Genomic DNA, 54,249 nt, shown 5'->3' on the forward strand with positions numbered 1-54,249 from the left:
CCCCGAACAGCGGGTCGGTGAACATCCCCGGCTTCTGGTCGCCGATGCCGACGGTCAGGCTCGGGCGCAGGGCGTGCGCGGGCGTCGCCGCGGCGGCGGCGAGGGCGAGGCCGAGCGCGCAGAGCGCGACGACGGAGCGGAGTGCACGGGGGAACGTGGGCATGCGGCTGCGGGCCCCGGCGGTCCTGCCCGGGGTCCTGCAGCTTCTAACGCGCGGCGGACGGAGGGGTTGCGCCGGTGAGGACCGTGTCCTCGTGCGAGTAGGCGGGAGCGCAGCAGCACAGCAGCACGAGCGGCTCCTCGCCGTCGCACCAGAGCTGGTGCTCGATCCCGGGCGGGATCACCGCGCAGTCCCCGGGCCGACCTCGCGCGTCTCCTCCCCCACCCGCAGCCGGCCACGGCCGGCCGTGAAGTAGTAGAGCTCCTCGGAGGTGCGGTGGTAGTGCGCGATCGTCTCGCCGCCGACCGGCACGGTGGCCTCGGCGAGGCTCTGGTTGCGCGCGGGCGTCCACGACGGCCCGCACAGCTCGCGGATCGTGGACCCGTCGAGGGTCGTGAAGGTCTCGCGGTCCGCGAGGTTCGCGACGTGCACGGTCAGCGCCCGAGCTGCTTGCGCAGCAGGGCCAGCGCCGGGCGCTCGCGGCCGTCCGGGCCGATGAACGCGGAGTCCCACGAGTCGTTCGGGGAGGCCGAGTTCCAGTGGTAGAGGTACATCCGCTCGATCCGCGGGCTGAGCTTCGCGATCGTCTTGAACAGGTAGGACGTCGCCTTCGCGGCGTGCGCCTCGCCCTGGCCCTTGAACGTCGCCTTCGAGAACGCGGAGCGCCGCGCGACGACGCCGCCGACCTCGGTCAGCCAGACCTTGCCCTTGACGCCCTTCAGCAGCTTCTTCGTCGAGGTCGTGCGGAAGTTGTTCGCGTCGGAGTAGCTGTGCAGCCCCCAGATCTTCGCGGGCTTCTTCAGCGCCTTCTCGACCTGCCGCGCGTAGCTGACCATGTTCGGGTTGTCGAGCAGGTCGCCCGCGAGGATCTTGCAGCCCTTGCACTCCTGCTGCAGCACCTTCGTGTAGGAGGCCAGCAGCTGCGGCTTGCGGAACGTCGGCTGGCCGCCGTCGTTGGGCTCGTTCCACGCCGAGTACGCCGTCACGAACGGGTAGCGCTGGCGCAGGTAGCGCACCGCCTTGCGGTAGGCGGCGACGCTCGGGGCGCCCTTCTTGCGGGTGCGCGCGTTGCTCGAGCGCTCCATCGTGATCAGCGGCGCGATGCCGTCCCGGGCGGCGCCCGCCATCCAGGCGTCGAGGCGCGCGAGCTGGAACGGGTTCGTGCTCACGTCGAAGGGCACGAAGTAGCGCGCGGTCTTCAGCTGCAGCGCGACGAAGCGGGGGTCGGCGAACATGTCCGGCTTCTGGTCGGCGATGCCGATCAGCGGCTTGGCCGACGCCGGGCTGGGCAGCGCCGCGAGCGCGCTGAGGGACAGCGCGGCGAGGACCGCGACGGACAGGCTTCGGAGGCGCATGCGGCCGACATGTTTCCCGACGCGTCGCGCTGATGCAACCTCGAAGCGGCTTGACACCCCGTCAATGGACGCGCGGGGCGGTGGTAGGCTGCCGCGCCGATGGCCCGGACCGTCGACGACCCGTCCCCCAAGCGCGCCGCGATCCAGGCGGCCGTGCTGCAGGCCACCGAGGACCTGCTGGCCGAGGGCGCCTCGTTCCCCGACCTGGGGATCGAGCGCATCGCCACCCGCGCCGGCATCTCGCGGACCGCGTTCTACTTCTACTTCAAGGACAAGCGCGAGCTGCTCGCGCGCCTGACCGAGGACCTCAGCGACGAGCTCTACCGGCAGGCGGACATCTGGTTCTCCGGCGGCGAGGACCCCCACCAGGAGATGCACGCCGCCCTCACCGCGAGGATGTCCCGGTCGCCGTGGAACTTCTCGGCGGCGGTTCGGTGATCAGTGAGCGGGTGCGAGCGTAGCGGCCGGCTCGGGGGTCGTGGTGGACATGGTCGGCGAGGCGGTTGCGGAGCGTCGGGCGGCGAGGTCGCGCTCGACGGCGATCGTGAGTGTGGCGAGGTGGTCGACGCCGATGATTTTCCGGAACTGCTGTTCGGCTTCGAGCATGCCGGCGGCGGTCCATCTGAGGCACATGTCGCCGGACTGCCAGCGCTTCACGTTCCTGGAGGTGCGGCGGACGAACTCGATCATCGACTCGATCGGGTTCGTCGAGGCGAGGGTGCGGCGGAGTTGCTCGGGGCAGCCGAGGCGCTGCAGTGTGAGCGTCTCGGGGAGGCCTTCGCGCAGCGACGCCGCGGCTCCGGGATGGGAGTGGGCGAGTTCGTCGGCGAGCCGGTTGAGGCCGTCGAGCGCGAGCTCGTAGTTGGACTGCTTCCAGGCGGTGCGCAACCTGCGCTTGACGAGGTCGCGATCGGCCTCGGGGAGGTGGTCCAGGACGTTCCTCTCCTTGTGGCGGATGCATCGCTGGACGGGGACCGGGCCGAGGACCTGGTCGACCGCCGCGCGCAGCGCCTTTCCGCCGTCCAGGACGACCAGGACGCCCTGGTCGAGGTCCAGGCCACGGTCGACGAGGTCGGCGAGGAGGTGCCGGGCGACCGTCTGGTTCTCGGTGCTGCCGTCCCAGAGGCCGAGCGGGACCTTCACCCCATCGGTCGTGACCCCGAGGGCGACGACGCAGCAGCGGCCTTTGAGCTCGATCCCGTCGAGCATCAGCGCCGCCAACCGCACGTCGCCCAGGTCGCGCGACATGAGCGCGCGCAGGTGCTCGGTCGTGCGCCCGACGAACTCGCGGCTGACCGCGCTCTTGGAGGTCGACCGCTCGGCCGCGGTCACGTGCTCGCCGACCGGCTCCCGGGTGCGCGCGAACCGTCGCGTGGAGACGCCGGCGAGCATCTGCTCGAGCACGACCCGGGTGAGTGGGTCACGGTCGGCGAAGTGCGCGTAGGTCTGAAGGCGGATCTCGCCGCTGCCGTCAGCGGCCCGCACCCGCGGGCGTTGCACGCCGACACGCCGGCCGCCCAAGGTGACCTCGCCCGGTTCGTGGCCGTGGCGCACCGCGACGCGGTCCGGGTCGCGTCGGCCTTTCGGGCCGACGACCTCGGTGACCTCTTCTTCCATCAGCGTGTCCAGCACGCCGAGCCCGACGCCGACGCTCAACGCCAGCAGCCCGTCCTTGGCGGCATTGACGAGCTCTCCGAGCGCCTCCTGCACAGCGGGCGGCAGCGCGAGCTCGCGGCCGTCGGGGTCCTGCTCTACGTTCCTCACGGCGGTTCTCCTGTCTCGGATGGACTTCAAGCACCCGTCACGCTCCCAACGGGAGCGGACGAGGCGGGAGAACCGCCGCCTACAAAGTTCTACGAGCTACGGGACAACCTCCCGCAGCGCGCGCAGGCGTGCAGCGAATGCGGGGAGCGGGTCGTCCACCCGCAGGACTTTCTGGTCCGGATAGAGTTCCCGCCAGGACTGATCGGTCCTGTTCGTTGCCTACTCAGGAGATGGGGAACCACATGCGCAAGGGCGCGATGCTCGCCACGATGTTGGCGGTTGGCCTCGGAGCTGGCACAAGCCCAGCCGATGCCAAGGTCAAGCTGAAGGTCACTCCGAAGACGCCCATCGTTGACGATGCCATCACGGTGTCGTTCAAGACCGACCGAACGCTGAAGAAGGGCTACCACTACAGCGTTGCCCTCATCGGACGATCAGGCTCCAACTGCTCGTCGTTCGTCGTCAAGGACTCGCAGCGCAAGCCCAAGAAGGGCAAGTCCATGTCCTTCTCGCTCAGCCCCTTTGACGACAAGCTTGCCGAAGCCCCTGAGTGGTGCCAGGGCAAGGCCAGCATCACCGTGAGCATCGACAAAGACGGCACGAACAAGGGCAACATCGTCGGCATCACCGAGATTCGCTTCGTCGCGAAGCCGTAGATGCCCGAGAACGACGCGAGCCCGCCTCCCGAGTGGGCACCCGGCGCAGAGTGGCGTCCCGATCCCGAAGGCGAGGCCGACTTCCGCTGGTGGGACGGCGAGAAGTTCACCGACCACACGGGGAACCGGCGACCGGTCGCAGCGCCCACCCCGGCGACTACTAATGAGGATCCGCTGAAGGCTCGCGTCATCGGCAAAGCCAACCGCCCAGCGCTCGAAGAGATCCGGCGGCAGTGTAGGCCGGACGAGCTTCCCGAGTTCATCGCTGGCGAGACAGCCGGAGGCGTGTTGGCAGCCTTCGAGGACCGATGCATCGTCATCAAGAAGGGGGTCGTGACGAACCTCATGGCCGGCTCGCTCGGTGGCGGTCGCGTCACCGTGTTCCCGTACAAGCAGGTGACCGGCATCGAATACAACTCCGGCTTCGTGAACGGCTCGTTGGAGATCCTCACCGCGAGCTACCAGGGCACCGCCAACAAAGACTTCTGGCGCGGCACGTTCTCCGGTCGGAACGCGAACTCGAACGACCCCTACACGCTGTCGAACACGCTGCCGTTCACCAAGCAGTTCTACGAGAAGATCCGCCCGAAGGTCCAGTGGATGCAAGAGCGCATCACCGAGGCCCATCAGCAGACGATGAGCGATGTCGGACTACGACCGCCCACCGCAGCGGCTCCCGCCGTCAGCGTGGCCGACGAAATCAAGAAGCTCGCCGACCTCTATGCGGCAGGTGCGTTGACCGACGACGAGTTCGCGCACGCGAAACGCACGCTGCTCGAAAAGCCCTCATAGCCGCGATATCGCAGGGATGTCAGGGGCAGACGGCACAATGACCTTATGCCGGAGCCCCAGAACCCGCCTTTCCGTGGCCGTCGCCCTCGTCATCCCGGCTTTCGCCGTGTCCACCGTCTCACGGTCCAGCTCGGCGGCCCCGAGTACGACGTGATCAGAGAGGAGGCCGAACGTCAAGGCTTGGCGATGGGGGCAGCCGTGCGGGACTTCGCCGTTCTGGCCGCCTTGCAGGAGAAGGGCGAGGATGTCCCGTTCGCCGTGGAACTTCTCGGTGGCGGTCCGGTGATCAGTGAGCGTGTGCGAGCGTAGCGGCCGGCTCGGGGGTCGTGGTGGACGGGGTCGGTGGCGTGGCTGTCGCGCGGCGTTCGGCGAGGTCTCGTTCGACGGCGAGGGTGAGGTTGGCGAGGTGGTCGACGCCGATGATCTTGCGGAACTGCTGCTCGGCTTCGAGCATGCCGGCGGCGGTCCATCTGAGGCACATGTCGCCCGACTGCCAGCGCTTCACGTTCCTCGAGGTGCGCCGGACGAACTCGATCATCGACTCGATCGGGTTCGTGCTGGCGAGCGTGCGGCGCAGCTGTTCGTGGCAGCCGAGCCGCTGCAGGGTCAGCGTCTCCGGGAGGCCCTCCCGCAGCGACGTGGCCGCCCCGGGATGCGACCGCGTGAGCTCGTCGGCGAGCCGGTTGAGGCCGTCGAGCGCGAGCTCGTAGTTCGACTGCTTCCAAGCGGTGCGCAACCTGCGCTTGACGAGGTCGCGATCCTGCTCGGGGAGGTGGTCCAGGACGTTTCTCTCCTTGTGACGGATGCACCGCTGCACCGGGACCGGGCCGAGGACCTGGTCGACCGCCGATCGGAGCGCCTTGCCGCCGTCGAGGACGACGAGGACGCCCTGGTCGAGATCGAGGCCGCGGTCGACCAAGTCGGCGAGCAGATGGCGGGCGACCGTGGCGTTCTCCGTAGAGCCGTCCCAGAGGCCGAGCGGGACCTTCACCCCGTCGGTCGTGACGCCCAGCGCGACGACGCAACAGCGCCCTTTCAGCTCGATCCCGTCGAGCATCAGCGCCGCCAGCCGGACATCGCCGAGGTCGCGGCTCATGAGGGCGCGCAGGTGCTCGGTCGTGCGGCCGACGAACTCGCGGCTGACCGCGCTCTTGGAGGTCGACCGCTCGGCCGCGGTCACGTGCTCGCCGACCGGCTCGCGGGTCCTGGCGAACCGCCGGGTCGAGACGCCGGCGAGCATCTGCTCGAGCACGACCCGGGTGAGCGGGTCGCGGTCGGCGAAGTGCGCATAGGTCTGAAGACGGATCTCGCCGCTGCCGTCGGCGGCCCGCACCCTCGGGCGTTGCACGCCGACGCGCCGGCCGCCGAGCGTGACCTCGCCCGCTTCATGGCCGTGACGAACCGCGACACGGTCCGGGTCACGTCGGCCCTTCGGTCCGACGACCTCGGTGACCTCCTCTTCCATCAGTGTGTCCAGCACGCCGAGCCCGACCCCGACCGACAGGGCCAGCAGCCCGTCCTTCGCAGCGTTCACGAGCTCGCCGAGCGCTTCCTGCACAGCCGGGGGCAGCGCAAGTTCGCGGTCGTCGCGGCCCTGCTCTACGTTCCTCATGGCGGTTCTTCCTTCCTCGTCGTGGATGACTTCGCACTCGCCACGCTCCCAACGGAAGCGGACGAGGCGGGAAGGACCGCCACCTACAAAGTTCTACGAGCTACGGGACAACCTCAGAAGGGCCGCCGCGGCACGCTCGAACTTCCCCGGTGACTGACGACAGCATGACCCGGCTGCTGAGCGGCGCGCTCCCGGTCGAGGGGCGTGATGTGAGCACGGTCATGCACGAGTTCATCACCAGGGCCATGAACGACGGGATCACCGGCGACGAGATCGACCACGCGCGGATCGCTGATCGCTTTCACGCCGTGTTCCCTGGGACGGCTCACGACGGCCTAGAGGCGATGTCGCGACGGATCACGGACCGCCACGCCGACACGACGGTCGGGCGACTCCATCGCCATGTGCGAAACGTTCAAGACCTCGCGGACCGGGTGCTGTTCAAGCCGGCGTCCCACCGCTTCGTGCTCAACACGATGTGCGACATCCAGACGAAGAGCAACAAGGCCCCGTTCGCGGCGAGTTACCGGCGTGTCGCCGACGATGCAGGCATGGGCTTGACCGCAACCACGTCCGCGCTCTCGCGGCTCGTAGATGCAGGGTGGCTCGCGAAGCACGGTCGGAAAGGCTCGGGCACCACCCTCTGGACCGTCGAGATTCCGCCGTGGTCAGCGTTCGCGACCGTCGGACGGGACAGTAGGCCGACGACGTTTGATGGGGGGGCGTCGTTTGCTTACTGTCACGTCCCACGACGCTTTCCGTCATCACGGGCTGCATCACGCAGCCCGACTTGTGTTCGACGCGCTTCAGCATTTCAGCAAGGCGGCGACCCTCCAAGAGCTTGCGGACCTCCTTCACCGACAGCCCCGGTCGATCAGGAAGCAGCTAGTCAAGCTTGCAAGCCACGGGCTCGTCCGCGAGGTTCGGCCTGGTCGCTGGATCGTCGCCCAGGACATCACCGATGCGAAGCTCGACACCATTGCCGCCCGCCTCAACGTCACCGGCACGGCAGCGCGCCAGCGTCGCCGTCACGAGCGCGACCGCGAGGCGCACCAGCTCCGCCAGAAGTAGCCGGACGCAGGCCCGAGGGCTATCACCATAAGCGGAGCTGATATTGGGGCTGGTCCCCGGATCAGCAACGGTCGTTTGATCGTGGTCAGGCACCGCCGCTACCTTGTGACCACAACGTCATCACCGCCTGTGTAACGGAGCACCGCACCCGAGTCGAGCGCGCCAGCCAGCGCCGGTACGAGTTCGTCAGGGACGCGGACGAGAAGACCCGCAGGGTCCGCAGACCACATCGAGCCGAAGGAGGCCCAATGCCGTCTACCCCTGCCCGCACTGAACACGAGCACGTCCGCGTCTCCGCAGACGAGCGGCTCGCTGTCCGCGCCGCCGCCACCCGCCAAGGCGTTTCGACGTCCACGTTCATCCGCAACGCCACGGCACGCGCAGCCAGGGCCGTCCTCAAGCAGACGGAGGATGGCGGCCTCGTCGTCGGCCTGGTGCTCGCACCCGAAGAAGCAGAACGTCTCGACCGACTCGCTCGAAGCCAGAGCCTGACCCGTGCCGACGCGATCCGTCGTCTGATCGCGGACGCCCCTGACAACCCGTTCATGAGCGCCTTCGTCGGCCCAAGCCGATGAGCACGACACCTAACCTGCCCACGCTCGGCACCCTCGCCCTCGACGCGAGCACCTGCATGTTGATCGGCGAGGTCATCGCGCGGCACATGCCGACGTACATGACCTATGCGGACAAAATCGGGGACGACCCGTGGCTCGACGCTGAGGGCGCGGCCCGCCATCTGGGGATCACCGTCGATGCGGTCTACAAGCGCGCTCGACGCGGCGACATCCCCGCTCACCAGGACAGACCTGGTGCTCGGTTGTTCTTCGACCGTCGCGAACTGGACGCGAGCCGTCGTACGGGCCGGAGGTAGGACCGACGCGGCGCTGCCACGCCGCTATCACGTTCCCGAAATCACCGATGAACACTGGGCGATCTCGACGAGACGCTAGTGACTCAATAGAACATGAGGTAGCCTCGTGTGGACAACACAAGTGGGGCGGCACCGGCTGCAACCGGCCCGCCCCGTGGCTACTTCGACACAGGAGGTCGAGCAGCATGAACAAGCCTACGGGCGTCGCGCGCGAGCGCGTGAAGGAAGGCATCTGGCGGCGCAAGAACGCCAAGGGTGCATGGGTCTACGAGATCGTCTTCCGCAACACGGCGGGCAAGCAGATCCGCCAGACCGTCGGGACGCGACTCCGCGACGCCGAAGCCGCGCTCGGCGAGGCGAGGGCCAAGACCCGCAAGGGCGAGCACATCGCCCCGGTGGATCGGAACCTGACGTTCGCCATCGCGGCGGAGAAGTGGTGGACCGAGCGGGCGCAGTCGCTCGCTCCGAAGACGCAGGCCGTGTATCGGTACGGACTCGACGTCCACTTGCTTCCGTACTTCGGAGCCATGCGCTTGTCGGACGTGAACGTGCGCAGGGTGTCCGCCTTCGTCGCGGCCATGAAGACCGCCGAGTACCGGCGCGAGGTCGACCAGCGAGTGAAGGAGCGCAAGACACCGGACCTCGCGATCACGACCGGCTACAGCGTGCAGACGATGAAGTCCGTGCTCATCCCCTTGTCGCGTGCGTACGACTTCGCCAAGCGCCACGACATGACGACGGCTGAGAACCCGGTGCGCGCTCTGATGGACGATGAGCGTCCGGGCTACAAGGCTCGCAAGATCAAGAAGCCCAAGCTCAACCGCGAGCAGCTCGACGCGGTGACCGCTGCGGCGGCGTCGCCCCACCGCGAGGCCATAGCCACGGCTGCGGCGCTCGGCACACGCAAGGGCGAGACGCTGGGCCTCCGCTGGGGCGACATCGACTTCGAGCGCAGAACGGTTCGCATCGAGCGCCAGGCCAACGCCAAGGGTGAGTTGGTTCAGACGAAGACGCAGACGTCCGAGCGCGTGATCGAAGCGCCGGACTTCCTCATGTCGATGTTCGCGGCGATGAAGCTCAAGACCGAGCACGCCGCCGACGACGACCTGATCTTCTGCACGAAGACCGGGCGTCCCATCGGTCACGGCAACATCCTTGCCCGTGGCCTCTACCCGGCGCTTGAGCGCGCCGGCCTTCCGCAGATGTCCTTCCACTCGCTGCGCCACACGCACGCTTCGTTGTGGATCAAGGACGGCGGCGACATCGTCAGCTTGTCGCAGCGGCTCGGGCACGCATCGGTTCAGGTGACGATCTCGACCTACGTCTCGGAGATCGCCGAGGCCAACGACGACCGGGTGCGCCGCGAGCACGTCGAGCGGATGTACGAGGGCACAAAGATGGCAGCGATGCTGGCAGCCAGCGACGGCGACAGCCCGCCAGAGACGGCCACAGACGCCGAGGCCGAAGTCGTCAAGATCCGAGGCGTGGCCTAGAGATGACCACCGACGGCGACAGCCGATCTCCAATCATCAAGTAGCGCCTCGCGGCGATACGAGCTTCGGCGAGGGCCCCGCGGTTGCGGGGCCCTCGTCGCTTGCGGGACGGCGGTTCGCTGCCGGGCGCTACCGGATCGTGACCGTCCTGCTGGTGCTCCCCGCCGCGGTCGTGAGCTTCACGACGACGCGCTGGCCCCGGCGATAGCGGCCACGGCCCTTCGTCGGGGCGAACGTGATCGTCTGGCTGCTGCGGCTGAGCGAGACGACCTTGCGGGAGACCTGCCGGCCGCCGCGCGAGACCGTGACGGTCGCGCGACACGGGACCCGGCTGCAGCCGAATCGGAGCCGGAGGCCACCCGTCCGGGTCGCGGTGGCGGGCGACCGGGACAGGAGCGACGGCGCGGCCTGCGCGGGCGCCGACACGGGCGTCGGCGTCGCGACCGGGGTCGCCGGCGCGGGCGTGCCGGGTCCGGCGGGCGTCGTGCCGGTCGGTGTCGGCGTGGGCGTCGGCGTCGGCGCCGGAGCCGGAGTGGTCGGGCTCGCGAGCGGCGTGCCGGTCGTGTCCTCGATCCACTGGCGGAACGCGCGCGTCTCCGCGTAGGTGCCCTCGTTGCGATCCTCGCTGCCGTCGCACGGCGACGGGCCGCGGCTGACGACGCCGACGACGTACTGCACGCCGTCGAGCGTGCCCCACAGCGGGCCGCCGCTGTCGCCCTGACACGAGGAGGCGGGGAGCGGCTCGGTCGGCGTCAGCTCGGTGCACAGCTCGATCGGCGCGGAGAACGGCGCACCGCCGCAGTCCGCGTCGTCCTTGGCGAGGACGTCGAGCTTCTTGAAGTTCGTGTCGTCGAACGATCCGGGGTCGGTCGAGGTCGCGTTCGTCGAGCCGTAGCCGGTCACGACCAGCCGCGAGCCCTTGGCGTACAGGGCGTCCGCAGACGCGGGCGGGACGAAGGCCGGGCTCGCGATCTCCGCGGGCGTCACCTCGCGCGAGAGCTTCAGGAGCGCCAGGTCGTTCGGACCGCCGTCACCGGCGGGCGTGCTGCCCGGGTACTCCGACTTGACGACGATCTGCTCGACGGTGATGGCGCGGCTGTTCGCCGAGCCGTCCGCGGCGTTGAGCGACGCCGGCGCCGGGATGACCTGCACCGTCGACGCCGCGACCCCGCCCGGCGTGCCCTTGCCCGGATCGTCCTCCTTGTCGAAGCAGTGGGCCGCCGAGAGCACCCACTGGCGGGCGATCAGCGTTCCACCGCAGTAGTGCGCGGTGCGCTCGGACGCCGCGCTCCGCGAGCCGATCGAGACGTAGGCCGGATAGGACGAGATGGCGGCGTTGCTGCCCCCGACGATGCGGGTCGTGGCACCGCCGTTCGCGACGACGGCGAGGCCACCGGCGAGGACGGCGACGGACGTCGCCGCGGCGACGCGTTTCTGACGCGACAAGAGAACCTCCTGGAACCTTTAACCTGGACGGGCGAGACCCTGTCGGACTCGCCGTGCCGAGACCCTCTCACACCGGACATGAACCCGTGGTGAAGCGACGTCCTACGACGCTCGGCCCGGGAGCTTCGGCGCCCCCGCTTCGCCGCGACGACGAGCGGGGTCAGGCGTGGGCGGTCGGCACCGTCTGCGACCATCGGCGGCCGTGATCGAGCACCGTCGAGCCCTGACCGACGACGAGCGCGCGGTGATCGAGCGGCTGCTCTCGGTGGACTTCCCGGAGGTCGGGCACTTCCGCGCGCAGGTGGCGCACGCCGTCGTGCGGGCGGCGTGCGGTTGCGGCTGCGGGACGATCGAGCTCGAGGTCGACGCCGCGAAGGCGCCGCGGGCACCCTCGCACGTCTGGGACGACGAGCCCGGGCCGATCGTCGAAGGTGACGAGCAGTCGTGGCTGATGCTGTTCCAGTCCGGGGGCCTGCTGTCGGAGCTCGAGCACGTCGCCGGCCACGGGCCCGGCCCGCGGGACCTCGACGCGGCACGGATCGTGCCGGACGTGCAGGTCGACGCGGACCGGTTCGACGGCGGGCGGTGACCGGACGCCGGCAGCGCAGCGCACGCCGGGCGCGAGCTGGGCTGCCGGGACCGCGACGTGCCGCTAGCGCCGGGCGACGCGGACGCGCACGTCGCGGACGGCGCTGACGTTGCCCGCCGCGTCGCGGACGGTCACGCGGACGCGGTAGCGGCCGGGGGCGAGCGTGCGCGAGCCGACCCTGCGGGTCAGGCGCACCGTCGTGGTCCCCGCGACCACCGGGCGCGAGAGGGTGCCGACGAGCACGAAGCGGTCGCACCGGCGCGCACGGCGGTTGCGGGCGGTCGCGCGCACGCAGCGCGCTCCCGCGCGACGGCCGGCGAGGACCCGCTCGACGCGCAGCCGGGCCGTCCCCGCCTCGCTGGAGCGCAGCACGAGCGCCGCCGAGCGCTTCGGCGTGATCGCGGCCCGCGGGGCGGCGATCGCCCCCAGCACCGGGGCGGTCGCGTCCGCCGGTGTGCCACCACCCGGGGTGCCGCTGCCCGGCGTGCCGCCGACCGGGACGCCCGCGCCCGGCGTGCCCGCGGCCGCCGGGGCGGTCACGACCGCGCTCGGCGCCGAGGCGACCGCGACGGCGGCCGGGATCTTGTTCGGGCCGTTGGTGTCCGCCACCACGACGAGCCGCAGGCGGCTGCCGAGGTCGGCGGCGGTCACCGCGTACGTCGCGCCGGTGACCCCACCGAGCGTCTGGCAGGAGCCGCCGTCGGCGTCACAGCGCTGCCAGCTGCGCGCATAGGTCGTCCGCGGGCTCGCCCAGGTGCCGACCGCGCCGACGAGGGTCTCCCCCGTCACCGGCTGGCCGAGGACGACGGGCAGCTCGAGGTTCTGCGCCTGCCGGGGGAAGATCTCGTTGGAGAACCCCGACGGCTGGGTCGCCGCCGAGCCCGCCGAGTTCGCGCCGATCGCGGTGACGCGCAGTCGCTGCTCGACGTCGTCCTCGGTGAGGACGTAGGCGGCGCCCGTGACGCCGGTGCGCTCGACGCAGCCGGTACCGCTCGTGTCCGGGCAGCGCTCCCAGCGGTACGAGACGCCGCTGCTCGCCGCCGGGTTGAAGGCGGCACCCGTGGCGGTGAGCGTGTCACCGGGCGCCGGGAACTGGGGGCCGGTGATCGTGGGGGCGGACTGCTGGTTGGCACCCGGCAGCGTCCCCGGGTTCGCCGCCACGACCGCGGTGGCCGCCGACAGCTCGCGGACGAGGTCGAAGGTCGGGAAGTCGTTGGTCGCCGTCACCTCGACCCGCAGGAACCGGCCCTGGTCGCCGGCCACCAGCACGTAGGTGGGCTCCTCCGCCCCGGCGATGAAGGAGCACGTGGCCGTGTCGCCCGCCGCCGTGCACCGCTTCCAGCGGTAGGTGAAGTCGATCGTCGGCGTCCCCGACCATGCGCCGGGGCTCGCGGTCAGGGTCTTGCCGACCTGCAGGGTCCCGGTCGGGGCGGGCGGCGTCGTCACGTTCACCGGCGGCTGGAACGTCAGGCTGTACGCGCCGTTGGACTGCGTGCCCGCCAGCAGCGTCCCCGGCGTGCTGAGGAAGTTCGACAGACCCCAGAAGATCGTGTTCGCCCCCAGGCCCGTCTGCGTGACCTTCCTCCAGCGGACCTTGCCCGGCAGCGGGCCGCTGTCGGTCCGGCCCGCCCAGGCGCCGTCCGGGGTCGCCGCGTAGAACCGCGTCTCGTTCTTGCCCGGGTTGAACACGGTCGTGAAGTCCCGGATCGTCGACGGGCCGAGGCCCTCATTCACCGGCTGCCACGTCACGCCCGCGTTGATCGTGCGGTACATGCCCGAGCCGGCGGTCCCCGCGTAGTAGATGTTCGGGTTCGCGTCGTCGCCGAAGACCCGCAGGATCGGCGAGAACGGCAGGCCGTCGCTCGCCGGCGACCACGAGGCACCCGAGTCCGAGGAGCGGTACACGCCGCTGGAGGTCGCCGCGAGCACCAGCGGGCCGAACGACGTCAGCGACCAGACGGTCTCGCCCGCCGGCATGCCGTTGCCCGCCGCCGGACGGATCCAGGTCGCGCCCCCGTCCGTCGAGCGGAAGACGCCGCCCGCGAACGTCCCCGCCAGCAGCGTGCCGCCCGCGTTCAGCAGCGCCTGGACCGAGCGGTTCAGGGTCTTCGGGTCGGACTCCTCCCCCTGGCCCAGCGGCTGCCAGGCGCCGCCCGACTGGGAGCGGAACACCCCGACCCCGGTGCCGATCAGGACGTCGGAGCCCGACGCGATCACGGCCCGGACGTTGCGCGCGTCACCGCCCGGCAGGCCCGCCTCGAACGGGCTCCAGCTGATGCCGGAGTTCGTCGAGCGCAGGACGCCCGCGCCGCCCTCCAGCGCCGCGTAGATCGTGCTCGCGGGCGAGCCGGTCGCGTACTCGCGCACCCAGCGGCCCTCCGAGCCGGGCAGGCTCGACCAGGTCGACAGCCCGGCGTGCGCGGCCGGCGCCGCGCCCAGCGCGCAGCCCACGGCGATGGACGCCACGCGCGCGGCGCGGCGGACGGTGGTCCCCAACATGATCGTCTTCACGTCCCCTCAACCGGTGTGCGGGCGAAACCTTACGCGAGCGGTTGGCGATCGTCGCGCGCACGGGTACGGTCGCCGGGTGCGGATCCTGGCGATCGACGGCGGCGGCATCCGGGGCCTCGTCCCCGCCCGCGCCCTCGCCCGCCTGGAGGCCGTGACCGGGCGGCCGGTCGCGGACCTGTTCGACCTTGTCGCCGGCACCTCGACCGGCGGGATCCTCGCCTGCGCCCTCACCGCGCGCGCGACGGACGGCGGTCCGCGGCACGCGGCCGCCGGGCTGCCGCAGCTCTACCTCACCGAGGGACCCCGGATCTTCCGGCGCTCGCTCGGGCGGCGGCTGAGCTCGCTGGACGGCCTGATCGACGAACGGCACGACGCCGCCGGGCTCGAGGATGCACTGGAGCGCTACCTCGGGGGCGGGGCGCTGCTGTCGCAGGCGCGGCCGCGGCTGCTCGTCACGACCTACGACCTCGAGGCCCGCGAGCCGTTCCTGTTCAAGAGCTGGCGCACCGCGGAGGAGGGCCGCGAGGCGCTGCTCACTGACGTGGCCCGCGCCACCGCCGCGGCACCGACCTACTTCGAGCCGCTGGCGTGGCGCTCACCCGACGGCGGTCCCGCTCGCTCGCTCGTCGACGGCGGCGTCTTCGCCACGAACCCGGCGCTGTGCGCCTACGCGGAGGCCGAGCGGCTCGCGCCCGGGGAGCCGCACGTCGTGCTGTCGCTCGGCACCGGCTCCGCGCAGCGCCCGATCCGGCACGAGGACGCCCGAGGCTGGGGCCTCGCGCGCTGGATCCGGCCGGTGATCGACATCGTCTTCGACGGGGTCGCCGACACCGTGGAGTACCAGCTCGAGCACCTGCTGGGAGAGCGGCAGCTGCGGCTGCAGCTCGACCTCCCGCGGGACGTCGCGCTCGACGACGCCTCCCCCGCCGCGCTCGCGACGCTCGACGCGGTCGCGCAGGACCTGCTCGACGGGCCGGCCGGCCGCGCGCTCGAGGCGTTCGCCGCGGCGCGCCTCGTCCGCACCTGAGCCGCTCGGCGACGCGCGCCCCGCCGCAGGTCCGGCGGCTGTCGCGCATCCGTCCAGGTGAGCGTCCCGGTGCCAGCGAGCCGCTACCGTGTCGGCGGATGCCGCGCCACTTCCCCCTCGTCGTGGGCGCCGTCGTCCTGAGCCTGCTGGCGTTCCCTGCCGCCGGCCACGCCGCGCCCGCCCGCTCCTTCACCTTCGCCGGACCGTCGGCCGAGCGGTACGAGATCTCCGGGACGGCCATCGCCTCCTGGTCCGACGGCCGGACACCGGCCCCGCAGTGCACGACCGCGCTGCGCGAGTGCGACGACACGTTGCTGGACCTCCGCGCGGCGGGCACCCTCACCGTCACGACCCGCCCGGCCGGCGCCACCGCGGTGGACGTGGCGCTCGAGCTGTCCACGGCGGATGCGACCGGCCGCCCGCGGCGGCCGGTCACGTCGTCCGATCGGGACGAGGCCGCGGAGACGGTCACCGCCCAGGTCGCGTCGGGCTTCCACCTCGTCCGGATCGACGTGATCAGCGGCTTCGGGCAGCTCGAGGCCGAGGTCACGTTCACCCCGGCCGCCCCCGACGCCGAGCCACCGCGACGGTCCAACGCCGCCCCCGTCGCGGTGCTGAAGCTCCCCACCACCGCGAAGGCCACGACGATCCGCGGCATCGCGGGCACCGCGGGCGACGACCGGCGCGTGGAGAAGGTGCAGGTCGCCGTCCTGCGCCGCCGGGGCGACGCCTGCTCGGCGATGCGGGCGCGGGGCACGTTCTCCCGGCGACGCGAGTCGTGCCGCGCCCCCCGGGCGTACCTGGCGGCCTCGGGCACCCGCTCGTGGGTGCTGCGGCTGCGTCGTCCGCTGCCGCCCGGTCGCTACGTCGTGTTCGCCCGCGCCATCGACGACGCGGGCGTGGTGCAGCGCCCGCCGTCGCGACGGGCGCTGCGGATCACCTGAACGGCCGGACGCTCAGCGCTTCTTGCGCTTCGCCGCGCGGCCCTTGCTCGTCGTGAGCGTCACCGGGTTGTCGGCCAGGATCGTCGTGCCGGCCGCGGGCGAGGTCGACAGCACCCGGCCCTTCTTCGTCTTCGACGTGATCGAGCGGCGCTTCGTGGCGACCTTGCAGCCCGCCTTCTTGAGCTTCGTGCTCGCCGAGGTGACGGTCGAGCCGCGGGTGATCGCCGGGATCCGGCAGGTCTTGACCGAGGCGGCCTGCACCTGCTGCGGGGTCGCCGGCGGGGTGTAGGTGATGCTGCTGACCGCCTGGTTGGTGTTGCCCGCCCCGTCGGCGACGACCGCCGCGATGGCGTTGGCACCCGGCTGGAGCGCGATCGGCGCGACCCAGGAGCCGTCGGAGGCGACCGCGACGGACTGGCCGTTGACCTTCACCGACGCCACCGCCTTGTTGTCGCGGGCCGTGCCCGCCACGATCGCGACGTTGCTCGTCGTCGTGCTGCCCGCGGCCGGCGACGCGATCGCGATGGTCGGAGCGCCCTGCTGGTCCTCCAGCGCGTTGGCGCCGCTCTCGGCGGCCGTGCTGCTGAGGCTCACCGCGTAGACGGTGGTCCTCGTCGCCGAGGCGCCCGCCGGGACCGCGAACCGCTGGAGCGTGAACGACTCGTCGTCGTCCTCCCAGGTCGTGCGCACGGGCTGCTCGAGCGCCGTCCGCGCGCCCGCGCCGACGTAGGAGCTCTCCGGGTACTGGCTGTCCCGGGTGAGCAGCGTGGCCGGGGCGGAGGTGTAGGTGAGGACGTCACCGAAGCCGCGGATCGTGAAGGCGAGATCGCCGGGCGCCTTGGTCTCGACGTAGTCGGAGACCGAGTTGTCCTCGTCGACCTCGAGGCCGACGTCGTGTGCCGCCCCGTCGGTGCTGACGAACGTGTCGGCCAGGACGACCGAGGCGCCGTCGTTGGTGAACCGCTTGACGCGGTCCAGCCGCACGCCGGCGCTCACCGTGCGCGGGCACGAGGCCGTGGTGACGGGGTGCGTGTCGTTCGGGGTGCCGCCGGCGTCGGCGCAGCGGTAGACCGGGTAGCTCTCGGTCATCGTGAGGGTGCCGGCCGCGTCCAGCGACGCGTTGGCGGTGATCGACGCCACGCCGGTGGGCAGCTCGGAGCCCCCCACCCCGTCGTAGTTGAGGACCGGGATGTTCGGTGCGAGGTAGCCGTTGTGGCCGTCGACGGTCAGCGCGCTGCCCGTGTTCGCGGCGTTGCGGTCGTCGATGTCCGCGGCGGTGTCGAACGGGTAGTAGCCGCCGAACTCGTAGGTCGCGAAGAGCGTCGTCGGGTTGACGGGGCTGAGCTCGTAGAGCGCGTCGTCGTCGGGCTCGTAGGAGAACCCGGTGCCGCGCGGTCCGGCGTAGGCGCCGTAGGTGTCGATGAAGGCGGTGCCACCGCCGTTGACCGGCGTGGCCATGCCGGCCTGCGCCGGGGCGGCGAAGTGGCTGATGAACATCCGCGGTCCGGCGAAGCGGCCGATGTCGCCCGGCGAGGCGTCGCCGTCGGGGACGGCCCGCGCGGTGCAGGGGAAGCCGTCGTCGTCGATCGGCGTGAGGTCGAGCGTGCCGGAGAAGGCGCCACCGGTGACGACCAGATCGGCGGCCAGCAGCTCGTTGGTGTCGCTGCCGTAGCAGCGGACGTCGACCTTGTCGCCGTCGGCGGCGGTCGCGGTGCCGGTGACGGCGCGCTGGAAGCTCGCCGGGTTGCCCGCCAGCGTCAGGGCGCGGACGTCGCCGGTGGGCGAGGTGATCGTGGTGGCGGTGACCGCTCCGTGCGCGAGCGCGGGCAGTCCGAGGCTGAGGGCGAGCGCGGCGAGCGCGCTCCTGCTGAGGGTGGTGCGCATGGCTCCTCCGGACGATGGGTGCTGCGGACGCGACGATCAGACATGACCGAGCGTCGGAACGCCAGCCCGTCGGAGCGATCGGGGACCGATGTGAGACCCCCGCGAACCTTGACGCGATCGTGTCAAGGTTGGGGCGCTCGGTGCTAGAGTCGGGGGCAATGCGTGACTTCCTCGCCGCCGCCAAGTCCCGGGTCGTCGTCTTCGACGGCAGCATGGGCGCCCTGCTGGAGGAGATGGACCTCTCCCTCGAGGACGACTACAAGCTGCCCGGACGCGCGCACGAGGCGCTCGTCCTCAACCGCCCCGACGTCATCGAGCAGGTCCACCGCTCGATGGTCGAGGCCGGCGCCGAGGCCGTCGAGACCGACACCTTCCAGGCCAGCCGGCTGAAGCTCGAGGAGTGGGGCCTGGAGGACCACACGCTCGAGATCAACCAGCGCGCCGCCGAGATCGCCCGCAAGGCGGTCGGCGAGGAGCGATTCGTCGCCGGGTCGGTCGGCCCGACCGGCTTCCTCCCCGCCTCCGACGACCCGACGCTCGGCAACATCAGCTTCCAGAAGCTCGTCGACGTCTTCGCCGAGCAGTGCGAGGGCCTGCTGCTGGGCGGCGTCGACCTCTTCATCATCGAGACCCAGCAGGACATCCTCGAGACCAAGGCCGCCGTCTTCGGCGCCCGCGCCGCGATGGCGAAGGTCGGCCGCACCGTGCCGATCCAGGTCTCCGCGTTCGTCCTGCCCAACGGCGGCACGATGCTGCTCGGCACCGACATCGCCTCGATGCTCACGACGCTCGAGGCGCTGAAGGTCGACGTCATCGGCCTGAACTGCTCCTCCGGCCCCGAGGACATGCGCGACGCGGTCCGCTACCTCGGCGAGCACTGCACGGTCCCGATCCACTGCATTCCCAACGCGGGCATCCCGTTCCAGGGCCCCGACGGGGAGACGATCTTCCCCGAGGAGCCGCAGCCGCTCGCGGACACGCTGAAGGACTTCATCGAGCAGTACGGCGTGTCGGTCGTCGGCGGCTGCTGCGGCACCACGCCCGCGCACATCACCGCGATCGCGCAGGCGGCCAAGAGCGTCGAGCGCACCGACTTCAGCCGGCCGGCGCCGGGCCCGCCGCGCGTGTCGTCGATGATCACCTCCACCCCGCTCGTGCAGGAGCCCGCGCCGACGCTCGTCGGCGAGCGCGTCAACTCGCAGGGCTCGCGCGCGGCGAAGGAGATGCTCCTCAACGACGACTACGACGGCCTCGTCCGCGTCGCCGAGGACCAGGTCGAGGGCGGCGCCCACGTGCTCGACCTCTGCGTCGCGCTGACCGAGCGCACCGACGAGGACGAGCAGATGCGCGAGGTCGTCAAGCGCGTCTCGCTGACCCAGCCCGCCCCGGTGCAGATCGACTCCACCGAGCCGGAGGTCATCAAGCTCGCGCTCGAGCAGACGCCGGGCCGCGCGATCGTCAACTCGATCAACCTCGAGGCCGGCCGCGACAAGGCCGACGTCGTCGTGCCGCTCGCGATCCAGCACGGCGCCGCCGTGATCGCGCTGACGATCGACGAGGTCGGCATGGCCAAGACCGCCGAGCGGAAGGTCGAGATCGCCAAGAAGATCTACGAGATCTGCGTCGACGACCACGGGCTCGACCCCGAGCTGCTGATCTTCGACGTCCTCACGTTCACGCTGACCACCGGTGACGAGGAGTGGAAGCCGTCGGCGATCGAGACGATCAACGGCATCCGCGACGTCAAGGCCGCGCTGCCCGGCGTGAAGACCTCGCTCGGCGTCTCCAACGTCTCCTTCGGCGTCGGGCCGGCCGCGCGCGCGGTCATCAACTCGGTGTTCCTGCACCACTGCGTGGAGGCCGGGCTCGACCTCGCGATGGTCAACCCGAACCACATCACGCCGTACGGCGAGATCCCGCAGGAGGAGCGCGAGCTCGCCGACGACCTGATCTACAACCGCCGCGACGACGCGCTCGAGCGGCTGATCAACCACTTCGAGTCCAAGGGCGAGTCCGAGGAGGCCGGCGGCGCCGCCGACCCGACCGCGGAGATGACCCCGCAGGAGGCGCTGCACTGGCACATCCTGCGGCGCAAGCGCGACGGCGTCGAGGCGCAGATCGACAAGTCGGTCGAGCAGATCGGCGCCGTGCCGACGCTCAACGACGTGCTGCTGCCGGCGATGAAGGAGGTCGGCGACAAGTTCGGCGCCGGCGAGCTGATCCTGCCGTTCGTCCTGCAGTCCGCCGAGGTCATGAAGCGCGCCGTCGCGCAGCTCGAGAACTACCTCGACCGCATCGAGGGCTACACGAAGGGCACCGTCGTCCTGGCGACCGTGTTCGGCGACGTGCACGACATCGGCAAGTCGCTCGTCAACACGATCCTCACGAACAACGGCTACACGGTCGTCGACCTCGGCAAGCAGGTGCCGGTCGGCACGATCATCGACGCGGCCGTCGAGCACGACGCGACCGCGATCGGCCTGTCGGCGCTGCTGGTGTCGACCTCCAAGCAGATGCCGCTGGTCGTCCAGGAGCTGCAGGCCAAGGGCCTGGAGTACCCCGTGCTCATCGGCGGCGCGGCGATCAACCGCGCGTTCAGCTTCCGCGCCCTGCACCCCGGCGGCAAGGAGTCCTCCGAGCAGTACGAGCCCGGCCTCTACTACTGCAAGGACGCCTTCGAGGGCCTCGCCGTGATGGACCAGCTCGTCGAGGAGGAGCCGCGTCGCGCGCTGCGCGAGAAGCTGCGGACCGAGGCGATCGCGTTCCGCGAGAAGGGCGAGGACCCGGACGAGGACCTCGACTACTCCGACAGCTCCGTGCGCTCCCCGGTCGCGCAGGACAACCCGGTCCCCGAGCCCCCGTTCTGGGGCGTGCAGGAGATCCCGGTCGACATGGACGAGCTCTACGCCCACCTCGACACCCACGTGCTGTTCAAGCTCCACTGGGGCGGACGCGGCATCAAGGGCGAGGCGTGGGAGAAGCTTCTCAACGGTGACGACGAGGAGGAGGGCTTCCGCCCGAAGCTCGAGCGCATGTGGCGTGAGCAGGACTACCTGCACCCGCGGGCGCTGCTGGGCTTCTTCCCCTGCTACGCGGAGGGCAACGACATCGTCGTGCTCGACCCGCAGGACCGCGAGACGGAGCTGACCCGCTTCGTCACACCGCGCCAGCCCAAGGGCGACCGGCTCTGCACCGCGGACTTCTTCCGGTCCAAGGAGAGCGGCGAGCTCGACGTGATCGCCGTGCAGGCGCTGACGGTCGGCGACGAGGTCACCGAGCTGATGGCCAAGCTCGAGGCGGACGGCGAGTTCGCCGAGCAGCTGTTCGTCCACGGCCTCGGGGTCCAGACGGCCGAGGGCCTGTCGGAGTGGCTGCACTGGAAGGTCCGCAACTGGCTGGGCATCCCGGCCACGCAGGGCCGCCGGCTGTCGTGGGGCTACCCCGCGATCCCGGACCAGAGCGACCACGACAAGGTCGACGAGCTGCTGACGCTGTCGCAGGTCGGGATGTCGATCTCCGACGGGCACGCGCCGATCCCGGAGCAGTCGACGCTCGCGATGGTGCTGCACCACCCGCAGGCGATCTACTACGGCATGCGCAACGGCCGCTTCCTGCCGGACGGCTCGCCCGACGACGTGATCAAGGGCTCGCCCCGCGATCCCTCGCTGTTCTCGGACGCCGTCGCGCTGCCGGAGGACGACCCGCGCGAGGGCGCGGTCGAGGAGGAGCAGGCGCCCGCCAGCGCCTGAGGTCGGACCCGGGGTCCGGTCCGCCGCGGCGGACCCGACCCCGCCCGCGCCCGCAGGAGCGCCTAATCCTGCAATTCCAATCATGTTTGTGTAGATTAGGTCCCATGTCCGGGATCGACGTCCACCAGCACCTCTGGCCCGAGCCCCTGCTCGAGCTGCTCGCCGCCCGCACGACGCCGCCGTGCGCCCGGTGGGACCACGGCGTCTGGCGCGTCTCGATCCCGGGCGAGCACGACTTCCTGCTGCCCCCGCACAGCGGCGAGCCCGAGGACCGTGCCCAGGCCGTCCGCGACGCCGGGCTGCACCGCGCACTCGTGGCGCTGTCGAGCGTCTGGGGCATCGAGTCGCTCCCCGCGTCACAGGCGCGGCCGCTCCTGGACGCCTGGACCGACGCGATCGCCACGCTGCCCGACGAGCTCGGTGGCTGGGGTGCCGTCAGCCTCGACCAGCCCGACCCGGCCGAGGTCGACCACGTCCTCGACGCCGGCGCGGTCGGCGTCTGCCTGCCCGCCTCCGCGCTCGCCGACCCCGTCGGCGTCGAGCGCGTCCTGCCGCTGCTGGAGCGCCTCGAGTCGCGGCTGGCCCCCCTGTTCGTGCACCCCGGGCCGGCGCCCTGGCGCGGGCACCCCGCGGCGACCGTGCAGGCCGCCTGGTGGCTGCCGACGACCCGCTACGTCCACGACGTCCACGACGCCTGGCACGCGTTCGCCGCGTTCGGGCGCCCCGCGCTGCCGCGGCTGCGCGTCGTCTGGTCGTTCCTCGCCGGTCTCGCCCCGCTGCACGCCGAGCGGCACGCCGCGCCTGGCGGCCTCGCGGTCGGCGCGACCGATCCGCTGAGCTTCTACGAGCCGTCCTCCTACGGTCCGCGCGCGCTGCGGCAGATCGCCTGCGCCGTCGGCACCGGGCAGCTCGTCCACGGCACCGACGCGCCGGTCGTGCAGGCGGACACCGACCCCTGGAGCGGCCTGGGCACCGATGCGCTGCTGCTCGCCCGCGGCGACAACGCCGACCGGCTCCTCGGGACCGCCTGGGTGGCGGCATGAGCGCGCTGACCGCCCTCTCCCCCGCCGAGCTGCAGCAGCTCGTCGACGAGCTCGCCGCCGCCCCGGACGGGTGGCGCGACCGCGTCCGGCACGAGCCGGGCGCCGACCGGGTCTGCATCGAGTTGCGCCGCGACGACAGCGTCGAGGTCTGGCTCATCTGCTGGCTGCCCGGCCACGACACCGGCTTCCACGACCACGACGACGCGGCCGCCGCGATCACCGTCGTGGAGGGCGCGGTCCGCGAGGAGCGCCTGTCGCTGCAGGGCGCGGTCGGCACGACCTACCGGCCCGGCGACACGGTCACCGTGCCGTCGCGCGCGATCCACCGCGTCCGGCATGCCGGGGACGGGCCCGCCGTCACCATCCACGCCTACTCGCCGCCCCTGCGCGAGATGGGCGCCTACGCCCCCGACGAGGAGACCGGCGAGCTGCGCCGCGTCGTTGTCGGCGGCAAGGAGTCGCTGCGGGCCTGAGCGTCGTCCGGGTCGGCGGACGGCGCGTGCTCCCGTCCGTCCGTCCGCCCGCGTCCCCGGGGCGCCTAGCGGCGGCGGGCGGCCTTCTTGCGCTTCTTGCTGGCCTGCGCCTTGGAGGTCGGCGTGATCAGCGTCTCGCAGCCCCGGACCACGTCGCGCTTGTCGACCTCGGCGACGTCGTCGCCCGGGCCGCAGTCGACGATGTCGCGCTCGCCGTCGTAGCTGAACAGGCGGTCGTTGCCGGTCCCGCCCTTCAGGCGGTCCTTGCCGAAGCCCGCGAACAGCGAGTCGTCGCCGGCCCCGCCGGAGAGGCCGTCGTCGCCGCGTCCGCCCTCGAGGTAGTCGTCCCCGCCCTCGCCGAACAGCAGGTCGTCGCCCGTCCTGCCGAACAAGAGGTCATCACCCTCGCCGCCGTAGATCTCGTCGTTGCCCGCCTCGCCCTCCAGCGAGCCGTCGTCGCCGCCGCCGGCGCGGATCATGTCGTCGCCGGGACCGCCGAGCACGGTGTCGGCGCCCTCGGAGCCGGTGATCGTGTCGTCCCCGTCGCCCGCGTTGAAGATCGTCGCGCCGTCGGGGCTCGGGGCGGGCGGGAACGTGCCGTCGGGCTGCAGCGCCCGGGCCAGGTTCGGCAGCAGCGCCGACAGGACGTCGGGGCCGTCGGTGCCTCGCAGGTTGGGCCGGCCGTCCTCCGTCGGATCCATGAGGAAGCGCTGCGAGTAGTCCGCGCAGCTCTTCATCGTGGTCTCGTCGACGGGCAGGGCGGGCTTCTCCGGGAAGGCCGACGCCGTCTGCAGGACCTTGTTGCTGTTCGGCGGGTACTGGCCGAGCGACAGGGCACCCGCCTTCTTCGGGCCGCTGACGAGCCAGCGCGCCACCGGCGAGCAGTAGGAGCGGTCGGAGCGCAGCACGATCGAGAACTCGCAGTTGGCCACCGAGGCGTCGGTGTCCTGCACGTCGAGGATCACCATGTCGTTGCCGTCGCCGCAGTCGATGCGGTTGTCGCCGGGGGCGGAGAACTCGCCCGGGACGATGAGCTCGGTGGAGTTCGGCTTGAAGTCCATCGCCCAGATCAGGTCGTCTCCCGGGCCGCCGATCAGCTCGTCGGCGCCCGAGTTGCCGACGAGGACGTCGTTGCCCTCGCCGCCGTCGACGAGGTCGCCGCCCTTGCCGCCGATCAGGAGGTCATCGCCCGGTCCGCCCTCGAGCACGTCCTGGCCGCCGCCGCCGAGGAGGATGTCGTTGCCCGGGGCGCCGTCGTCGCCGTCGCCGTAGAGGTGGTCGTCGCCGCCGCCACCGGAGATGAAGTCGTCCTGCGCCCCCCCGTAGAGGCCGCCGCCGTCGACCTTCGAGCCGTCGTTGCCGGTCTCGCCGTAGATGCGGTCGATGCCCGGGCCACCGTGGGCGCTGACGTCGTCCCCGAAGCCCATCCGGATCGTGTCGTCGCCCGACCCGCCGGTGACGACGTCGTCGCCCTGGCCGGCGTTGAGGACGTCGTTGCCGTCGCCGCCGTCGAGGAGGTCGTCGCCGCGCTCTGCCGCGAAGTCGGCGCCGTTGCCGACCGTGTCGTCGCCGGGGCCGCCCAGCATCCGGTCGTTGCCGGAGCCGCCGCTGAGGCGATCGTCGCCCGAGCCGCCGTCGAGGATGTCGTTGTGCGTGTAGCCGCGCAGCAGGTCGTTGCCGCCCAGGCCACAGAGGTAGTCGGCGTTCCAGCCGCCGATCAGGCGGTCGACGCCGCGGGTGCCGCGCTGGTCGCAGCGTGACGCGTCGGCCGCGCCCGCGGTCAGCCCGGACGCGCAGAGCGAGAGGGCGATGATGGCTGGGAGTCCCCTGACGGTGCGGCGCATGCGGGGTCGATCGGCGCGTCGGAACCGCGACTTGACCCGCAATGTGGTGCTCTGGACGTCTGACCGCTCGGCGAGTCCAGCAGCGCCAGCTTCTCCGTTCGCGACAGGCGCTTGATGCGACGTTCCTCGCGCATCGCGGCCGCGCGGTCCTCCTGGGGCGCGGCCCAGACGAGCTCGACCGGCAGCCGGCTGCGGGTGTACTTCGCGCCGCGACCGGCGGCGTGGACGGCGAGCCGGGCGTCGAGGTCGACGGTCCAGCCGCAGTAGAGGCTGCCGTCCCCGCAGCGCAGGAGGTAGACCCAGGCGTCCGGCCGCCCGGTCATCCGGCGGTCCCGGCGCCGGTCAGGCCGGTCGGGCCGGTCGGGCCGGTCGGGCCGGTCGGGCCGGTCGGGCCGGTCGGCGTCCCGGGGCGCTGCAGGGCGAAGCGGAATCCCCCGTCGCCGTCGAGCACCGTGACCTGCACCGCCGCCGCGCTGCCGTCGTCGAGGCGCAGGCCGCAGCGGAACGTCGTGCCCGCCCGGGCCGGACGGTCCTCCGGGCACCGCACCGCCGGGCGCTCCGCGGTCTGCCGTTCCAGGTCCGCGGCGATCGCCCGCTCGAGCGCGGCCTCGTCCAGCACGCGGACCGTGTCGCCGCCACAGCCGGCCACGAGCACCCCCGCGAACGCGAGCGCCGCGAGCCCGCCCGACGGGCGCACGCTCAGACCTCGAACTCGAGCGTCTCGCCCTTGCGGGCGTAGTGCGGCAGCGGCGGCAGCTCCACCGGGGTGGCGTGCATCGCGCGCATCCGGACGTCGCCCCAGCTGACGCCTTCCTTCACGAGCGCCGGAGCGCCCATGATGATCGCGGTCGCGATCTCGACGGCCTGCAGGACGAGCCCGTAGCCGAGCGCGTCGGCGTAGCTGACGCCATAGGCGCCGGAGAGGACCGCGACGCACGCGGCCTGGAACACGCCGAGGTTCGACGGCGTGGCCGGCAGCACGGCGGTCACGTTGACGGCGAACAGCACCGCGGCCGCCGCGCCGATCCCGGCCTCGCCATCGAGGCCGAACGCGACGAGCAGCACGTAGCAGGCGATCCATTGGATCACCCAGGCGGTGAGCTGCGCGCTGGTGGCGATCGCCGCCGCGCGCGGCCGGCGGAACACCGCCAGGCCACCACGAACCTGCACGAGCGCACCGCGGGCCTTCAGCAGGAACGTCTCGATCCGCTTGGACCGCGACGGCAGGCCGCCCCGCAGCAGCGCAGGGGCTGCGAGCACGACGAGCAGCACGACCAGCGGGGCGACCGTGAACAGCACGAGCGCGCTCTGGTTGCCGCGGAAGTAGCCGACCGACGAGAACATGACGATCCCGAGGATCACGAGCGCCAGGATGTTCAGCAGCGTCTGCGAGACGAGCGTGCCGACGACCGCGGGGAGCGTGCCGCGGGCGCTGCCCAGGCGGCGCGCGACGATCATCGCGCGCGCGGGCTCGCCCAGGCGGGCGGGCAGCGTCGCGGACATGAGCACGCCGATGAACGTGCCCTGCATCGCGTCGGCGTAGCGCGCCGGGGTGTCCGGCAGCGCCGCGCGGAGGATCGCGGTCCAGCTGACCGCGCGCACGACCATGGACAGGCACATCAGCCCGAGCGCGACGAGCACCCAGGTCGGCGAGCTGTCCAGCAGCGACGCGCTGACGCGCTCGACGCCGATCCGCTGCAGCGCCATCGCGGCGAGGCCGACGCCGCCGACGGTGGCGACGGCGAGCGCGGCGCGGCGCGCGAGCACGGCGCCGCGACGCGGCGCGCCCTGCGGCGGCGCGGGCTCCATCGAGGCGAGGCGGCGCGCGGGGACGCGCGGACCGAGGTCGGCGGGGATCGCGCCGACGCGCACGCCGACGCGCTGCGGGAGGGTGACGGGCTCCGGCCGGGCGATTGCGTCCTCGTAGGTCTCCAGGACCTCGGTGGCGACGCGCGACCAGGAGTACCGCTGCGCGTGCTCGGCCGCGGCGGCGCCCATCGCCCGGCGGCGGGCCGGGTCGAGCGCGAGCTCACGCAGGGCGGCGGCCAGCGCCACCGCGTCGCCGCGCGGCACGAGCAGGCCGTCGACGTCGTGGCGGACGACGTCCTGGTAGCCGGCGATGTCGGACGCCACGACCGGGGTGCCGGCCGCGAACGCCTCGGTGAGCACCATGCCGAAGCTCTCGCCGCCCAGCGACGGGGCGGCCAGCACGTCGGCGCTGCGCAGGACCGCGATCTTCGTCGCGTCGTCGACCTTCCCGAGCGCGGTGACGCCGCGGAGGTCGTCGAGGATCGGGGCGACGTCCTCGTGGCCGGCGCCGACGATCGTCAGGCGGGCGGGGACGTGCTCGCGCAGCGCCTCGAAGGCGCGCAGCAGGATCGGCAGGCCCTTGCGCTCGACGGCCTGGCCGACGAACACGACGTGGAGCCCGTCGTCGGCGTGGCCCGTGTGGAGCGCGAGCGGCTCGGCGGGGACGTCGACGCCGTTGGGGATCACGCGGTAGCGGCCGCCGTAGAAGCGGCGCCCGGTCCAGGCGGCGGCCTCGCTCACGGCGATCCGCTCGGTCAGGCGGTTCAGCCGCCAGCGCGCCCCGAGGAGGGTGCCGGCCGTGCCGTTGGTCGCCCGCGCGGTCGAGTAGCAGTGGAAGGTCCCCACGAGCGGCGCCGACGTGTGCGAGAGCACGTCCCAGCCGACGTACGGGGCCACGGGCTCGTGGACGTGGATGACGTCGAAGTTCCCGGCGGTCAGCTCGCGCCGCATCGTCGACACCGCGTACGGCGTGACCGCGAGGTTCGACACCGCGCCGTTGGCGGGGAAGCCGACGGTCCGCCCGAGCGGGATCAGGTAGTCGGGGGCCTCCCGCGGCTCGGGTGCGGCCCCGCGGTGCAGGCGCTCCGCGAGGCGATCGGACGGGTCGTAGGGGGCGAGGACGCGGACATCGTGCCCGGACGACAGGAACTGCCCCGCCAGAGCCTCGATGTGCCGGGTCACGCCCCCCGGATACGTCCACGAGTAGGGGGACACGAGCGCGATGCGCATCGCGCGGCATGCTACCGGGTCGCGCCGTCGGCTCCCGGACCCGGGTCGTGCTGCCCGAGTCGCGGATCGCCGCGCACGTACGCGGTGGCGATCGCCAGCACGAACACCCCGAGCACCAGCAGGACGGGCCCGGAGTCGTTCGACAGCGCGCCGGCGATCGCGGCGCCGAGCCCGCCGAGCAGCCCGGCGCGCCAGACCTCGTCGCCCTCCAGCGGCGCGTAGAGGCGCTCGCGGTGCCGGACCGCGTAGGCGATGGCGAGCGCGGCGATCCCGGCGGCGAACGGCATCAGACCGCGGCCGAAGACCCCGGCGGCGAGCTCGAACCGGCGCTGCACGATGTCCCAGATCGCGCTCTCCCCGTCCGCCCGCAGCACGGTCCGGGTGAAGTGCCCGTTGCCGCCGGTGAGGAGGTCGACGACGGCCAGGCCGAGGACGCCGAGGACCGGGGCGCCGAGCACGAGCGCGATCCGCTTCTTCGTCAGCGTCCCGGGGAGCAGCAGCACGACGCAGACCGCGGTCCCGACGCCGATCGTGATGACCCCGCCGACGTCGGCGCCGAGCCGGCCCGCCCCGATGATCCCGGCGTAGAGGACCCCGGCGATGCCGAACACCGCCGCCGTGGTGCGCGACCGACCGCGGCCCATCAGCAGCGCCGCCAGCGCGACGAACAGGACCAGCGGCAGCGTCGACTCGAGCTCGTTGCCGATCCCGTAGTAGCGCGACCCGAACCGCGGGTTGGGTCCCAGCAGGCTCTGCACGATGAGGTCGGACCCGCGGAACAGGTCGACCGTGTAGAAGGCGGTGCAGACGAGCCCGGGGACGATCGGGCCGCGCGGCCACTTCACCAGCAGGTCGGTCAGCGCCCCGAGGCCGAAGCTCAGGATCGCGATCAGCGCCAGCTCGTTGCTCTTGGAGGGCGTCAGCGACGCCGTGATCAGCAGGACCGGGAGCAGCCAGAGGAACCCGAGCGCCCCGATGCGCAGCGCCGCACGGGTGCCGCGCCGGTCGGCGATCACCCCGCCGACGAGCACGATCGTCAGCCACACCACCAGCAGCAGCTGCAGCGCCGGGAAGCGGCGCGCCCCGAGCACGCGGAAGCGCTCCTTGAGCTGCTGCAGCTCGCCGGCGCTGAGCTTCCGGCCGACCGTGATGTCCTGCCCCTTGACGTCGTCGGGGACGCGGATCCCCAGGTGCCCGAGCACCGTCGGGAGGATGTCGATGCCGGCGACGATGCCGTCCAGGTGCGTGGTCTGCGAGGTGATGCCGCCGGGGGTGCCGAGACCCAGGACACCGGTGGGCAGCAGCTGCGGGGCGCGGTAGTCGGGCGGGGTCTGCACGACGAGCAGCAGGTCGCCGGGCTCGTGGTTGGTGATGAGGACGTCCATCGCGATCCCGCCGGGCGGGCCGGTCGGCAGGCCGACGACGACGAAGCGGCTGCGCTCCAGCTCGGCCAGGGCCCGCTGGGCGACGTCGCGGGAGTTGCCGATCGACACCCGCGCGACGCGGCCCGCACGGTCCGCGGCGACGATCGCCTCGAGCTGGCGGCGGCCGGTCACGCCGACGTAGGTGGCGCCGCCGGGGACGAGCGAGGCGAGCAGGCCGGGGTGGATCTCGGCCGGCGCCGTCTCCGCCCGGTCGAGCGTGTCGAGCCAGCGCTGGAAGAGCGCCCCGCGACCCTCCGGGTAGAAGGCCAGCTCGGGCGGCGTCCGCGGCCGGTAGGTCGACGTCGAGGTCCGCGTCCCCTGGGTCATGTCCAGGAACGCCTGCTCCTGCACGTAGGTGCCCTGCGTGGCGCCCAGCAGGCCGAGCGCGAGCGCCGGCCGCGAGGCGAGCCGGTCGAGGATCGACACGGGCGGCGCGGCCGGGTCCTCCTGGGGCTTCTCCGAGACCGGCAGGAAGGCCAGCACGACCCGCGGTGGCTTCTGGGCGGCGGCGGGGTCGGCGGCGGCTCCGGCCATCCCCAGCGCGAGCGCGACCAGGAGGGCGAGGACGCCCAGCGCGCGGCAGGGGCGGGACATCGCCCGTGACTATAGGGCCGGTCGCGGGTGGAGTACTTTTGGAGGATGGCCGATCGGCACTTCGTCAAGTACACGTTCCTGAAGGTGGACCGCGCCTGGCGGCTGCTGCCCGCCGAGGAGCGCGCGGAGCACAAGCGCGAGTTCCTCGCCGCCTGCGAGGACTTCGGTCAGGACCACCTGCTGCAGGCGTGCTCGACGGTGGGCACCCGCGGCGACGCCGACATGATGCTCGTCGCGGAGGCCGAGAACCTCGACCGCATCCACGAGTTCCACGTCGTGCTCGCGCAGTCGGGCCTGATGCGCTGGTGCGACACCCCCTACTCCTACCTCGGGATGCGCAAGACGTCGGAGTACTCCGACGAGGAGCGCCAGAAGCCGCGCCCGTTCACCGGCAAGTACCTGTTCGTGTACCCGTTCGTGAAGCAGCGCGCCTGGTACGCGCTGGACGCGCAGGAGCGCTGGCGGATCATGCAGGAGCACATCCGCGTCGGGAAGGAGTTCCCGAACGTCGACAACCACACGACCTACTGCTTCGGCCTCGACGACCAGGAGTTCGTCGTCGCGTTCGACACGAACGACGTCGGGGCGTTCCTCGACCTCGTGCAGCGGCTGCGGACGACCGAGTCCTCGGCCTGGACCGAGCGGGACACGCCGAGCTTCACCTGCATCAACACGACGATCGAGCGGGCGGTCAGCGCGCTCGACGGCGAGGCGCTGACGCTCGCCGTCCCCGGCTAGCTGCCGGTGGTCGAGACCGTCTGGGCCTGCGTCGCCAGCAGGCTCGTGTGCTCGACCGTGCCGCCGCTCTCGATCTCGCAGGCGTAGGTCACGTCGGTCGGCGCGCCGAGCGTCACCAGCGCCTGGCCCGTCGGTGAGGCGCTGGAGCTGGACGCGATCCCGAACAGGTTCTGCCGGTCGACCTCGGTCTCCCCGGTCTTCAGGACGCACGACACCGTCCGCGTGGCGGCCGGGGAGCCGTCGGTGACGACGGTCGCCCGCGCCTGCAGGACCCACCGCCCGGCGGGGACGCCCTGGAGCGTCACGAGTGGGGCGGTGCCCTGCGGCGCCGACGCGGTCCGCCTCGCCTCGAGGGCGACCGCGGACCCGGCCGGACCGGTGTCCCCGGTCGGGCCGCGCTGACCCGGCGCCCCTGCCGGCCCCGTCCCCCCGGGAACGCCCGCCGGCCCCTGCGGGCCCGCGGCGCCCGTCGGCCCCTTCCCTGTCAGCGCCCGGCGGGCCGCCGCCGAGAGGTCGCCGGTGGTCAGCGAGCCGTCGCGGACGTCGCGGGAGCGGATCGTCCCGTCCTTGATGTCCGCGCTCGTGATCGTCGCGGCCGCGTAGCCGACGCCCCCGCCGGCAAGGACGAGCGCGACGATCGACACGGCCGTCGACGGATGGGCCAGATCTCGGAGTGCCATGCGCGCACGGTAGCCCCGCGCGACGACGTTGTCAGCTGCAGGACGGGGGGAGTTGCGGCGGCGGCGCGCCCGCGGGCGTGTCCGCCCACGCCCGCCAGGCGTCGTAGACGGGCCAGGCGCGCGTGAGGCCCGGGTCGAACAGCGCGACCGGGTAGATCGGGTCGTCGCGCAGGGTGTACTGGAAGACCGCGGTGACGCGGTCGTCGGCGTCCCAGCGCAGCAGCTGGTCGAACTGCGCCCGGCACTGCGCGCGCAGCGTCGCGTCGTCGGTCGCGCGCGGGCGGCCGGGGAGCACGCCGCCGACCCCGGTCTCGGTGACCCAGACCGGCCTGCCCGTCGTGCACGGCCGGGCGTCGAGCGTGCGCTCGAGCTCGCCGACCGCGTCGAACTGGCGCCCGTCGGGCCGCACGTACTGGTGCTGGGCCCAGACGGCCCCCGAGCACGCGACGTCGTCGGGGAGCGCGGACACGAACTCCCCGACCCCGGTGCCGCGCGGCGAGGGCCCCGCGAACCCGGCGAGCTCCCCGAGGACGAGGCGCCGGTCGCCCCCCAGGCGGGCGAGCTCCTCCTGCGCGGCGCGCACGAACCGGGTGTACACGGCGGGCGCGCGGCTCGGCGAGGCCGCGTCGCAGGCGTCGCGCTGCGGGCTGACGAACGAGGGGTGGTTGGGCTCGTTGTACGGGCTCCACCAGCGCAGCGGCACGCCCTCCTGCCGGCCGAGCGCGGCGACCGCGCGGACCAGCCGGCGGTACGCGTCCATGCCCGCGTCGGTGATCGGCCGCGAGCGCTCGCTCGCGCCGGGACGCTCGCAGCCCGACGCGGGCAGCGCGGCCCACGGCGGCACCCAGGCGATGACGACCACCGCCTCCCAGCCACCTCCGGCGTCCTGCTGCTCGCGGACCGCGCGGAGCTGGTCGCGCAGCCCGGCGAACGGCTCGCACGGCGCGATGTCGCGCACGCAGCCGTTCTGCGGGATCGCGAGGTCGGGGTCGCCCGAGAGCGCGGCGCCGACGCGGTACCAGTCGACGACGATCCGGATGTACTTCGGTCGCAGCGCCGCGGCCCGCTCCCGGAACGGCGTGAACGCCGGGTCTCCCCCGTCTCCGGGCGGGCGCACGAGCGGCGCGTTGAACTCGGTGAGCCCGAGCTCGAGCCGTTGCGGCACGCGCTCCGGGGTCGGCTGGGCGAGCCGCGGCTGCACCACCGTCGTGGTGGTCCCGCAGCTCGCGAGGATGCCCGCGAGGAGGGCGCAGGACGCGAGGGCGCGCAGGCGCCCCGCGAACCGGCTCAGACCGCGCTGACCTCCTCCTCGTCCGCGACGCGGAACGAGGACCCGCAGCCGCACGCGGCCACGACGTTCGGGTTGACGACCTGGAAGCCCGCGCCGGTCATCGCCTCGACGTAGTCGATCTGCGAGCCGTCCACGTACGGGAGGCTCGGGCCGTCGACGAGGATCCGCAGACCGGAGTGCTCGAACACGACGTCGCCGTCGCGCTGCTCGTCGAAGGCGAGCTGGTACTGGAAGCCCGAGCACCCGCCGCCCTTGACGCCGACGCGCAGCCCGGCGACGGAGAGATCGGCCTGCTGCTGCTCGAGGAAGTCCTTGACCTTCGTGGCACCGAGCTCCGAGAAGGTGATGCCCTTGGCGTTGTAGGTGACCTGTGTCGTGCTCATCGCTTCACGAAGTATAGCGACCCCTCCCGGCTTCCTGAAGGGGTCGCGCGCACCGGCGTCCCGGGGCGGGCCGACGCCGGGCCTGCGCTACGCTCGGACGCAGAAATGCCCAGTGCAGATGAGCTCAAGGCCCGCATCGAGGCCGCCCTTCCCGGCTCGACCGCCGAGGTCGAGGACTGGACCGGTGGCGGGGACCACTTCCGCGCGACGGTCGTCGCGCCGCAGTTCGCGGGCCTCAGCCGCATCGCCCAGCACCGCCTCGTCTACGACGTCTTCGGCGCCGAGGTCGGTGGGCCGATCCACGCCCTGGCGCTCAAGACCCGACCCCCGGAGTGACCATGTCCGACAACCCGATCCGCGACGCGATCGCCGAGGCGATCCGCGAGAACCAGGTCATCCTCTTCATGAAGGGGACGCCCGACGCGCCCGCGTGCGGCTTCTCGGCCCGGACCGTCGCCGCCCTCCAGGCGCTGAACGCGCCGTTCGCCGCGGTCGACATCCTGCCCGACCCGCGCATCCGCCAGGAGCTGTCGGCGCTGTCCGACTGGCCGACCATCCCGCAGCTGTTCGTCGGCGGCGAGCTCGTCGGCGGCTGCGACATCGTGACCGAGATGTACGAGTCCGGCGAGCTCGCCGAGACCCTCGGCGTCGACGCGCCGGCCGGCCCGGCGGAGGCCCCGGCCGCCGACGCCGGCCCGGCCCCGCTGGGCATCGAGAACCGCCTGTCCTAGGCGGTCCTGCGGTCCTCCCGCGGCCGTCGGGCTACGGGAGGACCCGCACGCGGACGGTGGCCGAGCCGCCGATCCGCAGCGCCGGATCCCGGAACGTCTCGCGCGGGCGCTGCGCCACGCCCTCCGGCCCGGACGGCAGGCTCGAGCCGCCCCCCTCCCCGAGCAGCGCCGCGAGGTCGTCCTCGGGGCTCGACTCCTGGGTCAGCGGCTGGAAGCTCGTCGTGATGCCGTCGTAGCGGCCGAACGCCCCGAACGCGGTCGCGAGCTGCGCGACCGTCTTGGGCGTCTGCTCCTCGGTGTCCTCGCCGCTGTCGGAGAGGTCGAGCACGCCGGTCAGCTCGTCCCCGAGCGAGGCGCCCGCGTCCGGGTCGGTGCCGGTCAGCGTCAGGCGGCGCGTGCCGGTCGGCATGCCGCGCGGGACCTTCACCGCGATCGTGCGCGTGAGCGCCGCCCCACGCGAGCGCTGCAGCGACAGCCGCACGCGCAGCGTGCCGCCGCGTCGCACGGACGCCGGTGCGGTCGCCCGGCGGATGAACGCCTGCGGGTAGGCGCGGCTGAGCTTCAGGTTCGCCTCGACCTTCGTGATCGTCAGCGTGCCGAACTCGAACGAGTCGAGCAGCGAGACCGCGCTGGTCACGTCGGCGAGCATCGCCGCGTTCGGGCCCGGGCCGCCGCCCACGTAGGTGTTGCAGAACCGCATCGGCTTCGGGAGCTCCCGGACCTCGACGCGCAGGCACAGCGACCCGGACTGGCGGGCGGGCGCGCCGCTCAGCGTCGCGAAGGCCGCGTTGCCCAGCGCGGCGACCGCGGTGAGGGCGAGCGGCGAGCCGCCCGTCGGGAGGCCGAGCGCCGACTCGTCGGCGACGACCGTCTCCTGCGTGCGGACCTTGCCGGTGTCGCGGTCGGTGGCGACGACGCGCAGCGGGAAGCGGGTGGGCAGCGCGCCGACGCGGCCGACGACCGCGCTGTTGGCGTCGTTGGTGAGCGTCCCGACCGCGTGACCGGGCGCCGCGAGCTTGTAGGTCGACAGGTCGCCGGACGCGACCGGGTTGTTGATCACCGTGTAGACGTAGGCGTCCTGCAGCAGCAGGTTGCGCCGGCCGACGCCGTCGAGCGGGTGGCCGAAGGCCCACACGCGGTCGCCGTCCACGTAGGCGACGGTGCCGACCGCGCCGACGGTGACCGCGCCGGTGGCGTAGCCGACCGCGACCGCGGCCCCGGGGACGAGCGGCTGCACCGGGAAGTCGAACACCGAGCGCGGCGCGAGCGCCTCGGTCACCACGATCGGGCGCTTGGCGCGGGCCGCGGCCGCGCGCAGCCGGGCGGCGAGCGGGGCGGGCACGCCGCTGATCGTCAGCGGGCCGTCGAGCGAGCGGGCGCGGCGCAGCAGCGGCGCGTTGCGCGTGGCCGCGGCGGGCGGGTCGACGGGCTCCCCGAGGATCTGCTCGATCGGCGTCGCGAGGGCGACCTTGCCGCCGTACTCGCCGATCCCCTCGGAGATCGCGCCGATGATCCGCATCGTGCCCGCCGCGTCCGGGCAGCGGATCGGCGAGCCGGAGAAGCCCGGGCCGATGCCGGTCGCGTCGATCGCCGGGCCCGAGGCGCGGAAGAGGATCCGCGGGGACTCCGCGGCGCGGTCGCCGCTGACGACGTCGAGGACCTCGATGTCGAAGGTCGAGATCGTCGTGCCGCGCACGACGGAGGAGGCCTGGCAGAGCATCCCCTGGCGCACCTGGTCGAGCGGCATGGTCGGCTCGCCCTGCGCGAGCGCCGGGGCGGGGACCGCCGCGGCGAGCAGGAGGGCGGCGGTCAGGATCGGTCGGCGCACGGCGCGCACGCTACTGCCTGCGCGGGCGGCGCGACGCGGGTGCAGGCGTAGGATCACGCCGATGCCGCCGCACGCCGAGGCCCCCCGTCCGTGCCCTGTCCTGGGACGGGGAGCAGCTGCTGCTCCTCGACCAGACGATGCTCCCCCATGAGGAGCGTTGGCTGACGCTCCGCGACGCGGAGGCGGTCGCGGTCGCGATCGAGCGGCTCGCGGTGCGGGGCGCACCGAACATCGGGATCGCGGGCGCGTACGGCCTGGCGCTCGCACTGACCGGCCGGCCGGACCTCGGCACGCTCGAGTCCGCGTGGGAGCGGCTGCGCCACGCCCGCCCGACCGCCGTGAACCTCGCCTGGGCGGTGGACCGCGTGCGGGACGCCGCGCTCGCCGCCGGTCCCGCGCGCATGGCCGCCGCCGCCCGCGCCGAGGCGCAGGCCGTCCACGCCCTCGAGGACGCCGCCAGCGCCGCGCTCTGCACCGCGGGCGCCACGCTCCTCGCCGAGCTGCTGCCGCGCACGCCGCGCCGGATCCTCACCCACTGCAACACCGGCGCGCTCGCGACCGGCGGCGCGGGCAGCGCGCTCGGGGTGATCGCGGCGCTGGCCGGGCACGGGCCCGTCGAGGTGCTCGCCTGCGAGACCCGGCCGCTGCTCCAGGGCGCGCGCCTGACCGCCTGGGAGCTCGGCCGCCTGGGCCTGCCCCACGCGGTCCTCGCCGACGGCGCCGCCGCCGGCCTGATCGCGCGCGGCGAGGTCGACGCGGTGATCGTCGGCTGCGACCGCGTCGCCGCCAACGGCGACACCGCCAACAAGGTCGGCACCTACGCGCACGCGCTCGCCGCCGCCGCGGCGGGGATCCCGTTCCTCGTCGCCGGACCGACCACGACGATCGACGCCGCACTGCCCGACGGCGCCGGCATCGTCATCGAGGAGCGCGCCGCCGAGGAGGTCACGCACCTGGGCGGCGTGGCCATCACCCCGCCGGGGACCCCGGCCCGCAACCCGGCGTTCGACGTCACGCCCGCGGCGCTCGTGACCGCCCTCGTCACCGAGGCGGGCGTCGCCTCCCCCGTGGACCGCGCCACGGTCGCCGCGCTGCTGGGGGCCTCCGCATGAGGGTCGCGCTCTCCACCACCCCCCACGACGTGACCGTGCAGGAGCGCCCCGACCCGGTCGCCGGCCCGGGCGAGGTCGTCTGCCGCGTGCTCGCGTGCGGGGTCTGCGGCTCGGACGTCAGCACCGCCTGGGTGGCGCGCAAGGTGCCGGTCGTCCTGGGCCACGAGCTGTGCGGCGAGGTCGAGCAGGTCGGCGAGGGCGTGCGCACCGTCGCGCCCGGCGACCGCGTCGTCATCCACCACCACGCCCCGTGCGGGGAGTGTCGCCGCTGCCGCCGCGGGCACGAGACGCTCTGCGACCGCTTCCGCACGACGGCGCTGGACCCCGGCGGGTTCGCCGAGCGGGTCCGCGTCCCCGCCGACCTCGTCGAGGAGCTGCTGCCGCTGGGCGACCTCGACGTCGAGCGGGCGACGTTCGTGGAGCCGCTGGCCTGCGTGCTGCGCGCGCTCGACCGCGTCGGGCTGCGGGCCGGCGACTCGCTGCTGGTCGTCGGCGCGGGCACGAGCGGCCTGCTGGCGATCGCCGCGGCGCACGCCCGCGCCGTCGAGGCGGTCTGGATCCGCGAGCCGCGCCCGGAGCGGCTGCAGCTCGCGACCACGCTGGGCGCCACCCGGCACGCCGACGAGCTCGTCGACGTCGCGCTCGTCTGCACCCCCGCCCGGGCCGCGATCGCCGACGGGGCCGCCGCCGTCGCTCCCGGCGGCGCGCTGTGCCTCTACGCGCCACCCGCCCCGGGCGAGCGCCTGGACCTCGACGCGTTCGCCACCTACATGGGCGAGGTCGAGGTCCACGCCAGCTACTCGGCCGGGCCCGCGGACATGCGGGCGGCGCTCGCCCTGCTGGCCTCCGGCGCCGTCGACCCGCTGCCGCTGGTCACCCACCGGCTGCCGCTGGAGCGGACCGCCGAGGCGCTCGAGCTGCAGCGCGGCGGTGGCGCGGTGAAGGCCCTGGTGCTGCCCTGATGCGCGCCGCGGTCCTGACCGCGCCCGGGACGCTCGAGGTCATGGACGTGCCCGAGCCCCGGGGCGAGGTGCTCGTCGAGGTCCGGGCCGCCACGGCGTGCGGCACCGACCTGAAGATGCTCCGCCACGGCCACCGCGTGCTCGGCCCCTACCCGGCCCGCTTCGGGCACGAGATGGCCGGCGTGCGACTGGACACCGGCGACCCGGTGCTCGTCGGCGACTCCGCGGCGTGCGGGAGCTGCGCGCCGTGCCTCGCGGGCCGCGCCCAGATCTGCCGCGACATGACCTGGATCCTCGGGGGCTTCGCCGAGCGGATCGCCGCCCCGGAGGCGGCGCTGCACACGCTGCCGCCGGGGCTCGACTTCGCGGTCGCCGCGGTCGCCGAGCCGCTCGCCGCCTGCATCCACGCCGTCGCGCGCGGGACCGACGCCGAGGACTGCGCGGTGCTGGGCGGCGGCACGATGGGCCTGATGCTCGCCCGGCTGCTCGTCCTCGAGGGCCGCCGCGTCACGCTCGTGGACCGCCACCCCGAGCGCCGCGCGCAGGCGACCGGCCTCGGGGCGGTCGCCGTCGAGCGGTTCGACCGCGCGCACGCCCTCGTCTTCGAGGCCGTCGGCCGCCCGCAGGCGTGGGCCGACGCCGTCGGCGCCGCGGCCCCCGGCGGGTGCGTCGTGCTCGTCGGCGGCTGCCCGTCGGGCACCGCCGCGCCGCTGCCCACCGGCCCGCTGCACTACGAGGAGCTCGACGTGCGCGGCGCGTTCCACCACGACCGCCTCGAGGTCGACCGGGCGCTGTGGCTGCTCACGCGCGGCCAGGTCGACCCGCGCGAGCTGCTGCTGCCCGCCATCGGGCTCGGGGAGCTCGCCGCCGCGCTGCAGGCGCCTGGCGGCGGCGCCGCGCGGAAGATCGTCGTCGACCCCTCGCGCTGAGCCGACCTCACGCCCGCGGCCGCCCCGCCGTTGTCCGACCATGAGCCGCCTCGTCACCACCGTCCACCACTCCCCGCTGGGGCCGCTGCGGCTCGTCGCGAGCGCGGCGGGCCTGCGCAGCCTGCACTTCCGCCAGCACCGCCACGCCCCGCCCGCCGACCCGTCCTGGACGACCGACGCGGCCGCGTTCACCGCGGTCTGCGCACAGCTCGACGCGTACTTCGCCGGGGAGCTGCAGGACTTCGACGTCCCGCTGGACCCGGCGGGCACCCCGTGGCAGCGGCAGGTCTGGCGCGCGCTCGCCGACGTCCCGTACGGACGGACGACGAGCTACGGCGCGCTCGCCGCGCGGCTCGGGCGGCCGACCGCGTCCCGCGCCGTCGGCCTGGCCAACGGCCGCAACCCGCTGTCGATCGTCGTCCCGTGCCACCGCGTCGTCGGCGCGGACGGCCGCCTCGTCGGCTACGGCGGCGGCCTCGCGCGCAAGGAGCACCTGCTGCGGCTCGAGGGCGCGCTCGCCGCGTGAGCACGGCGCTCCCGGTCCGGGCGCCGTTCGACGGCGACGCGCTGCTGGCCTGGCTCGCGGCGCGCGCCGTCCCCGGCGTCGAGGAGGTCGACGGGTGCCGCTACCGGCGGCTGCTCGGCCCGGACGTCGTGCTCGAGCTCGAGCTCGGCCGCGACCGCGCCGTGCACCACGCCGGGCCGGTCGACGCCGCCCTCGCGCTCACCGCGGCCGACGAGGACCCCGCGGCGGCGGGCGCCCTCCTGCGGGCCGACCCGGCGCTCGCGCCGCTGCTCGCCGCCCGCCCCGGGCTGCGCGTCCCGGGCGCGGTCGACGCCGCGGAGCTCGCCGTGCGCGCGGTGCTCGGCCAGCAGGTCTCGCTCGCCGCCGCGCGCACGCTCGCCGGTCGGCTCGCCGTCGCGCACGGCACGCCGCGGGCCGGGTCCGGCTCGCCGGGAGCGCTCACCCACGCCTTCCCGACGCCGTCGGCGCTCGCCGCGCTGGACCCCGCAACGCTCCCGATGCCGCGGTCGCGGGGACGCACCGTCGTCGCGCTCGCCGCCGCGCTGGCCGACGGCACGCTGCGGCTGGACCCCGCCCGTCCCGACGCCACCCGCGCGGCGCTGCTCGCCGTCCCCGGCATCGGCCCGTGGACCGCCGACTACGTGGCCCTGCGCGCGCTGCGCGACCGCGACGCGTTCCCCGCCTCCGACCTCGTCCTGCGCCGCACCGCGCAGGCCCTGGGCCTGCCCGGGGACGCGCGCGGCCTGCTCGCCCACGCCGAGCGCTGGCGCCCGTACCGCGCCGCCGCGGCGCAGCACCTCTGGGCCGCTGCCGCGGCCGGCCCGCCGGCGCCGCGATAATCGCCGCCATGGCGACCCTCTACCGCTGCCGCACCCCGACCGACTGGCTGTGCCCGTGCGGGCGCGTGGCGCGCGAGCTGCGCCGGGCCGGCGAGGAGGTCACCGAGGTCCGCGTCCCCTGGCGCAAGGACGACCGGGGCGAGGTCGCCGCCCTCACCGGGCAGCGGCACGTGCCGGTCGCGGTGATCGACGGGGACGCGATCTGCGACTCCAAGCGGGTCGTCGAGCACCTGCGCTGGCGTGCCTCCGGCGGGGCGGCTGAGTAGGGTCGCCCCATGGCCGTCGCGATCGTCACCGACACCACCCACTACTGCCCCGCCGAGGTCCTCGCCGCGCACGGCGTCCAGCAGGTCAGCCTCTACATCAACGACCGCGGCTCCACCGTCCGCGAGGTCGACCTCACCGACCTCGACGGCTACTACGAGCGGCTGAAGGACCAGACGAGCGTCCCGACGACCTCGCAGCCGTCCGTCGGCGACTTCCTCGCCGTCTACGAGCCGATCGCCCAGCAGGGCGACGACATCGTCTCCGTGCACCTGTCCGCCGCGCTCAGCGGCACGTCCCAGGCCGCACGGCAGGCGGGCGACGAGATCCAGGAGCGCTACCCGGGCCGCCGCGTCGAGGTGCTCGACTCGCGCAGCGCCTGCGCCGGCCTCGGCGGGATCGTGCTCGCCGCCGCGGCGGGCGCGCGGGCGGGCAAGGACGTCGACGCCGTCCTCGCGCATGCCCGGGACGCCCTCGCCGCCGGCAAGGTCTGGTTCGCGATCGACACGCTCGAGTACCTGCGCCGCGGCGGGCGGATCGGCAGCGCCCAGGCGTGGATCGGCGGCGCGCTGAAGATCAAGCCGATCCTCACCTGCGACGGCGACATCCAGCCCGTCGAGCGCGTCCGCACGAGCGGGAAGATGTTCGAGCGGATGGTCGGCTACCTGCAGGAGCTGAAGGACGCGGGCGCCGACTGCTGGTACATCCAGCACATCCAGACGCCCGACAAGGCCCGGGAACTCGTCGACCGCGGCGAGGCGATCATGGGCGTCCCGCCGCTGTTCGTCGGCCAGCTCGGCCCGGTCATCGGCACGCACCTCGGCCCCGGCATGCTCGGGGTCGGCGGGATGCCCGCCCGCCTGCACGCCTGAGGCGTCCGGGCCCGCTGCGATGCTGGCCGGGCGCATGCCCGAGCCAGCCGCTCCCGTCCCGTCCCCGCTGGCGAGCCTGACGGCGGGGCGCCAGATCGCCCGCAACGTCCTCGTCGTCCTCGCGGTCGTCGGCGTCCTGTACCTCGTCTGGCTGCTGCGCACGCCGCTGGGCTGGCTCGTGCTCGCGACGTTCCTCGCGGTCGCGATGTCCGGGCCGGTCAACCTCCTGTCGCGGTTCATGAAGCGCGGCCTGGCGATCGCCACCGCCTACCTCGGGCTGATGCTCGTGCCGGTGCTGCTGGCGCTGATCGTGATCCCGCCGTTCGTCAACCAGGGCACCGAGCTCGTCGAGGACTTCCCCGGGTACGCGCGGGACATCGAGCAGTTCGTCAGCGAGAACGAGACGCTGCAGGACCTCGACGACAAGTACGACGTCGTCGCGAAGCTCCAGGAGGAGGCGGAGAAGCTGCCCGCCCGCGTCGGCGACGCGGCGACGCTGCTGAGCGACCTCGGGCTCGGGCTCGTGAACAGCGGCTTCGCGCTGTTCAACATCCTGATCCTGTCGATCTTCCTCGTCAGCAGCGGGCCCGCGTGGGCGGCGCGCGTGGTGCAGATGCAGCCCGAGCACCGCCGCGACCGGCTCGACCGCACGCTGCGCCGCATGGCCGACGCCGTCGGCAACTACATCGGCGGCGCGCTGCTCCAGGCGACCGTGGCCGCGGTCCTCACCTACGTCGTCCTGCGGATCCTCGGGATCCCGTTCGCCGCCCCGCTGGCGATCATCGTCGGCGCCTTCGACCTGATCCCGCTGATCGGCGCGACGATCGGGGCGGTCGTCGTCGCGCTGGTGACGCTGTTCATCGACTTCCCGACGGCCACGATCGTCTGGGTGATCTGGTCGGTCATCTACCAGCAGCTGGAGAACAACGTGATCCAGCCGCAGATCCAGAAGCGCGCGGTGGACATCCACCCGTTCGTCGTGATCATGGCCGTGCTGTGCGGCAGCACCCTGTTCGGGGTCCTCGGGGCGCTGCTGGCGATCCCGGTCGCCGCGTCGATGCAGATCGCGCTGCTGGAGTACCTGCAGTTCCGGCGGGAGTCCCGGCTGCTCGCCGCGCTCGCGCCGCTCCCGCTCCCCGAGGAGCCCGAGGCGCCTCAGCCGCCGCGCGGCACCCTCGCGAACGCCTGACGGACCGCGCCCACCGCCTCCTTCGCCGTCCCGTCGAAGCGGAACAGGCCCTTCTCGCTCAGCGGGCCCGAGAGCCGCAGCTGCGGCTGGCGGCGTCCGAGGCTGCCGCCCGCGAAGCCCGGGGAGACCGCGTAGTCCCGCAGCGTCCAGACGAGCATGCCGGCCACGTCCGGGCGCGCCGCGTAGAGGGCGATGCGGCGCCGCAGCAGCGCCGCCTGGTAGGCGAAGCCGCCCGGCTGCGCGGTCGGGTTCTGGGCGTTGCCGTTGGCGCCGAACTCGGTGACGACGATCGCCTTGGACGGGAACAGGCGCCGCAGCTGCTCGACGCGGCGCACGACCTCGGCGTCCTGCACGGCGACCGGCTCCTGCGGCAGCTCGGCGATCCCGACGTACTCGGTGAAGCCGACCGCGTCGAGCCGCGCGTAGGCGGGGCCGCGCTCGCGCGGGAGGTGCGTGCCCCACACGTCCGTGGCGACGAGCACCCCGGGGGTCCGCCGCTGCAGGATGCCTGCCATCCGCTCCAGGAAGCCCGCCTGGCCGTCGGGGTGCCCCTGGCCGGCGAGCTCGTTGGTCAGCGACCATGCGGCGATCGACGAGTGCGCGGCCATGCGGTCGACGTCGCGGAGGATCCGCGCCCGCGCGCGGCGTGCGCGCTGCGGGGTCTGCGCCCAGAACCGCCCGGCCTTGTCGAACGGGCCGACGAGCTGCCAGACGAGGATCCCGGCCTCGTCGAGCATCGTCAGCATCGCGTCGGAGAGCGGATGCTGGCTGCGGACCGTGTTGGCCCCGGTCGCCCGGATCTCGCGCAGGATCTCGCGGCGGTCCCGCGGGGTGAGCGCGTCGCCGTGCCCGCGCGCGTCCGGGGGCAGGCCGACGCCGAGCATCCGGAACGGCCGGCCGTTCAGCCGCAGCCGCCCGTCGCGCGTGACGCGCAGGTCGCGCAGCCCGACGCGGCGCTCGAGGCCGGGAGCGTCCGCGCCCGCGGTGTCGGCGCGCAGGCGCAGCGTCTGCAGGCGCGGCCGGCCGGGCGCCCACAGGGCCGGCGTCGGCAGGTCCACCCGGGCGGACGTGCGGGCCGTCCCGCCCGCCGCCAGTGCGACGGCCGGGAACGTCACCGGGGTGTCCCCGAGCGTGCCGCGGACCGTGGTGCGCGGGCCCGTCGGCGGGCCCGCCCCGCGGGCCCGCAGGCGCACGGTGAGCGTCGCGCGGGCGCTGCCGTCGCGGCGCACGCGCGTGGTCAGCGCGACGAGCTGCAGCTCGACGGGGGCGACCTCGCGGGCGGTCACCTCCCAGTTGGGGCCGCCCCAGTTCCACCAGGCGCGGTCGTGGCCGGCGCGGGCCTGGCCCTCCGGGTTCTCCCAGTCGGCCCGCAGCATCACCGGGTGCCGGCCGGCGGGCAGGTCCGCGACGCAGTCGAACGGCTCGTAGGCGCCGACGTGCTCGCACGCCTCGCGTCCGGCGATCCAGACGGTCGCGCGGTACCCGACCGAGCCGAAGCGCACGGCGACGCGTCCCGCGCGCGGGACGGTCAGGGTCGTGCGCCACCAGCCGACCGAGCCGGCGAACGAGCGGAACCCGGCTCGGCCGCCGACGACGCGGCGCTCGGCCGCACCGGGGACGGCGACGGGCCGCATCGCGGGCGGGTCGGTCGCCCAGCCCGCGCGCAGCCCGACGTCGCGCGGGTCGGCGACGTGCTCCCAGCCGCCGAGCGCGACCGCGGGCGTCGCGCGCCCGGTCCCGGCCGTCCCGCCCGGACCGTCGCCGTCGTCCCGGCCCAGGACGAGCATCGCCCCCGCCGCGAGCGCGACGAGGGCGATGAGCAGGACGGCGAGACGGGGCATCGGATGCTCCAACGCCCGGCGGGGCCGGAGGTTCTAGCGGCGGGAGCGCCGCCGGAACAGCCCGCCGATGGCGGCGATGCCGCCGCCGAGCACGAAGCCGGTGACCGCGGCGCCGATCAGCACCTCGCGCTGGTGCAGCGCGACCTGCTTGCGCCAGTTGGTGACCTCGGCCACCTCGGCGCGCAGCGTGTCGAGCGACGCGGCGAGCTCCATGCGGTTCTGCTGGATCGAGGCCCGGATCTCCTCGGGCGTGCGCTGGCCGCTCACGACCCCACCTCGTCCTTGGAACCGGCGTTCTCGAAGGTCTCCTTGATCAGCTTGGCCTCCTCGATGGCCATCGTCGGCTTCGGATCCTTGCCCGCCTTGACGAGCTTCGCGGCGAGGAAGCCGGCGACGCCCGCGAGCAGGAAGAAGATCGCGGCCAGCGTGAAGAAGCCCCAGAAGTACGCGAGGTCCGCGACCGGGAGCAGGTAGTAGAGGAGCCACGCGAGCCCCTGGATGAGGACCATGAGGCCCACGAGCGCGAACGACCCGGCGGCGACGCCGATGACCGCGCCCCGCCCGAGCTTCGTGACCTTCTGGGTCACCTCCGCCTTGGCGAGCTCGATCTCCTCGCGAACGAGGATCTGGGCCTTCTCGGTGACCTCCTGGATCGCCTGGGCGATCTGGGCGGTGCTCTGCTGCGGCTGCTGGTCGGCCATGGCTATCGCCGTCCCAGGCGCTTGAGGATCAGGGCCGCGAGGAAGCCGCCGGCGAGCGCGCCGCCGATCAGCACCTCGGGCTTCTCGGTCGGCAGCGTGACGGGGCCGCCCTCGGGGGCGGGCGGGCCGTCCGCGGAGGGCGGCGGCACGGCCTGCTGGCCGCCGGACGGCGGCGGCACGGGCGTCGGCTCCGGCGGGGGCGCGGGCGCGGCGAACAGCGCCGTCGTCTCCGTGTCCTCGGTGGCCGCGGCCGCGTCGGTCGCGGCCTCCTCCTCGGTGGTCTTGTCGGTCTGGTCGTCGCTCATGGTCACTCCGGTGGCTCCTCACCGAACACGCGCAGGTAGATCAGGGCGGCGACCCGATGCGCGGCGATGCTGGCGAGCGCACCCACGCCGGCGAGGATGCCGGACCAGGCGAGACGCTTGACGAGCTCGTTCTCCATTGCGGTGATCCTATGGGAGAGCTCAGGCGGAGCGGGCGTCGAGGCCGCCGCAGATGGTCTCGACGATCAGCGTCTTGGCCTGCTCGGCCTCCGCCTCGCCGAACGGGAGCAGCTCGAAGATCCAGCTGGTGAGCACCTGCTCGATCGCGCCGTAGAAGGCCATCGCGGCGAACTGGGAGGTCACGTCACCGCGGATCTCCCCGCGCTCCTGCCCGTGCTCCACGATCCGCGCGATGCCCTCGTAGGCACCGCGGATCTCCTGCAGGTGCGTCTGGCCGAACGAGTTCGCCGCGCGCGTGACCTCGACGATGATCACCTTCATCAGCTCGGGGTCGTGCCGGTAGCTGTCGAAGATGAACGAGGTGATCTGGCGGAGCTTGTCGCGGGTCGGCATGTCGCGCCCGTCGACGTCCTCGATCAGCGCCGTCATCAGCGACCAGCGGTCGCGGAACAGCGTGTCGAGGACCTCGTCCTTGCTGCGGAAGTAGTGGTAGACGAGGCCGTAGGCGACGCCCGCCTCGTCGGCGATGTCGCTGACGCGGCAGGTGTGGAAGCCCTGCCGCGCGAACACGCGCACGGCCGCGTCCAGGATGAGACGGCGCTTCTCGGCCGCGGTGGTCTTGGAGGTCGCCATGGAAGTCCCCTGCTCTAGGTCGGCCACGCGTAGGCGTGCGGGCGGCGGTGGTGCAGGACGGGCAGGTCGCGGCGGATGCGGTCCTGCCCGTCGAGGTCGAGGTCGGCGAGGACGTGGCCCTCGCGGTCGGGCTGCTGCGCGAGGACGACGCCCCACGGGTCGACGATCGTTGAGCGCCCGCCGGTGCGCAGGCCCGGGGCGTGCTCGCCGACCTGGTTGGCGGCGAGCACGAAGCACTGGTTCTCGATCGCGCGGGCCCGCAGCAGCGGCTCCCAGTGCTCGCGCGTGGTCGCCAGCGTGAAGGCGGAGGGCACGAGGAGGATCCGCGCGCCGCGGAGCGTGAGCACGCGGTAGAGCTCGGGGAAGCGCAGGTCGTAGCAGACGCTCATGCCCAGGCCGGTGCCGTCGGCGGCGGTGGTGAGCACCGCCTCGTCGCCGGGCCGCTCGTGCTCGCTCTCGCGGTAGCTCGTGCCGTCGACGTCGACGTCGAACGGGTGGATCTTGCGGTAGGTCGCACGCAGCTCCCCTTCGGGGCCGACGTGCACGGACGTGTTGCGGGTCCGGGCGTCGGCGTCGTCCGCGGCGGGCGCCTCGGCCATCGATCCGGCGACGAGGTCGATCCCGAGCTCGCGCGCGGTCGCGCGCGCCCAGGCGACCGCCTCCCCGTCCAGCGGCTGCGCCAGCGCGGCGACCTCGCGTGCGGGCCCGTAGGCCGTCCACTTCTCCGGCAGCAGCACGAGCTGCGCCCCGTCGGCTGCGGCGGCGCGGACGTGGCGGTCCGCGGCGGCGACGTTGCGGGCGACGTCCGTGGTGCTGGTGAGCTGGATGACGGCGGCGCGCATGGCGGTCGGACGTTGACTGACGAGTCAATCGCCATCGGGAACAATAGCCCGCATGCCGCCCGTCCCGCCCGCCAGGATCGTGCTTCCCGCCGGTGACGCCGCGGCGGGTCGGGGGCGCGACGCGCTGGCGGCCGGCGTCGCCGCCGGCCTGCTGCCCCCGGCCAGGATGCCACTCGTGCACGACCGGCGCCCGCTGAAGCGCTGGCGCTACGTCGGCGTCTACGGACCGGAGCTGATGCTGTGCGCCGGGCGGGTCGTGCTCGGCGGCGCCCCGCAGGCGTTCTGGGCCGTCTGGGACCGCGAGGCGCAGCAGCTGCACGAGCGCACGTCGTTCTCCCCCACCCGCGTGCGGCTGCCCGACGGCGGCGTCGGCGTGCGCGACCGCGGCGTCGAGATCGACCTGCGGATCGACCGCGACGGCGACGCGGTCGAGACGGTGTCCCGGCACGGGCGCTCCCACATCTGGACGCGCAAGCAGGGCGCTGCCGCCCGCGGCACCGTGACGATCGACGGGCGCACCCGGCACCTGGTCGGGCGCGCGCTGATCGACGACTCCGCCGGCTACCACGCGCGCACGACCGACTGGGAGTGGGCGGCGGGGATCGGCGCGACCGCCGACGGCGTCGCGCTGACCTGGAACCTCGTGACCGGGATCCACGACGCGCCGACGGGCTCCGAGCGCACGGTCTGGGCCGACGGCGTGGCGACCGAGGTCGGGCCCGTCCGCTTCGCCGCGGACCTCGCGACCGTGGCCTTCGCGGAGGGCGACGAGCTGCGGTTCCACGCCGAGGCCGAGCGCACCCGCCGCGACCGCGTCGGGCCGTTCGTCAGCAGCGACTACCGCCAGCCGTTCGGCAGCGTCTCCGGGACGCTCCCCGGCGGGCACGTCCTCGCCGCCGGCTTCGGGGTCATGGAGCGCCATCACGCCCGCTGGTGAGCCCCCGACACACCGCGGGAAGGTGCGTCCGCGGCCGTGGGCGGCGCACCGTCTCGGGGTATCGTGTGTTCCAGGGAACATGCGCGCCATCCTGGCGCGTCCACGACCGTCCATCAGAAGCAGGGGAGCATCCATGAAGATCTCGCGTCCGAGTCCGGCGCTCATCGTCTCGATCGTCGCCCTCGTGGTGGCCTGCGCCGGGACCGCGACCGCCGCCTCGGTGCTCATCAAGAACAGCTCGCAGATCGCCACCGGCGCGGTGACCAGCAGCGACGTGAAGAACGGCTCGCTGATCGGTGCCGACCTGAAGAACCGCACCGTCACCGGCTCGAAGATCGCGGCCAACACGATCGGCGCGGACAAGCTCGCCCCGGTCGTCCGCAACACGCTGCAGGGCCAGGGCCTGACCGGCACCGAGGCCGTCCGCAAGGCCGGTCCGGAGAACGTCGCCGCCGGTGGCGCGACGATCACCCGCATCACGCAGCTGCAGCCGGGCACGTACTTCCTCGCCGCGAAGACGACGATCACCGGCGTCGCCGGGGACCTCGGCCTCGGCGAGCTGCTGCGCCCGAACAAGACCGCCAGCGCGGAGTGCACGCTCGAGGTCGGCGGCGACGTCGACAAGGCCCGCACGGTCGTCGCCTCCCCCGGCGCCGAGACCCCGCAGACCGTCAACCTGCAGATGACCCGCACGATCGGCGCGCCGACCGACGCGATCCTCACCTGCTCGGTGACGAACGTCCCGTGGCGCGCCTCGGACAGCTCGATCGTCGCGCTGAAGCTCCAGGGCTCCACGCGCGTCGACACCGCCGGCTGAGCCGGACCCCTCCAGGCGGGCGGCGCGCGCCGTCCGCCCCGCCCGCGCGGCCCGCCCTCAGCGGCGGCCGCGCTGGCGCTCGAGCTCGCGCAGCAGCAGCTTCGAGTGCATCGCCCCGACGAGCTCGCGCAGCGGCTCGGCCCCGGTGGCCAGCAGCTCCGCCGCCCGGTCGGCGTCGACCTTGCCGGCGAGCCGGTCCAGCAGCGCCCGGACCTCCTCCTGCACGAGCGGCTCGAGCGCCTCGAGGTAGCGGACCGTGTCGTACACGGTGAAGCCGAGCGCCTCGTCGTAGCCGCCCGCCCGGAAGCGGCTGAACGCCGCCACGATCGCGACGTCGTCGGGGTCGTAGCCGCGGCTGGTCGGGCTCAGCACCCCGATCTCCGCGAGTCGCTCGAGGACGTTCTCCGGCACGTCGTAGCGGCGCCGGACCTCCGCGGCGCTGATGCGCTGCGCGCGGGCGCCGTGGTCGAGCGCCCGCTCGAGGATGCGGTCCTCCAGCTCGACGAGCGCCGCGGCGCGCTCGGGGTCGGCGTCCATCATGCCCTTGATCACGCGCAGCGGCATGAACCGGTCCTCCTGCAGGCGCTTGATCAGCTGCAGGCGCTCGACGAAGTGCGGCGGGTAGTAGGCCATGTTCCGCGAGGTGCGGACGATCCCGTCGTCGCCGAGGAGCCCCTCGCGCAGGTAGTGCTTGATCGTGCCGGCCGAGACGCCCGAGCGCTCGGCCAGCTCGCTCATCTTGAGGAGCCCGTCCTCGTTCACACCGACCCGGCCCTGGCGGGCAGGTGCAGCGCGGCGCGCGCCTCCTGCACGGTCGCGGGACGGCGGCCGGCGTCGAGCGTCATCTCGCGGGCCTTGGCGATGAGGTCTCCATTGGAGCGGGCCATCGTGCCGTCCGGGAGGTAGAAGTTGTCCTCCAGGCCGGCGCGGACCGAGCCGCCGAGCGCCAGCGCCGCCGCGAGCATCGTCCACTGCACGCGGCCGATCCCGATGACCCCCCAGTGGTGCGGGCCGCCCGGGATCTCGGCGAGGTTGTCGGCCATCACCGCGAGGTTGCGCGCCGTCGGCGGGATCCCGCCGGTGACGCCCATGACGAAGTCGGCGTGCAGCGGCGTGGGCAGCGCGCCCATCTCGACCAGCGGCGCGAGCGAGCCGACGTGCCCGACGTCGAAGCACTCGTGCTCGGGCTTGATCCCCAGCCGGTTCATCGCCTCGAGCAGCGCGAGGATCTCGCTGAACGGGTTCTGGAAGACGAAGTCGAACACGAACTCACGGCGCCGCGCGGAGTACTTCGCGTAGTTCATCGAGCCCATGTTCAGGGCGGCGACCTCGGGCAGGCCGGCCTCGAGGTAGGCGATGCGCTTCTCGACGCTCACCCCGACGGTGCCGGTGGAGAAGTTGATGATCGCCGCGTCGCCGATCTCGTCGACGATCGCCTCGCGGATCGCGACGAAGTCGTCGATCTCGTAGCTCGGCTCACCGGTCGGGGTGCGCGCGTGGATGTGGATGTGGACGGCGCCCTCGTCGACCGCGCGGCGGGCCTCGGCCGCGTACTCGGCGGGCGTGTACGGGATCGCGGGACACTGGTCGCGGTTGGCGATCGATCCGGAGATCGAGCAGCAGATGACGACCGGGTGGTCGAGGCTCATGGGGCGGGGACTCCTGGGAGTAGAACGTTCCACTTCCCACTCTGCCCGCGTCCGACGTCGGGGTCAAGCCCGCATCGGGTACACCGTGGGGATGAGCGACCGCCCCGCGCGCGCCGAGGGCGCCGACACCGACCACCGCAGTCCGTTCGAGCGCTTCGTCGAAGCCGCCCAGCAGCACGTCTCGCGCCCGTGGTTCTTCGCCGCGATGGCGACCTTCATCCTCGCATGGGCGATCAGCGCCCCGCTGCTCTTCCACGACCTCAAGAGCGCCGCGGCCGTCCTGCACGTGGTCTCCAGCTGCATCTCGCTGCTGCTCCTCGCGCTGCTGGAGAACGCGGGCCGCCGCTCCGAGGAGGCGTCGCACGAGAAGCTCAACACGCTCGCCGAGGCGCTTGGCGCGCTCATGGACAGCCGCGCCGCCGAGGATCCCGAGCTGCACGAGCACGCCCGCCGGCTGCGCGACGCCGTCGGCCTGGAGGAGCGCCACTGAGCGCGGCGTGCGAGGCTGCGCCCGTGCCCGCCGACGCACCCCCCACCCAGGTCACCGTCGACGAGGCGCGCGAGCTCGCCGCGACCTGGGCCCGCGGCCTGGACCGGCTGGCCGCCGACATGTACGCGTTCCTCGTCCAGCACATCCCCGAGGCCGCCGAGCCGGACCTCGCCGGCCTGACGCTCGCCTCGTGCGCGTCGAACGTCGAGGCGATCCTGTCGATGATCCGCCACGGCATCCCCGTGTCGGCGACCGAGGCGCCCGTCGCCGCGCTCGAGCACGCCCGCCGCATGGCGGTGCGCGGCCGTGGCGTCGACGCGACCCTGCGGTTCTACCGGCTCGGGCACGCGCACCTCTGGGAGCAGTGGAGCGCGGCGCTCGCCGCGGCCGTCCCCGACCGCGACCGGCTCGTGGTCGCCCTGCAGGAGACCGCGGCGTTCACGTTCCACTACATCGACCAGGTCAGCGCGCGCGTCGGCGCCGAGCACATCGCCGAGCGCGAGCGCCTGCAGCGGCGCGCCGCGCTCGTGCGCGCCGACGTCGTCCGGTCGGTCCTGGCCGGGGAGCGCGTCGACCCCGGCGCCGCCGAGCGCGCGCTGGGCCACCCGCTCGCCCCGCCGCACCTGGCGTTCGTCTGCTGGACCGCCGGTGACCCGGCCGCGCTCGAGCGCGCCGCCCAGGCGCTCGCGCAGGTGCTCGGCGGGCCCCGGCCGCTGCTCGTGCCCGACGGCCCGGCGGTCCTGGGCGTCTGGGCGATCGCCGGGCAGGGCCCCGTCCCGACCGACGCGCTCGCCCGCGCGGTACGCGACGCCGCCCCCGAGGTGCACGTGGCGTGCGGCGCCCCGGCCCCCGGGCTCGCCGGCTTCCGCGTGAGCCGCGAGCAGGCCGAGCGCGCCCGGCGCATCGCGGAGCTCGCGGACCGCCGGCCCGGCCTCACCGCCTACGCCGAGGTGGCGCTCGCCGACCTGCTCAGCCGCGACCTCGAGGCGGCGCGGGCGTTCGTCGCCGCGGAGCTCGGCGCGCTCGCCGACCCGCACGACGGGGCCGCCGGCCGCGCCCGCGAGGCCCTCGCCGCGGTGGTCGCGCCCGACGGCGGGATCGCCGCGGCGGCCCGGGCCCTGGACCTGCACCGCAACACGGTGCTGCAGCGGGTCCGCCGCGGCGAGGAGCTGCGCGGGCGCCCGCTGACCGAGCGACCGGCGGAGCTGCACGCCGCCCTGCTGCTGGCCCAGGTGCTCGGCCCGGCGGTCCTGCGCTCCTGAGAGTGTGCGATCCGCACACCGTGATGGGCAACGCGTCCGTTGCGAGCGGGACATGAGGCGCCGTACGGTGTGCCAACTGTCCGCTGAGGAGGCGCCGAACCCCGATGTCCACCCCCACCGAATCGCCCGTCACCGTCCGCCGCATCCCGAACCCCGCCGAGCCCGTCCCGGCCGTCGCGGTCCCGACGCTGCTGCTGCTCGTCGGCGGCCTCGCGCTGTGGACCGCCTCGACGGTGCTCTACCTCGCCGACGACCTCGCCTGGTGGGCGACGATCCCGCTGAACGCGCTCGCCGGGTACCTGCTCTTCACCGTCGCCCACGACGCCGGCCACCACTCGGCGTCGCGCATCACGTGGCTCAACGACCTGATGGGCCGACTCTCGACGCCGCTGTTCGCGCTGCACGCCGCGTTCCCCGTCTGGCGCTTCATCCACATGCAGCACCACCGCTTCACCAACCACGACGACGGCGACGACCCCGACCACTACACGATGCGCGGGCCCGCCTGGCAGAAGCCGCTGCGCTGGCTGAGCATCGACTACCACTACGTCGCCTTCTACCTGCCGAAGCTGCGGACCCGCAAGCGCGCCGAGCAGGTCGAGGGCGTCGTCTTCCTCCTGCTCGGGATCGCGGTCCCCGTCGCGCTGATCGCGACCGGCAACGTCGTCACCTGGCTGGTCGTGCTGTTCGTGCCGTCCCGCGTCGCGATCCTCTGGCTCGCCTACGCGTTCGACTACCTCCCGCACCACGGGCTGCACCACAAGCCCACCGAGGACCGGCTGAAGACCACGCGCAACCGCATCGGCGGCGAGCGCTGGGTCTCCCCCTGCTGCTATACCAGAACTACCACCTGGTCCACCACCTGCACCCGGTCGTCCCGTTCTACCGCTACATCGCGGTGTGGCGGCGCAACGAGCGCCAGTACGTCGACGGCGACCCGTCGCTCTCGACCCTCGGCGGGCGCGAGATCACCGCCGACGAGTACCGCCGGATGCGCGAGCTCGTCGAGCACCACTGAGCCGCGCGGCGCGGGGCGGCGGGCACCCCGCCGCCCCGCGTCAGACCTCGGCCAGCGGGCCGGCCGCGGCGGCGCAGAGCGCGAGCCGGTCCGGGGCGGCGAACGACGCGATCTCCGCCCCGACGAGCTCGGCCTCGCGGCACACGTCGCGCAGCAGCTGCTTGAGGGCGCCGTCGGTCAGGCCGCCGGCGGCCGGGAACTCGGTCGGCAGCAGCTCGGGGTCCAGCACGTCGAGGTCCAGGTGGACGAACACGGGCCGGCCCCGGACCGCGTCGAGCACCTGCGAGGGATGCTCGAGGATCTCGACCGCGAAGCCGTCGAGGAGGTCGCGCTCGGCGGCGTCGAGGTCGCGGACGCCGTGGAACACGATCTGGGAGGGGTCGAGCTTGGGCTCGGCGCCGAGCCCGTCGTCCCAGACGCCGCAGGCGGCCGCCAGGCACATCCCGCCGAGGTAGGCCGACGGCGTGGTGTCCGGGGTGTTGAAGTCGCCGTGGGCGTCGAGCCAGAGCACGACGGTGTCGGGCCGCTCGCGCAGCACCGCCGGGATCGTCGTGGTGCAGACGCTGCACGAGGCGGCGACGAGCACCGGCCGGTCCCCCTCGCGCAGGGCGTCCTCCACCTGTCCCCCGGCCTCCAGCAGGCAGCCGCGCCGCTCGCGCAGGTCGTCCTCGAAGCGGGCCGGCGACGCCTGCGCCGCCGAGCCGATCAGGCGCGGACCGTCCGCCATCCCGGCGGTGCGCGCGAGCAGCGAGGCGAGCGCCGCGGTGTCGTCCCCGGCGAAGTCGCGACGGTCGCTCGTCGGGCACAGCAGCCCGACGACCCGCACGCTCACCGGCCGGTCCAGACCGGGTCGCGCTTCTCGAAGAACGCCTTGACGCCCTCCTGGATGTCGTCGGTCGCGAAGGCGATCGTCAGCTGCGAGCGCAGGAAG

At 73.5% G+C, this 54,249-nt stretch carries 59 protein-coding genes and 1 pseudogene (2 of these 60 cut by a window edge); 30 read left to right on the plus strand and 30 right to left on the minus strand.

Annotation, left to right across the window (positions count from 1 at the left end):
- The 4 genes in view from GKE82_RS07475 to GKE82_RS07485 are tightly spaced (at most 43 nt apart) and all read right to left on the minus strand, a layout consistent with a single transcriptional unit that may run on beyond the window.
- A protein-coding gene (locus GKE82_RS07475; protein ID WP_107569238.1) for a hypothetical protein crosses the window boundary here: on the minus strand, positions 1-163 show its beginning. It extends 809 nt beyond the left edge of the window; 163 of the gene's 972 nt are visible here — the first part of the coding sequence; the start codon lies at positions 161-163; its stop codon lies beyond the left edge, outside the window.
- A gap of 43 nt (positions 164-206) precedes the next feature.
- On the minus strand, positions 207-344 hold the full coding sequence (locus tag GKE82_RS28055; RefSeq protein WP_230316114.1) for a hypothetical protein: 138 nt from the start codon (positions 342-344) through the stop codon (positions 207-209).
- Positions 341-592 (minus strand): cupin domain-containing protein, encoded by a 252-nt coding sequence (locus GKE82_RS28060; protein WP_309233484.1) that lies wholly within the window; start codon positions 590-592, stop codon positions 341-343. Before GKE82_RS28060 ends, GKE82_RS28055 begins: the two co-directional genes overlap by 4 nt.
- Before the next feature lie 2 nt (positions 593-594).
- Positions 595-1,515, minus strand: coding sequence for a hypothetical protein (locus GKE82_RS07485; RefSeq protein ID WP_154732869.1), 921 nt, complete (start codon positions 1,513-1,515; stop codon positions 595-597).
- A 99-nt stretch (positions 1,516-1,614) separates the two neighbouring features.
- Between GKE82_RS07485 and GKE82_RS07490 the strand changes: the two genes are divergently transcribed.
- Positions 1,615-1,953, plus strand: coding sequence for a TetR/AcrR family transcriptional regulator (locus GKE82_RS07490; RefSeq protein WP_154732870.1), 339 nt, complete (start codon positions 1,615-1,617; stop codon positions 1,951-1,953).
- Here the strand turns inward: GKE82_RS07490 and GKE82_RS07495 are convergent, their stop codons facing one another.
- Positions 1,954-3,279: an IS256 family transposase gene (locus tag GKE82_RS07495; protein WP_196189050.1), complete on the minus strand. Its 1,326-nt coding sequence runs from the start codon at positions 3,277-3,279 to the stop codon at positions 1,954-1,956.
- A gap of 242 nt (positions 3,280-3,521) precedes the next feature.
- On the opposite strand from GKE82_RS07495, the gene GKE82_RS07500 reads away from it, so the two are divergent.
- Genes GKE82_RS07500 through GKE82_RS07510 form a run of 3 tightly spaced genes read left to right on the plus strand, consistent with a single transcriptional unit; the run spans position 3,522 to position 5,036 of the window.
- Entirely contained in the window at positions 3,522-3,935 is a 414-nt protein-coding gene (locus GKE82_RS07500; RefSeq protein WP_154732871.1) for a hypothetical protein, read from the plus strand.
- Positions 3,936-4,727: an SHOCT domain-containing protein gene (locus tag GKE82_RS07505; RefSeq protein WP_154732872.1), complete on the plus strand. Its 792-nt coding sequence runs from the start codon at positions 3,936-3,938 to the stop codon at positions 4,725-4,727.
- 45 nt (positions 4,728-4,772) lie between these two features.
- The gene (locus GKE82_RS07510) at positions 4,773-5,036 is read left to right on the plus strand and encodes a hypothetical protein (protein WP_154732873.1); all 264 of its coding nucleotides are present in this window, start codon (positions 4,773-4,775) and stop codon (positions 5,034-5,036) included.
- Here GKE82_RS07510 and GKE82_RS07515 read toward each other — a convergent pair.
- Both GKE82_RS07515 and GKE82_RS28065 read right to left on the minus strand, forming a co-directional pair.
- Positions 5,014-6,339, minus strand: coding sequence for an IS256 family transposase (locus GKE82_RS07515; RefSeq protein ID WP_154732000.1), 1,326 nt, complete (start codon positions 6,337-6,339; stop codon positions 5,014-5,016). The two genes, GKE82_RS07510 and GKE82_RS07515, sit on opposite strands and share 23 nt — an antisense overlap.
- Positions 6,340-6,452: 113 nt before the next feature.
- A complete protein-coding gene (locus tag GKE82_RS28065) occupies positions 6,453-6,644 on the minus strand; it encodes a hypothetical protein (RefSeq protein ID WP_154732874.1) in 192 nt (63 codons plus the stop codon).
- A gap of 487 nt (positions 6,645-7,131) precedes the next feature.
- Here GKE82_RS28065 and GKE82_RS07525 point away from each other — a divergent pair, with 487 nt between their 5' ends.
- The 4 genes from GKE82_RS07525 (at position 7,132) to GKE82_RS07540 (ending at position 9,774) form a co-directional block, all read left to right on the plus strand.
- Positions 7,132-7,410, plus strand: a complete 279-nt coding sequence (locus GKE82_RS07525; RefSeq protein ID WP_154732875.1) for a hypothetical protein — start codon at positions 7,132-7,134, stop codon at positions 7,408-7,410.
- Positions 7,411-7,658: 248 nt separating this feature from the next.
- Complete coding sequence (locus tag GKE82_RS07530; RefSeq protein ID WP_154732876.1) at positions 7,659-7,985, plus strand: hypothetical protein; 327 nt, start codon at positions 7,659-7,661, stop codon at positions 7,983-7,985.
- Entirely contained in the window at positions 7,982-8,281 is a 300-nt protein-coding gene (locus GKE82_RS07535; RefSeq protein WP_154732877.1) for a helix-turn-helix domain-containing protein, read from the plus strand. The genes GKE82_RS07530 and GKE82_RS07535 overlap by 4 nt, the downstream gene beginning before the upstream one ends.
- A 185-nt stretch (positions 8,282-8,466) precedes the next feature.
- Positions 8,467-9,774 (plus strand): site-specific integrase, encoded by a 1,308-nt coding sequence (locus tag GKE82_RS07540; RefSeq protein WP_196189103.1) that lies wholly within the window; start codon positions 8,467-8,469, stop codon positions 9,772-9,774.
- A 129-nt stretch (positions 9,775-9,903) separates the two neighbouring features.
- On the opposite strand, the gene GKE82_RS07545 is transcribed toward GKE82_RS07540, so the two are convergent.
- On the minus strand, positions 9,904-11,220 hold the full coding sequence (locus tag GKE82_RS07545) for a trypsin-like serine protease (RefSeq protein ID WP_154732879.1): 1,317 nt from the start codon (positions 11,218-11,220) through the stop codon (positions 9,904-9,906).
- A 202-nt stretch (positions 11,221-11,422) separates the two neighbouring features.
- Between GKE82_RS07545 and GKE82_RS07550 the strand changes: the two genes are divergently transcribed.
- A complete protein-coding gene (locus GKE82_RS07550) occupies positions 11,423-11,809 on the plus strand; it encodes a hypothetical protein (RefSeq protein WP_154732880.1) in 387 nt (128 codons plus the stop codon).
- A gap of 63 nt (positions 11,810-11,872) precedes the next feature.
- On the opposite strand, the gene GKE82_RS07555 is transcribed toward GKE82_RS07550, so the two are convergent.
- Positions 11,873-14,308 (minus strand): hypothetical protein, encoded by a 2,436-nt coding sequence (locus GKE82_RS07555; protein ID WP_196189104.1) that lies wholly within the window; start codon positions 14,306-14,308, stop codon positions 11,873-11,875.
- 88 nt (positions 14,309-14,396) lie between these two features.
- Between GKE82_RS07555 and GKE82_RS07560 the strand changes: the two genes are divergently transcribed.
- On the plus strand, positions 14,397-15,347 hold the full coding sequence (locus GKE82_RS07560) for a patatin-like phospholipase family protein (RefSeq protein ID WP_196189105.1): 951 nt from the start codon (positions 14,397-14,399) through the stop codon (positions 15,345-15,347).
- A gap of 98 nt (positions 15,348-15,445) precedes the next feature.
- A complete protein-coding gene (locus GKE82_RS07565; protein ID WP_154732883.1) occupies positions 15,446-16,291 on the plus strand; it encodes a hypothetical protein in 846 nt (281 codons plus the stop codon).
- A 12-nt stretch (positions 16,292-16,303) separates the two neighbouring features.
- Here GKE82_RS07565 and GKE82_RS07570 read toward each other — a convergent pair whose 3' ends face one another.
- Positions 16,304-18,175 (minus strand): PASTA domain-containing protein, encoded by a 1,872-nt coding sequence (locus GKE82_RS07570; RefSeq protein ID WP_154732885.1) that lies wholly within the window; start codon positions 18,173-18,175, stop codon positions 16,304-16,306.
- A gap of 158 nt (positions 18,176-18,333) precedes the next feature.
- Here GKE82_RS07570 and GKE82_RS07575 point away from each other — a divergent pair, with 158 nt between their 5' ends.
- From GKE82_RS07575 to GKE82_RS07585, 3 genes are all read left to right on the plus strand, one after another.
- Entirely contained in the window at positions 18,334-21,924 is a 3,591-nt protein-coding gene (locus GKE82_RS07575) for a homocysteine S-methyltransferase family protein (protein WP_154732886.1), read from the plus strand.
- Positions 21,925-22,028: 104 nt separating this feature from the next.
- Positions 22,029-22,967 (plus strand): amidohydrolase family protein, encoded by a 939-nt coding sequence (locus tag GKE82_RS07580; protein WP_154732887.1) that lies wholly within the window; start codon positions 22,029-22,031, stop codon positions 22,965-22,967.
- Positions 22,964-23,440 (plus strand): cysteine dioxygenase family protein, encoded by a 477-nt coding sequence (locus GKE82_RS07585; protein WP_107570306.1) that lies wholly within the window; start codon positions 22,964-22,966, stop codon positions 23,438-23,440. Before GKE82_RS07580 ends, GKE82_RS07585 begins: the two co-directional genes overlap by 4 nt.
- A gap of 65 nt (positions 23,441-23,505) precedes the next feature.
- Here GKE82_RS07585 and GKE82_RS07590 read toward each other — a convergent pair whose 3' ends face one another.
- From GKE82_RS07590 to GKE82_RS07610, 5 genes are read right to left on the minus strand one after another with little or no spacing between them, the layout of a single operon-like run.
- Positions 23,506-25,284, minus strand: coding sequence for a calcium-binding protein (locus tag GKE82_RS07590; RefSeq protein WP_154732888.1), 1,779 nt, complete (start codon positions 25,282-25,284; stop codon positions 23,506-23,508).
- On the minus strand, positions 25,221-25,607 hold the full coding sequence (locus tag GKE82_RS07595; protein WP_107570308.1) for a GIY-YIG nuclease family protein: 387 nt from the start codon (positions 25,605-25,607) through the stop codon (positions 25,221-25,223). The genes GKE82_RS07590 and GKE82_RS07595 overlap by 64 nt, the downstream gene beginning before the upstream one ends.
- Positions 25,604-25,981 (minus strand): DUF4333 domain-containing protein, encoded by a 378-nt coding sequence (locus GKE82_RS26855; protein WP_196189106.1) that lies wholly within the window; start codon positions 25,979-25,981, stop codon positions 25,604-25,606. The genes GKE82_RS07595 and GKE82_RS26855 overlap by 4 nt, the downstream gene beginning before the upstream one ends.
- Positions 25,982-25,983: 2 nt before the next feature.
- Positions 25,984-28,323 (minus strand): lysylphosphatidylglycerol synthase domain-containing protein, encoded by a 2,340-nt coding sequence (locus GKE82_RS07605; protein WP_107570310.1) that lies wholly within the window; start codon positions 28,321-28,323, stop codon positions 25,984-25,986.
- Positions 28,324-28,334: 11 nt separating this feature from the next.
- Complete coding sequence (locus GKE82_RS07610) at positions 28,335-30,341, minus strand: hypothetical protein (RefSeq protein WP_154732890.1); 2,007 nt, start codon at positions 30,339-30,341, stop codon at positions 28,335-28,337.
- A gap of 45 nt (positions 30,342-30,386) precedes the next feature.
- Here GKE82_RS07610 and GKE82_RS07615 point away from each other — a divergent pair, with 45 nt between their 5' ends.
- Entirely contained in the window at positions 30,387-31,079 is a 693-nt protein-coding gene (locus GKE82_RS07615; protein ID WP_107570312.1) for a chlorite dismutase family protein, read from the plus strand.
- Here the strand turns inward: GKE82_RS07615 and GKE82_RS07620 are convergent.
- From GKE82_RS07620 to GKE82_RS07630, 3 genes are read right to left on the minus strand one after another with little or no spacing between them, the layout of a single operon-like run.
- Positions 31,076-31,759, minus strand: coding sequence for a hypothetical protein (locus tag GKE82_RS07620; protein WP_154732891.1), 684 nt, complete (start codon positions 31,757-31,759; stop codon positions 31,076-31,078). The two genes, GKE82_RS07615 and GKE82_RS07620, sit on opposite strands and share 4 nt — an antisense overlap.
- A gap of 31 nt (positions 31,760-31,790) precedes the next feature.
- Positions 31,791-33,104: a hypothetical protein gene (locus GKE82_RS07625; protein WP_196189107.1), complete on the minus strand. Its 1,314-nt coding sequence runs from the start codon at positions 33,102-33,104 to the stop codon at positions 31,791-31,793.
- A complete protein-coding gene (locus tag GKE82_RS07630) occupies positions 33,047-33,433 on the minus strand; it encodes an iron-sulfur cluster assembly accessory protein (RefSeq protein WP_107570314.1) in 387 nt (128 codons plus the stop codon). The genes GKE82_RS07625 and GKE82_RS07630 overlap by 58 nt, the downstream gene beginning before the upstream one ends.
- Before the next feature lie 105 nt (positions 33,434-33,538).
- Here GKE82_RS07630 and GKE82_RS07635 point away from each other — a divergent pair, with 105 nt between their 5' ends.
- Entirely contained in the window at positions 33,539-33,769 is a 231-nt protein-coding gene (locus GKE82_RS07635) for a BolA family protein (RefSeq protein WP_107570315.1), read from the plus strand.
- 2 nt (positions 33,770-33,771) lie between these two features.
- Positions 33,772-34,164 carry a Grx4 family monothiol glutaredoxin gene (gene grxD / locus GKE82_RS07640; protein WP_154732893.1) on the plus strand — a complete coding sequence of 131 codons (393 nt, stop codon included), beginning with the start codon at positions 33,772-33,774 and terminating at the stop codon, positions 34,162-34,164.
- A gap of 31 nt (positions 34,165-34,195) precedes the next feature.
- Here grxD and GKE82_RS07645 read toward each other — a convergent pair whose 3' ends face one another.
- Complete coding sequence (locus GKE82_RS07645) at positions 34,196-35,992, minus strand: hypothetical protein (protein WP_154732894.1); 1,797 nt, start codon at positions 35,990-35,992, stop codon at positions 34,196-34,198.
- Positions 35,993-36,087: 95 nt separating this feature from the next.
- On the opposite strand from GKE82_RS07645, the gene mtnA reads away from it, so the two are divergent.
- The 8 genes from mtnA to GKE82_RS07685 are packed head-to-tail and all read left to right on the plus strand — an operon-like array spanning position 36,088 to position 42,685.
- Entirely contained in the window at positions 36,088-37,104 is a 1,017-nt protein-coding gene (gene mtnA, locus GKE82_RS07650) for an S-methyl-5-thioribose-1-phosphate isomerase (protein WP_255450873.1), read from the plus strand.
- Positions 37,101-38,066, plus strand: a complete 966-nt coding sequence (locus GKE82_RS07655) for an alcohol dehydrogenase catalytic domain-containing protein (RefSeq protein ID WP_154732896.1) — start codon at positions 37,101-37,103, stop codon at positions 38,064-38,066. The genes mtnA and GKE82_RS07655 overlap by 4 nt, the downstream gene beginning before the upstream one ends.
- On the plus strand, positions 38,066-38,995 hold the full coding sequence (locus GKE82_RS07660) for a zinc-binding dehydrogenase (protein ID WP_154732897.1): 930 nt from the start codon (positions 38,066-38,068) through the stop codon (positions 38,993-38,995). The genes GKE82_RS07655 and GKE82_RS07660 overlap by 1 nt, the downstream gene beginning before the upstream one ends.
- Positions 38,996-39,035: 40 nt before the next feature.
- Positions 39,036-39,521, plus strand: coding sequence for a methylated-DNA--[protein]-cysteine S-methyltransferase (locus GKE82_RS07665; RefSeq protein ID WP_154732898.1), 486 nt, complete (start codon positions 39,036-39,038; stop codon positions 39,519-39,521).
- The gene (locus GKE82_RS07670) at positions 39,518-40,360 is read left to right on the plus strand and encodes an AlkA N-terminal domain-containing protein (RefSeq protein ID WP_154732899.1); all 843 of its coding nucleotides are present in this window, start codon (positions 39,518-39,520) and stop codon (positions 40,358-40,360) included. The genes GKE82_RS07665 and GKE82_RS07670 overlap by 4 nt, the downstream gene beginning before the upstream one ends.
- An 8-nt stretch (positions 40,361-40,368) precedes the next feature.
- Positions 40,369-40,626, plus strand: a complete 258-nt coding sequence (locus GKE82_RS07675; protein ID WP_107570323.1) for a glutathione S-transferase N-terminal domain-containing protein — start codon at positions 40,369-40,371, stop codon at positions 40,624-40,626.
- 9 nt (positions 40,627-40,635) lie between these two features.
- Positions 40,636-41,496 (plus strand): DegV family protein, encoded by an 861-nt coding sequence (locus GKE82_RS07680; protein ID WP_107570324.1) that lies wholly within the window; start codon positions 40,636-40,638, stop codon positions 41,494-41,496.
- 34 nt (positions 41,497-41,530) lie between these two features.
- A complete protein-coding gene (locus GKE82_RS07685; protein WP_230316116.1) occupies positions 41,531-42,685 on the plus strand; it encodes an AI-2E family transporter in 1,155 nt (384 codons plus the stop codon).
- On the opposite strand, the gene GKE82_RS07690 is transcribed toward GKE82_RS07685, so the two are convergent.
- The 7 genes from GKE82_RS07690 to GKE82_RS07715 are packed head-to-tail and all read right to left on the minus strand — an operon-like array spanning position 42,652 to position 47,145.
- The gene (locus tag GKE82_RS07690; protein ID WP_154732900.1) at positions 42,652-44,526 is read right to left on the minus strand and encodes a glycoside hydrolase family 2 TIM barrel-domain containing protein; all 1,875 of its coding nucleotides are present in this window, start codon (positions 44,524-44,526) and stop codon (positions 42,652-42,654) included. The genes GKE82_RS07685 and GKE82_RS07690 overlap by 34 nt on opposite strands.
- Positions 44,527-44,559: 33 nt before the next feature.
- Positions 44,560-44,793: a DUF3618 domain-containing protein gene (locus tag GKE82_RS07695; protein WP_107570327.1), complete on the minus strand. Its 234-nt coding sequence runs from the start codon at positions 44,791-44,793 to the stop codon at positions 44,560-44,562.
- On the minus strand, positions 44,790-45,227 hold the full coding sequence (locus tag GKE82_RS07700) for a phage holin family protein (RefSeq protein ID WP_107570328.1): 438 nt from the start codon (positions 45,225-45,227) through the stop codon (positions 44,790-44,792). The genes GKE82_RS07695 and GKE82_RS07700 overlap by 4 nt, the downstream gene beginning before the upstream one ends.
- 2 nt (positions 45,228-45,229) lie before the next feature.
- Positions 45,230-45,532 carry a hypothetical protein gene (locus GKE82_RS07705; protein WP_154732901.1) on the minus strand — a complete coding sequence of 101 codons (303 nt, stop codon included), beginning with the start codon at positions 45,530-45,532 and terminating at the stop codon, positions 45,230-45,232.
- Positions 45,533-45,534: 2 nt separating this feature from the next.
- Positions 45,535-45,669: a hypothetical protein gene (locus GKE82_RS29820; protein WP_255450673.1), complete on the minus strand. Its 135-nt coding sequence runs from the start codon at positions 45,667-45,669 to the stop codon at positions 45,535-45,537.
- A gap of 22 nt (positions 45,670-45,691) precedes the next feature.
- Positions 45,692-46,303 carry a TetR/AcrR family transcriptional regulator gene (locus GKE82_RS07710; RefSeq protein ID WP_107570330.1) on the minus strand — a complete coding sequence of 204 codons (612 nt, stop codon included), beginning with the start codon at positions 46,301-46,303 and terminating at the stop codon, positions 45,692-45,694.
- Between the two features lie 14 nt (positions 46,304-46,317).
- Positions 46,318-47,145 (minus strand): carbon-nitrogen hydrolase family protein, encoded by an 828-nt coding sequence (locus GKE82_RS07715; RefSeq protein WP_154732902.1) that lies wholly within the window; start codon positions 47,143-47,145, stop codon positions 46,318-46,320.
- A gap of 52 nt (positions 47,146-47,197) precedes the next feature.
- Here GKE82_RS07715 and GKE82_RS07720 point away from each other — a divergent pair, with 52 nt between their 5' ends.
- Entirely contained in the window at positions 47,198-48,082 is an 885-nt protein-coding gene (locus GKE82_RS07720) for a DUF2804 domain-containing protein (RefSeq protein ID WP_154732903.1), read from the plus strand.
- A gap of 133 nt (positions 48,083-48,215) precedes the next feature.
- On the plus strand, positions 48,216-48,899 hold the full coding sequence (locus GKE82_RS07725; protein WP_107570333.1) for a hypothetical protein: 684 nt from the start codon (positions 48,216-48,218) through the stop codon (positions 48,897-48,899).
- A gap of 57 nt (positions 48,900-48,956) precedes the next feature.
- On the opposite strand, the gene GKE82_RS07730 is transcribed toward GKE82_RS07725, so the two are convergent.
- Positions 48,957-49,637 carry a MerR family transcriptional regulator gene (locus GKE82_RS07730; RefSeq protein WP_146175422.1) on the minus strand — a complete coding sequence of 227 codons (681 nt, stop codon included), beginning with the start codon at positions 49,635-49,637 and terminating at the stop codon, positions 48,957-48,959.
- Between the two features lie 20 nt (positions 49,638-49,657).
- Positions 49,658-50,548, minus strand: coding sequence for a 3-keto-5-aminohexanoate cleavage protein (locus tag GKE82_RS07735; protein WP_154732905.1), 891 nt, complete (start codon positions 50,546-50,548; stop codon positions 49,658-49,660).
- Positions 50,549-50,639: 91 nt separating this feature from the next.
- Between GKE82_RS07735 and GKE82_RS07740 the strand changes: the two genes are divergently transcribed.
- From GKE82_RS07740 to GKE82_RS31270, 3 genes and pseudogenes are all read left to right on the plus strand, one after another.
- On the plus strand, positions 50,640-51,038 hold the full coding sequence (locus tag GKE82_RS07740; protein ID WP_107570336.1) for a low affinity iron permease family protein: 399 nt from the start codon (positions 50,640-50,642) through the stop codon (positions 51,036-51,038).
- Between the two features lie 23 nt (positions 51,039-51,061).
- On the plus strand, positions 51,062-52,300 hold the full coding sequence (locus GKE82_RS07745; RefSeq protein ID WP_309233485.1) for a helix-turn-helix domain-containing protein: 1,239 nt from the start codon (positions 51,062-51,064) through the stop codon (positions 52,298-52,300).
- Between the two features lie 104 nt (positions 52,301-52,404).
- A pseudogene (locus GKE82_RS31270) lies at positions 52,405-53,112 on the plus strand (fatty acid desaturase); the annotation flags it as partial.
- 246 nt (positions 53,113-53,358) lie between these two features.
- Here the strand turns inward: GKE82_RS31270 and GKE82_RS07755 are convergent.
- Entirely contained in the window at positions 53,359-54,150 is a 792-nt protein-coding gene (locus GKE82_RS07755; protein ID WP_154732906.1) for an arginase family protein, read from the minus strand.
- Positions 54,147-54,249, minus strand: partial view of an enoyl-CoA hydratase-related protein gene (locus GKE82_RS07760; protein ID WP_309233486.1) — the 3' end only. It continues 680 nt past the right edge of the window; 103 of the gene's 783 nt are visible here — the last part of the coding sequence; its start codon lies off the right edge, out of view — the gene reads right to left on this strand; it ends in the stop codon at positions 54,147-54,149. The genes GKE82_RS07755 and GKE82_RS07760 overlap by 4 nt, the downstream gene beginning before the upstream one ends.

The organism is Conexibacter sp. W3-3-2 (genome assembly GCF_009707605.1).
Taxonomy (GTDB): domain Bacteria; phylum Actinomycetota; class Thermoleophilia; order Solirubrobacterales; family Solirubrobacteraceae; genus Paraconexibacter; species Paraconexibacter algicola.

What these genes read in the sequence shown, in the direction of transcription:
- GKE82_RS07710 (WP_107570330.1), bottom strand. Translation starts at nt 46,303, where the DNA reads ATGGCGACCTCCAAGACCACCGCGGCCGAGAAGCGCCGTCTCATCCTG.
- GKE82_RS07665 (WP_154732898.1), top strand. Translation starts at nt 39,036, where the DNA reads ATGAGCCGCCTCGTCACCACCGTCCACCACTCCCCGCTGGGGCCGCTG.
- GKE82_RS07595 (WP_107570308.1), bottom strand. Translation starts at nt 25,607, where the DNA reads ATGACCGGGCGGCCGGACGCCTGGGTCTACCTCCTGCGCTGCGGGGAC.
- GKE82_RS07580 (WP_154732887.1), top strand. Translation starts at nt 22,029, where the DNA reads ATGTCCGGGATCGACGTCCACCAGCACCTCTGGCCCGAGCCCCTGCTC.
- GKE82_RS07735 (WP_154732905.1), bottom strand. Translation starts at nt 50,548, where the DNA reads ATGAGCCTCGACCACCCGGTCGTCATCTGCTGCTCGATCTCCGGATCG.
- GKE82_RS07485 (WP_154732869.1), bottom strand. Translation starts at nt 1,515, where the DNA reads ATGCGCCTCCGAAGCCTGTCCGTCGCGGTCCTCGCCGCGCTGTCCCTC.
- GKE82_RS07555 (WP_196189104.1), bottom strand. Translation starts at nt 14,308, where the DNA reads ATGTTGGGGACCACCGTCCGCCGCGCCGCGCGCGTGGCGTCCATCGCC.
- GKE82_RS29820 (WP_255450673.1), bottom strand. Translation starts at nt 45,669, where the DNA reads ATGGAGAACGAGCTCGTCAAGCGTCTCGCCTGGTCCGGCATCCTCGCC.
- GKE82_RS07705 (WP_154732901.1), bottom strand. Translation starts at nt 45,532, where the DNA reads ATGAGCGACGACCAGACCGACAAGACCACCGAGGAGGAGGCCGCGACC.
- GKE82_RS07690 (WP_154732900.1), bottom strand. Translation starts at nt 44,526, where the DNA reads ATGCCCCGTCTCGCCGTCCTGCTCATCGCCCTCGTCGCGCTCGCGGCG.
- GKE82_RS07720 (WP_154732903.1), top strand. Translation starts at nt 47,198, where the DNA reads ATGCCGCCCGTCCCGCCCGCCAGGATCGTGCTTCCCGCCGGTGACGCC.
- GKE82_RS07725 (WP_107570333.1), top strand. Translation starts at nt 48,216, where the DNA reads ATGAAGATCTCGCGTCCGAGTCCGGCGCTCATCGTCTCGATCGTCGCC.
- GKE82_RS07510 (WP_154732873.1), top strand. Translation starts at nt 4,773, where the DNA reads ATGCCGGAGCCCCAGAACCCGCCTTTCCGTGGCCGTCGCCCTCGTCAT.
- GKE82_RS07635 (WP_107570315.1), top strand. Translation starts at nt 33,539, where the DNA reads ATGCCCAGTGCAGATGAGCTCAAGGCCCGCATCGAGGCCGCCCTTCCC.
- GKE82_RS07530 (WP_154732876.1), top strand. Translation starts at nt 7,659, where the DNA reads ATGCCGTCTACCCCTGCCCGCACTGAACACGAGCACGTCCGCGTCTCC.
- GKE82_RS07500 (WP_154732871.1), top strand. Translation starts at nt 3,522, where the DNA reads ATGCGCAAGGGCGCGATGCTCGCCACGATGTTGGCGGTTGGCCTCGGA.
- GKE82_RS07505 (WP_154732872.1), top strand. Translation starts at nt 3,936, where the DNA reads ATGCCCGAGAACGACGCGAGCCCGCCTCCCGAGTGGGCACCCGGCGCA.
- GKE82_RS07490 (WP_154732870.1), top strand. Translation starts at nt 1,615, where the DNA reads ATGGCCCGGACCGTCGACGACCCGTCCCCCAAGCGCGCCGCGATCCAG.
- GKE82_RS07730 (WP_146175422.1), bottom strand. Translation starts at nt 49,637, where the DNA reads ATGAGCGAGCTGGCCGAGCGCTCGGGCGTCTCGGCCGGCACGATCAAG.
- GKE82_RS07700 (WP_107570328.1), bottom strand. Translation starts at nt 45,227, where the DNA reads ATGGCCGACCAGCAGCCGCAGCAGAGCACCGCCCAGATCGCCCAGGCG.
- GKE82_RS07615 (WP_107570312.1), top strand. Translation starts at nt 30,387, where the DNA reads ATGGCCGATCGGCACTTCGTCAAGTACACGTTCCTGAAGGTGGACCGC.
- GKE82_RS07590 (WP_154732888.1), bottom strand. Translation starts at nt 25,284, where the DNA reads ATGCGCCGCACCGTCAGGGGACTCCCAGCCATCATCGCCCTCTCGCTC.
- GKE82_RS07620 (WP_154732891.1), bottom strand. Translation starts at nt 31,759, where the DNA reads ATGGCACTCCGAGATCTGGCCCATCCGTCGACGGCCGTGTCGATCGTC.
- GKE82_RS07660 (WP_154732897.1), top strand. Translation starts at nt 38,066, where the DNA reads ATGCGCGCCGCGGTCCTGACCGCGCCCGGGACGCTCGAGGTCATGGAC.
- grxD (WP_154732893.1), top strand. Translation starts at nt 33,772, where the DNA reads ATGTCCGACAACCCGATCCGCGACGCGATCGCCGAGGCGATCCGCGAG.
- GKE82_RS07675 (WP_107570323.1), top strand. Translation starts at nt 40,369, where the DNA reads ATGGCGACCCTCTACCGCTGCCGCACCCCGACCGACTGGCTGTGCCCG.
- GKE82_RS07605 (WP_107570310.1), bottom strand. Translation starts at nt 28,323, where the DNA reads ATGCGCATCGCGCTCGTGTCCCCCTACTCGTGGACGTATCCGGGGGGC.
- GKE82_RS07575 (WP_154732886.1), top strand. Translation starts at nt 18,334, where the DNA reads ATGCGTGACTTCCTCGCCGCCGCCAAGTCCCGGGTCGTCGTCTTCGAC.
- GKE82_RS07515 (WP_154732000.1), bottom strand. Translation starts at nt 6,339, where the DNA reads ATGAGGAACGTAGAGCAGGGCCGCGACGACCGCGAACTTGCGCTGCCC.
- GKE82_RS07685 (WP_230316116.1), top strand. Translation starts at nt 41,531, where the DNA reads ATGCCCGAGCCAGCCGCTCCCGTCCCGTCCCCGCTGGCGAGCCTGACG.
- GKE82_RS07565 (WP_154732883.1), top strand. Translation starts at nt 15,446, where the DNA reads ATGCCGCGCCACTTCCCCCTCGTCGTGGGCGCCGTCGTCCTGAGCCTG.
- GKE82_RS07570 (WP_154732885.1), bottom strand. Translation starts at nt 18,175, where the DNA reads ATGCGCACCACCCTCAGCAGGAGCGCGCTCGCCGCGCTCGCCCTCAGC.
- GKE82_RS07715 (WP_154732902.1), bottom strand. Translation starts at nt 47,145, where the DNA reads ATGCGCGCCGCCGTCATCCAGCTCACCAGCACCACGGACGTCGCCCGC.
- GKE82_RS07540 (WP_196189103.1), top strand. Translation starts at nt 8,467, where the DNA reads ATGAACAAGCCTACGGGCGTCGCGCGCGAGCGCGTGAAGGAAGGCATC.
- GKE82_RS07680 (WP_107570324.1), top strand. Translation starts at nt 40,636, where the DNA reads ATGGCCGTCGCGATCGTCACCGACACCACCCACTACTGCCCCGCCGAG.
- GKE82_RS07630 (WP_107570314.1), bottom strand. Translation starts at nt 33,433, where the DNA reads ATGAGCACGACACAGGTCACCTACAACGCCAAGGGCATCACCTTCTCG.
- GKE82_RS07610 (WP_154732890.1), bottom strand. Translation starts at nt 30,341, where the DNA reads ATGTCCCGCCCCTGCCGCGCGCTGGGCGTCCTCGCCCTCCTGGTCGCG.
- GKE82_RS07655 (WP_154732896.1), top strand. Translation starts at nt 37,101, where the DNA reads ATGAGGGTCGCGCTCTCCACCACCCCCCACGACGTGACCGTGCAGGAG.
- GKE82_RS07585 (WP_107570306.1), top strand. Translation starts at nt 22,964, where the DNA reads ATGAGCGCGCTGACCGCCCTCTCCCCCGCCGAGCTGCAGCAGCTCGTC.
- GKE82_RS07740 (WP_107570336.1), top strand. Translation starts at nt 50,640, where the DNA reads ATGAGCGACCGCCCCGCGCGCGCCGAGGGCGCCGACACCGACCACCGC.
- GKE82_RS07535 (WP_154732877.1), top strand. Translation starts at nt 7,982, where the DNA reads ATGAGCACGACACCTAACCTGCCCACGCTCGGCACCCTCGCCCTCGAC.